37 protein-coding genes, 2 tRNA genes and 3 rRNA genes (2 of these 42 only partly in view) are annotated in these 57,671 nt (G+C 69.1%); 21 read left to right on the forward strand and 21 right to left on the reverse strand.

The genetic code is table 11. From position 1 onward, the window contains the following. Window positions 1-220: the 3' portion of a class I SAM-dependent methyltransferase gene (locus RG19_RS15620; RefSeq protein WP_058836083.1), read on the forward strand. 560 nt of this gene lie to the left of the window's left edge; 220 of the gene's 780 nt are visible here — the last part of the coding sequence; the start codon falls outside the window, past its left edge; its stop codon occupies window positions 218-220. Between the two features lie 148 nt (window positions 221-368). On the opposite strand, the gene RG19_RS15625 is transcribed toward RG19_RS15620, so the two are convergent. From RG19_RS15625 to RG19_RS15640, 4 genes are all read right to left on the reverse strand, one after another. Beyond that, complete coding sequence (locus RG19_RS15625) at window positions 369-1,415, reverse strand: patatin-like phospholipase family protein (protein WP_058836084.1); 1,047 nt, start codon at window positions 1,413-1,415, stop codon at window positions 369-371. A gap of 152 nt (window positions 1,416-1,567) precedes the next feature. Further along, on the reverse strand, window positions 1,568-2,080 hold the full coding sequence (locus RG19_RS15630) for a hypothetical protein (protein WP_157515301.1): 513 nt from the start codon (window positions 2,078-2,080) through the stop codon (window positions 1,568-1,570). 29 nt (window positions 2,081-2,109) lie between these two features. After that, on the reverse strand, window positions 2,110-3,816 hold the full coding sequence (locus tag RG19_RS15635) for a M28 family metallopeptidase (protein ID WP_058836086.1): 1,707 nt from the start codon (window positions 3,814-3,816) through the stop codon (window positions 2,110-2,112). A gap of 197 nt (window positions 3,817-4,013) precedes the next feature. Beyond that, the gene (locus RG19_RS15640; protein ID WP_058836673.1) at window positions 4,014-4,793 is read right to left on the reverse strand and encodes a rhomboid family intramembrane serine protease; all 780 of its coding nucleotides are present in this window, start codon (window positions 4,791-4,793) and stop codon (window positions 4,014-4,016) included. A 262-nt stretch (window positions 4,794-5,055) separates the two neighbouring features. On the opposite strand from RG19_RS15640, the gene RG19_RS15645 reads away from it, so the two are divergent. The 8 genes from RG19_RS15645 (at window position 5,056) to RG19_RS15680 (ending at window position 15,608) form a co-directional block, all read left to right on the forward strand. Further along, window positions 5,056-6,228 (forward strand): class I SAM-dependent rRNA methyltransferase, encoded by a 1,173-nt coding sequence (locus RG19_RS15645; protein ID WP_058836087.1) that lies wholly within the window; start codon window positions 5,056-5,058, stop codon window positions 6,226-6,228. Window positions 6,229-6,744: 516 nt separating this feature from the next. Next, window positions 6,745-8,289, forward strand: a 16S ribosomal RNA gene (locus tag RG19_RS15650). Between the two features lie 87 nt (window positions 8,290-8,376). Then, window positions 8,377-8,452: transfer RNA gene (locus RG19_RS15655), tRNA-Ala, on the forward strand. 14 nt (window positions 8,453-8,466) lie between these two features. Then, window positions 8,467-8,543 (forward strand) — tRNA-Ile (locus tag RG19_RS15660). Between the two features lie 228 nt (window positions 8,544-8,771). After that, window positions 8,772-11,651, forward strand: a 23S ribosomal RNA gene (locus tag RG19_RS15665). A 159-nt stretch (window positions 11,652-11,810) separates the two neighbouring features. After that, window positions 11,811-11,924 (forward strand): 5S ribosomal RNA (gene rrf, locus RG19_RS15670). Together the 16S, 23S and 5S rRNA genes with 2 tRNA genes alongside form the textbook arrangement of a ribosomal RNA operon. A 674-nt stretch (window positions 11,925-12,598) precedes the next feature. Further along, a complete protein-coding gene (locus tag RG19_RS15675) occupies window positions 12,599-13,747 on the forward strand; it encodes an aldo/keto reductase (protein WP_058836088.1) in 1,149 nt (382 codons plus the stop codon). A 334-nt stretch (window positions 13,748-14,081) separates the two neighbouring features. Then, window positions 14,082-15,608 (forward strand): DNA recombination protein RmuC, encoded by a 1,527-nt coding sequence (locus RG19_RS15680; protein ID WP_058836089.1) that lies wholly within the window; start codon window positions 14,082-14,084, stop codon window positions 15,606-15,608. 144 nt (window positions 15,609-15,752) lie between these two features. Here RG19_RS15680 and RG19_RS15685 read toward each other — a convergent pair whose 3' ends face one another. The 7 genes from RG19_RS15685 to RG19_RS15715 all read right to left on the reverse strand — a co-directional run bounded on the left by RG19_RS15685 (window position 15,753) and on the right by RG19_RS15715 (window position 21,546). After that, the gene (locus RG19_RS15685) at window positions 15,753-16,808 is read right to left on the reverse strand and encodes an MlaA family lipoprotein (RefSeq protein ID WP_058836090.1); all 1,056 of its coding nucleotides are present in this window, start codon (window positions 16,806-16,808) and stop codon (window positions 15,753-15,755) included. A gap of 41 nt (window positions 16,809-16,849) precedes the next feature. After that, window positions 16,850-17,146 carry an STAS domain-containing protein gene (locus RG19_RS15690; protein WP_058836091.1) on the reverse strand — a complete coding sequence of 99 codons (297 nt, stop codon included), beginning with the start codon at window positions 17,144-17,146 and terminating at the stop codon, window positions 16,850-16,852. Then, the gene (locus RG19_RS15695; RefSeq protein WP_058836092.1) at window positions 17,130-17,792 is read right to left on the reverse strand and encodes an MlaC/ttg2D family ABC transporter substrate-binding protein; all 663 of its coding nucleotides are present in this window, start codon (window positions 17,790-17,792) and stop codon (window positions 17,130-17,132) included. Before RG19_RS15695 ends, RG19_RS15690 begins: the two co-directional genes overlap by 17 nt. Next, window positions 17,789-18,334, reverse strand: a complete 546-nt coding sequence (gene mlaD, locus RG19_RS15700; protein ID WP_058836093.1) for an outer membrane lipid asymmetry maintenance protein MlaD — start codon at window positions 18,332-18,334, stop codon at window positions 17,789-17,791. Before mlaD ends, RG19_RS15695 begins: the two co-directional genes overlap by 4 nt. Window positions 18,335-18,417: 83 nt before the next feature. Beyond that, entirely contained in the window at window positions 18,418-19,167 is a 750-nt protein-coding gene (locus RG19_RS15705) for an MlaE family lipid ABC transporter permease subunit (RefSeq protein ID WP_058836094.1), read from the reverse strand. Next, on the reverse strand, window positions 19,167-19,952 hold the full coding sequence (locus RG19_RS15710) for an ABC transporter ATP-binding protein (RefSeq protein WP_058836095.1): 786 nt from the start codon (window positions 19,950-19,952) through the stop codon (window positions 19,167-19,169). The genes RG19_RS15705 and RG19_RS15710 overlap by 1 nt, the downstream gene beginning before the upstream one ends. A 349-nt stretch (window positions 19,953-20,301) precedes the next feature. Beyond that, window positions 20,302-21,546: an MFS transporter gene (locus RG19_RS15715; RefSeq protein ID WP_058836096.1), complete on the reverse strand. Its 1,245-nt coding sequence runs from the start codon at window positions 21,544-21,546 to the stop codon at window positions 20,302-20,304. 146 nt (window positions 21,547-21,692) lie between these two features. Here RG19_RS15715 and recC point away from each other — a divergent pair, with 146 nt between their 5' ends. The 3 genes from recC (at window position 21,693) to recD (ending at window position 31,546) form a co-directional block, all read left to right on the forward strand. After that, entirely contained in the window at window positions 21,693-25,277 is a 3,585-nt protein-coding gene (gene recC / locus RG19_RS15720) for an exodeoxyribonuclease V subunit gamma (protein ID WP_058836097.1), read from the forward strand. A gap of 100 nt (window positions 25,278-25,377) precedes the next feature. Beyond that, window positions 25,378-29,220 carry a UvrD-helicase domain-containing protein gene (locus tag RG19_RS15725; RefSeq protein ID WP_058836098.1) on the forward strand — a complete coding sequence of 1,281 codons (3,843 nt, stop codon included), beginning with the start codon at window positions 25,378-25,380 and terminating at the stop codon, window positions 29,218-29,220. A 265-nt stretch (window positions 29,221-29,485) separates the two neighbouring features. Continuing rightward, window positions 29,486-31,546: an exodeoxyribonuclease V subunit alpha gene (recD, locus tag RG19_RS15730; RefSeq protein ID WP_058836099.1), complete on the forward strand. Its 2,061-nt coding sequence runs from the start codon at window positions 29,486-29,488 to the stop codon at window positions 31,544-31,546. 385 nt (window positions 31,547-31,931) lie between these two features. Here recD and RG19_RS15735 read toward each other — a convergent pair whose 3' ends face one another. Next, on the reverse strand, window positions 31,932-32,708 hold the full coding sequence (locus RG19_RS15735) for a hypothetical protein (RefSeq protein WP_058836100.1): 777 nt from the start codon (window positions 32,706-32,708) through the stop codon (window positions 31,932-31,934). A 357-nt stretch (window positions 32,709-33,065) separates the two neighbouring features. On the opposite strand from RG19_RS15735, the gene RG19_RS15740 reads away from it, so the two are divergent. The 4 genes from RG19_RS15740 to RG19_RS15755 all read left to right on the forward strand — a co-directional run bounded on the left by RG19_RS15740 (window position 33,066) and on the right by RG19_RS15755 (window position 39,481). Then, window positions 33,066-34,265: an AAA family ATPase gene (locus RG19_RS15740; RefSeq protein ID WP_082672719.1), complete on the forward strand. Its 1,200-nt coding sequence runs from the start codon at window positions 33,066-33,068 to the stop codon at window positions 34,263-34,265. Then, window positions 34,228-36,471 (forward strand): S8 family peptidase, encoded by a 2,244-nt coding sequence (locus RG19_RS17375; protein ID WP_082672720.1) that lies wholly within the window; start codon window positions 34,228-34,230, stop codon window positions 36,469-36,471. The genes RG19_RS15740 and RG19_RS17375 overlap by 38 nt, the downstream gene beginning before the upstream one ends. A 1,001-nt stretch (window positions 36,472-37,472) precedes the next feature. After that, window positions 37,473-38,111, forward strand: a complete 639-nt coding sequence (locus RG19_RS15750; protein ID WP_157515303.1) for an XAC0095 family protein — start codon at window positions 37,473-37,475, stop codon at window positions 38,109-38,111. A gap of 185 nt (window positions 38,112-38,296) precedes the next feature. Next, window positions 38,297-39,481 (forward strand): multidrug effflux MFS transporter, encoded by a 1,185-nt coding sequence (locus RG19_RS15755; RefSeq protein ID WP_058836104.1) that lies wholly within the window; start codon window positions 38,297-38,299, stop codon window positions 39,479-39,481. Window positions 39,482-39,676: 195 nt separating this feature from the next. Here the strand turns inward: RG19_RS15755 and RG19_RS15760 are convergent, their stop codons facing one another. Continuing rightward, the gene (locus RG19_RS15760) at window positions 39,677-41,242 is read right to left on the reverse strand and encodes an amidase (RefSeq protein ID WP_082672721.1); all 1,566 of its coding nucleotides are present in this window, start codon (window positions 41,240-41,242) and stop codon (window positions 39,677-39,679) included. Between the two features lie 174 nt (window positions 41,243-41,416). Here RG19_RS15760 and RG19_RS15765 point away from each other — a divergent pair, with 174 nt between their 5' ends. Together RG19_RS15765 and RG19_RS15770 are read left to right on the forward strand one after the other, a co-directional pair. Further along, entirely contained in the window at window positions 41,417-42,913 is a 1,497-nt protein-coding gene (locus RG19_RS15765) for an MFS transporter (RefSeq protein ID WP_058836675.1), read from the forward strand. 28 nt (window positions 42,914-42,941) lie between these two features. Beyond that, window positions 42,942-43,523: a TetR/AcrR family transcriptional regulator gene (locus RG19_RS15770; protein ID WP_058836105.1), complete on the forward strand. Its 582-nt coding sequence runs from the start codon at window positions 42,942-42,944 to the stop codon at window positions 43,521-43,523. A 144-nt stretch (window positions 43,524-43,667) separates the two neighbouring features. Here RG19_RS15770 and RG19_RS15775 read toward each other — a convergent pair whose 3' ends face one another. The 5 genes from RG19_RS15775 to RG19_RS15795 all read right to left on the reverse strand — a co-directional run bounded on the left by RG19_RS15775 (window position 43,668) and on the right by RG19_RS15795 (window position 51,833). After that, entirely contained in the window at window positions 43,668-44,180 is a 513-nt protein-coding gene (locus RG19_RS15775) for a gluconokinase (RefSeq protein WP_058836106.1), read from the reverse strand. Then, window positions 44,177-46,549, reverse strand: a complete 2,373-nt coding sequence (locus RG19_RS15780; protein WP_058836107.1) for a GH36-type glycosyl hydrolase domain-containing protein — start codon at window positions 46,547-46,549, stop codon at window positions 44,177-44,179. Before RG19_RS15780 ends, RG19_RS15775 begins: the two co-directional genes overlap by 4 nt. Beyond that, on the reverse strand, window positions 46,546-47,922 hold the full coding sequence (locus RG19_RS15785; RefSeq protein ID WP_058836108.1) for an MFS transporter: 1,377 nt from the start codon (window positions 47,920-47,922) through the stop codon (window positions 46,546-46,548). The genes RG19_RS15780 and RG19_RS15785 overlap by 4 nt, the downstream gene beginning before the upstream one ends. A gap of 165 nt (window positions 47,923-48,087) precedes the next feature. Beyond that, window positions 48,088-50,400, reverse strand: a complete 2,313-nt coding sequence (locus RG19_RS15790) for a penicillin acylase family protein (protein WP_058836109.1) — start codon at window positions 50,398-50,400, stop codon at window positions 48,088-48,090. Window positions 50,401-50,480: 80 nt separating this feature from the next. Continuing rightward, window positions 50,481-51,833: an aspartate aminotransferase family protein gene (locus RG19_RS15795; RefSeq protein ID WP_202905350.1), complete on the reverse strand. Its 1,353-nt coding sequence runs from the start codon at window positions 51,831-51,833 to the stop codon at window positions 50,481-50,483. A 96-nt stretch (window positions 51,834-51,929) separates the two neighbouring features. Here RG19_RS15795 and RG19_RS15800 point away from each other — a divergent pair, with 96 nt between their 5' ends. After that, entirely contained in the window at window positions 51,930-52,826 is an 897-nt protein-coding gene (locus RG19_RS15800) for a LysR substrate-binding domain-containing protein (RefSeq protein ID WP_058836110.1), read from the forward strand. Between the two features lie 121 nt (window positions 52,827-52,947). Continuing rightward, window positions 52,948-54,348 (forward strand): amidohydrolase family protein, encoded by a 1,401-nt coding sequence (locus RG19_RS15805; RefSeq protein WP_058836111.1) that lies wholly within the window; start codon window positions 52,948-52,950, stop codon window positions 54,346-54,348. Between the two features lie 71 nt (window positions 54,349-54,419). Here the strand turns inward: RG19_RS15805 and RG19_RS15810 are convergent, their stop codons facing one another. The 3 genes from RG19_RS15810 to RG19_RS15820 all read right to left on the reverse strand — a co-directional run bounded on the left by RG19_RS15810 (window position 54,420) and on the right by RG19_RS15820 (window position 57,033). Beyond that, window positions 54,420-55,844 carry a S41 family peptidase gene (locus RG19_RS15810; RefSeq protein WP_082672724.1) on the reverse strand — a complete coding sequence of 475 codons (1,425 nt, stop codon included), beginning with the start codon at window positions 55,842-55,844 and terminating at the stop codon, window positions 54,420-54,422. Between the two features lie 107 nt (window positions 55,845-55,951). After that, on the reverse strand, window positions 55,952-56,542 hold the full coding sequence (locus RG19_RS15815) for a hypothetical protein (protein ID WP_058836113.1): 591 nt from the start codon (window positions 56,540-56,542) through the stop codon (window positions 55,952-55,954). Then, the gene (locus tag RG19_RS15820) at window positions 56,539-57,033 is read right to left on the reverse strand and encodes an RNA polymerase sigma factor (protein WP_058836114.1); all 495 of its coding nucleotides are present in this window, start codon (window positions 57,031-57,033) and stop codon (window positions 56,539-56,541) included. Before RG19_RS15820 ends, RG19_RS15815 begins: the two co-directional genes overlap by 4 nt. 138 nt (window positions 57,034-57,171) lie before the next feature. Here RG19_RS15820 and RG19_RS15825 point away from each other — a divergent pair, with 138 nt between their 5' ends. Further along, on the forward strand, window positions 57,172-57,671 hold the beginning of the coding sequence (locus RG19_RS15825) for an amidohydrolase family protein (protein ID WP_058836115.1). It continues 943 nt past the right edge of the window; the window shows 500 of its 1,443 coding nt (coding positions 1-500); it begins with the start codon at window positions 57,172-57,174; the stop codon falls past the right edge of the window.

A 57,671-nucleotide genomic window follows, 5' to 3' on the forward strand; every position in this document is an offset into this window, starting at 1 on the left:
TGCCGAGCCCGGCAGCCTCGATGCCGACGCGCGCGCCCGCTTCGAACGCAGCGGCCGGCCGGCCGAGTTCGGCCACTCGCTGCAGGACCAGATCGGCGGCCAGCTCGAGGCCGGTTTCATGCTGACGGGGCTGTACGAGGACGGTTGGGCCGAGACCGCGATGCCGTTCGGACGTTACGCACCGGTCGCGGTGGCGACGCGCGCGATCAAGCCGGTCTGATGCCGGCCGGCCTGATGCCGCGTCGCAGTGACGAGGTCGTGCCGCACGCCGGCGAAACGATCTGACACGCACCGGCACGGCCTGGCGCACCGGAACCCGTCCGGAACGGCGGTCCGTCGGCGCCGGACAGGAGCGAACGCGCGTCGCGCTAGCCGCAGACCTGCGCATCGCGCCGGAACGGATTGAGCCGGCGCACCCAGGTGCTGCCGCAATCGACCTCGTCGGCCGCCGGTTCCGGCGCGGTCGGGGCCGGCCGCGGCGCGAGCGCCGCCGCGCGCTGCCGCTCGCGCTCGGCGATGGCGGCGCGGATCTGCGGCATCGCCGCCAGCGCGGCGCGTTCGCCCTGCAGGATCGCCTGCGCGCGCTGCTCGAAGCTGGCCGGGCCGATCTCGTCGACCTGCGGCCGGATCACCACCTCCGCCCGCGCGCGCTCCTCGGCACCGAGGCGTTGCCCCATGATCGCGATCGACTGGTTCACGATGCCCAGCAGGTGTTGCGGCGTACTGCCGCTGGCACGGGTGGAGATGTCCACGGCGATCACCAGGTCGGCGCCGAGCTGACGCGCGGCATCCACCGGCACCGGACTCACCACCCCGCCGTCGACGTAGCTGTGCTGGCCGATGCGCGCGGGTTCGAACACACCCGGCACGCTGCTCGATGCACGCACCGCCTGCCCGGTGTTGCCGCGCACGAAGACCACGCGGTCGCCGGTGTCCAGCCGCGTGGCCACGGCGGCGAAGGGCTTGCCCAGGCGCTCGATCGGCCGGCGGTCGACCTGCGCGTTGACGTAGTCCTGCAGCTTCTGGCCCTGGATCAGCCCGCCGGAAAACAGCCGCACGTCGCGGATGCTGGCCTCGTCCAGCGCCACCGACCGCTCCTGCAGGGCGAACGGATCCAGGCCGCTCGCGTACAGCGCGCCGACCACGCTGCCGGCGCTGGTGCCGGCGACCACATCGGCCTCGATCCCATTCGCCTCCAGGATCTTGATCACCCCGATGTGCGCGAAGCCCTTGGCCGCGCCGCCGCCCAGCGCGAGCCCGATGCGCAACGGTGGTGGCGGAGGCGGTGCGGGGACCGTCGAGGCTGGCGGGGTGCGCACGGGCGTCGGTTCACGGACTTCGCGACCGCCGCAGGCGGCGAGCGCCAGGACGAGCACGAGACCGAACGGGCGGAACGAAGCGGATGCGTGGCGCATGGGAGGGCCGGGCCGGAAGCGACGCGCCAGCATACGCAGCCGCGGGCACGACCGACTGAAAGAATCCGCAATGCGATGACCGTCGGGCGTCCGATGCACGGGACGTGCCGGCCGAGGCGGGGTGGCGGACCGCCCCGCAGCTGTTCCCGGCGTCAGCGGTTCGTGTCCGGAAACACGCCCTGGAGATCGCATGCGGCGGCGTCGCCGAAGCGGTCGTCTTCGGGCGCCGGTGCGGGGGCCGGCCGCCAGGTGTCGTCGTCGGGATCGAATTCGAACGCTGCCCAGCGCACGGCTTCCCGGAACCGTCCGCTGGCGGAGTCGTATCCGTAGTGCGCGATGCGCTCGCGGCACGGCCCGCGAAACGCGCAGTCGACGATACGGACGCCCAGGCCGTCGGCGTCGGGGACGAGTGCCGGAAACGTCTCGCTGCCGATGCGATCGAACACCACCTGCGCGTGCAGCCGGCCGTCGTCACCGCGCCACTGCAGCGCCAGCGCCTGGCGGTGATGCCCGAAGCCGACCGCTTCGGCGGCCTGTCGGTAACGCAGCTCGCCGACGTCCGGGAGCGCTTCGATGCGGCCATCGCGCACGTCGGCGGTGGACCAGTCCAGGCAGTCCGCGCGGGCCGTCGCGCCCAGCCCCGCGGTGACGATCAGCATCGTCACGCAGGCGATCCCCGTGTGGCCGCTGCGGGTCATCGTGACGGCGCGAACCGTTCCCCGAAGAAATCGCCATCGCGCCACACCGGACGGGCGTCCTCATCCGCCACGCGCGCGGCCAGTGCGGCCGACAGCCGTGCCAGGCGCGCGGCGTCGTCGTAGTGGATCGGTTGCGAGGCATCGTCGCAAGGTTGGTGGTAGCAGTTGCGCAGGTAATAGGTCAGCGCGACCTTCGGATCGCGTTCGCCGTCGGCCGAGATCGTGCCGCCGTCGAGATAGAGCGCCGGGATGCCGGCACGCACGAACGCGTAGTGGTCGCTGCGCACGAAGGTGACCTCCTCCGGGAACGGATCGTCGGACACCTCGATGCCCAGTTCGGCCGCGACGGCGTCGACCGTGTCGCCCAGGCTCGAGTGCTCGCGGCCGATCGCCACGATATCGGTGCTCGGCGCCAGCAGGACCGGCATGTCGATGTTGATGTTGGCGACCGGCTCGTGTCCGGCCGCCGCCGCCTGCTCGACGAACCAGCGTGCGCCCAGCAGGCCCTGCTCCTCCCCGGTGGTGGCGACGAACAGCTGGCTGCGCCGCGTGGGGCCGGCATCGACCAGGGTGCGCGCGGCCTCCAGCATGATCGCCACGCCGATGGCGTTGTCGAGCGCGCCGTTGTGGATGCGGTCGGCGTCCCCGTCGCCATCGGCGGCCAGGCCGACGTGGTCCAGGTGTGCGGTGTGCACCACGCTCTCGCCGGCCAGCGCGGCGTCGCGTCCGGGCAGGCGCGCGACCACGTTGCGCGATGCGAACGGCTCCAGGTGCGTACGTCCCGCCAGCGCCAGCGTGCCGGGCAGCTCGAAGCCGCGCAGCCTGCCTGCCCGGGCGTCGTCGAACAGCCGGGCCGCGGTGCGCTCCCCGTCGGCGAGGATGTAATCGGCGGCCGTGACCCCCACCGAGGCCACGGCCTGCAGCTGCGGGAAGCCATCGATGGCGCCGCCGTCCACATCGCGCAGCCGCATCGCCGCGTTGCGCCAGCTCGCGCGCTGCCGCGCCCACGGCAGGCGCGCCTCGGATTCGGGCGTCCCCACCAGCACCGCGCCCACCGCACCGCGCGCGGCGATCGCGGCCAACTTCTCCTGCAGCGAGGCGTGGAGCGCGCGGTGCGGGTCGTCGAAGGCCTCGGGCGTGCCCGGAAGCAACACCGCGATCCGTCCGTCCAGTTCGAGCCCTGCGAAATCGTCGTGATCGATCTCCGGCGCGTGGATGGCGTGGCCGACGAACACGGCGGGGGCTTCCAGCGCATGCGCCGGCGCGTTGAAGTTCGCCCACGGCAGGAACTGCTCGCCGAAGCGCAGCTCGTGCGTGCGGCCCGCGCGCGAGACCGCCAGCCGCGCGCCCGCCTCCTCCAGCGTCGCGCGCAGCAACGGTACGGTCTGGAAGAAGCCGCCTTCATCGCCGGCCGGCTCTAGGCCGGCATCGGCCAGCCGTGCGGCCACGTACGCCGCCGCCTGATCGTAACCGCGGGTGCCGGTTTCGCGGCCTTCCATCGCGTCGTCGGCCAGGCGCCGGAGATCGGCTTCGATGCGCTGCGATGCCGGATCGGACGATTGCGGCATCGCATCGGCGAGCGGCGGCAGTTCGGCGCCGTCGGTGCCGTGCGATGGCGGCGCGTCGCCGTCGCGGCCGGCCACGAACACGAATGCGGCGATCGCCACGATCGCCAGCACCACGGGAATCAGGAATCGGCGCATGCATCCGGTCCGGCAGAAGGTCGCCGGCGATTATGCAGGCTCGGCCCGGCGGCCCGCCCATGCGGCGCTCCCGGCGACGAACGCCGCGCCGGCTCCATCCAGTGCGGTGCACCGCCCTCCCCGACCATCGTCGCGCGTGCCCGGACAGCGCGGGAGCGCTGTCGCTGGGAGGACGGATCGCCGGCCGGATCGTCCGCTCAATCGCCGGGCGGCGCATCCTGCCGGCGCTGGGGGAAATCGAGCACCACCCCGCGCTGCTCCGGGGCGCGCCGCCACAGCACCGGCACGTCGCGCGGCGACGCCGGTTCGAACGTGCCGGCATCCAGCGCCGCCGCACGTGCGGCCTCTTCTTCCTCGATCTCCCAGCTGTAGCGTCGCCGTGGCGGCACCGGATCGGCGCGGCGGAACAGCCACGCCGCCGCCAGGCCGCCGAGCGCCCCGCCCAGATGCGACTGCCAGGACACGCCCGGCTCCTGCGGCAGGATCGTCAGCAACATGCCGCCGTAGAAGAAGAAGGCGATCATGCCGGCCGCGATCGACGGCCGGTCGCGGCGCAGCAGGCCGAGCACGAACACCAGGAACATCAACCCGTGGGTCACCCCGCTGGCGCCCAGATGGCGCGAGCCGGCATCTCCGAGCAGCCAGGCGCCCAGCCCGCTGCCCAGCCAGATCAGCGGCAGCGCCCGCAGCGTCGCCTTCGGATACACCGTCAGCGACAGCATTCCCAGCAGCAGCAGGGCCGACACGTTCGCGACCAGATGCGTCGGCGAGCCGTGCAGCAGCGGCGCGGTGAGGAGGCCCAGCAGGCCGGCCGGTTCCAGCGGGCGGACCGCGAACGGCGTCCAGTCCATCATTCCCTGCACGCCGAACATCACGCCGAGCAACGCAACGAAGGTCAGGCTGATCTTGGCGGCCATCGCCAGGCGTCGCCGGTCGGCGACGCGCTGGGCGGCCGGGTCGATGGGGTCGTCGGGCATGTCCAGGTGCATGCCCCGAGGATGGCGCCACCGCGCCGGGATGCAAGCCTACGGGGGGCGGGACAGTGTGGACCGCCGCCGTGTCGCGTGTGCCCTCGCCCCGCGAGCCTCGAACCGCGTCCGTACGGTGCGGCTTCCGCGCGCTGCACCGGGCACGCGACCGCCAACATCGGACGCCGCGCGCGCCGGCCGTGTGCCATCCACCGGCTCGGCGCGTCGGCCACCGCGCGTCCGCGGAGGCGGCCTCGCTTAGAATTCGCGGATGGACAACTCCCCCCTTCAGACCGTCCGCCTCAAGAATGCGTGGCGGTCCACCCACCCCTGGATCTTCCAGCGTCTGGTCGAGAAGCCGGCCCAGCGCCCCAAGCCCGGCGCCATCGTCGATGTCGCCGGCGTCGACGGCGTCTGGATCGGCCGCGGTTTCTACAATGGCCATTCGCGCATCGCGGTGCGCATTCTCGAGACCGATCCCGACGTCCCGGTGGATGCCGGCTGGTTCGCACGCCGCATCGCCGAGGCGGTCCGCCTGCGTCGCGACGTGCTGCGCCTGGATGACATCTCCGATGCCTGGCGCGTGGTGCACAGCGAGGGCGACGGCCTGTCCGGGCTGGTGGTGGATCGTTACGGCGACCTGCTCGTGGTCGAGTTCTTCAGTGCCGGCATGTTCCGCCACCGCGAATGGATCTACGACGCCCTGCGCGCCGAATTCCCCGGTTGCCGCTTCTACAGCTTCGCCGACGATCACGTGCAGAAGCAGGAGTCGTTCGACTTCCGCGGCACCGAGCCGGTGCCGGCTTCGATCATCACCGAGTACGGCATCCGTTTCCGTGCCGACCCGGCCGGCGCGCACAAGACCGGCTTCTTCGCCGACCAGCGCGAGAACCGCGAGTGGCTGTCGCATCGCGTCGCCGGCAAGCGCGTGCTCGACCTGTGCTGCAACACCGGCGGTTTCGGGATCTACGCCGCTGCCCGTGGCGCGGAAGAGGTGGTCGGCATCGACATCGACGAGGCCGTGCTCGACATCGCGCGCGGCAACGCGAAGTTGAACGACGCGCGCATGCGCTTCGTGCAGGCCGACATCTTCCCGTGGCTGCGCGACGCGGCCGCGCGTGGCGATGCTTACGACGTGGTCGTGCTCGATCCGGCCAAGATGACCCGGGATCGCGAGCAGGTCATTCCCGCGCTCAAGAAGTATCTCGACATGAACAAGCTCGCGTTGGGCGTGGTGAAGCCCGGTGGCCTGTTCGCGACGTTCTCGTGCACGGGACTCGTCAGCGAGGAACAGTTCCTCGACATGCTGCGACGTGCGGCCTTCTATGCCGGGCGCACCGTGCAGGTGCTCAAGGTGTCGGGCGCCGGTCCGGACCATCCGTTTCTCGCCAATGTGCAGGAGTCGCGCTATCTCAAGGCGGTGTTCTGCCGCGTCGTGGACTGACGTGCGCTCGCGACGAGCGTCGTCGTGCGGCGGTCGTCGACGTCCCGATTGAACGGATGCAAAAAAATTTCGCGAAAGGGCTTCCATCTTTCGCAAACGCATCGCACAATGCGCGCCCTTCCAGTGACGGCCAGATGACACGGCCTTCACCGGCTCTCTGAAGCGGACTTCCGCGGACGGCGAGGCAGGACTCCGGTCCAGCGGGGCGCGCGTCGAAACCTTCGAAAAAAGGTGTTGACGGAAGCGAAAAGCACGCTAGAATGGGCGGCTCACCTCGACGGAAACGTCGGAGTGCGAAAGAAGAAAGGAATGCGGCGCTGAGGCCGGTTCCGAAGATCTTTGACAGTGTACGCAGGAGACTTGTGCGGACGTCTGGCGGGTGGATGACCATCCACAAAACGCAGACGTTCGAAAGAGCACAAAGTCGATTCCAAGCATGCAAATGCGAGTGATTGATGACGAGTTCTGGACGACGACTGCACTCAAGCTATATAGGGCTTCGGCCTTAGTAAGACTTAAGTGAAGAGTTTGATCCTGGCTCAGAGTGAACGCTGGCGGCAGGCCTAACACATGCAAGTCGAACGGCAGCACGAGAGAGCTTGCTCTCTTGGTGGCGAGTGGCGGACGGGTGAGTAATACATCGGAATCTACCCTGTCGTGGGGGATAACGTAGGGAAACTTACGCTAATACCGCATACGACCTACGGGTGAAAGCAGGGGATCTTCGGACCTTGCGCGATTGGATGAGCCGATGTCGGATTAGCTAGTTGGCGGGGTAAAGGCCCACCAAGGCGACGATCCGTAGCTGGTCTGAGAGGATGATCAGCCACACTGGAACTGAGACACGGTCCAGACTCCTACGGGAGGCAGCAGTGGGGAATATTGGACAATGGGCGCAAGCCTGATCCAGCCATGCCGCGTGGGTGAAGAAGGCCTTCGGGTTGTAAAGCCCTTTTGTTGGGAAAGAAAAGCATTCGGTTAATACCCGAGTGTTCTGACGGTACCCAAAGAATAAGCACCGGCTAACTTCGTGCCAGCAGCCGCGGTAATACGAAGGGTGCAAGCGTTACTCGGAATTACTGGGCGTAAAGCGTGCGTAGGTGGTTTGTTAAGTCTGATGTGAAAGCCCTGGGCTCAACCTGGGAATTGCATTGGATACTGGCAGGCTAGAGTGCGGTAGAGGGTAGTGGAATTCCCGGTGTAGCAGTGAAATGCGTAGAGATCGGGAGGAACATCCGTGGCGAAGGCGACTACCTGGACCAGCACTGACACTGAGGCACGAAAGCGTGGGGAGCAAACAGGATTAGATACCCTGGTAGTCCACGCCCTAAACGATGCGAACTGGATGTTGGGTTCACTTTGGAACTCAGTATCGAAGCTAACGCGTTAAGTTCGCCGCCTGGGGAGTACGGTCGCAAGACTGAAACTCAAAGGAATTGACGGGGGCCCGCACAAGCGGTGGAGTATGTGGTTTAATTCGATGCAACGCGAAGAACCTTACCTGGCCTTGACATGCACGGAACTTTCCAGAGATGGATTGGTGCCTTCGGGAACCGTGACACAGGTGCTGCATGGCTGTCGTCAGCTCGTGTCGTGAGATGTTGGGTTAAGTCCCGCAACGAGCGCAACCCTTGTCCTTAGTTGCCAGCACGTAATGGTGGGAACTCTAAGGAGACCGCCGGTGACAAACCGGAGGAAGGTGGGGATGACGTCAAGTCATCATGGCCCTTACGGCCAGGGCTACACACGTACTACAATGGTGGGGACAGAGGGCTGCAAACCCGCGAGGGCAAGCCAATCCCAGAAACCCCATCTCAGTCCGGATCGGAGTCTGCAACTCGACTCCGTGAAGTCGGAATCGCTAGTAATCGCAGATCAGCATTGCTGCGGTGAATACGTTCCCGGGCCTTGTACACACCGCCCGTCACACCATGGGAGTTTGTTGCACCAGAAGCAGGTAGCCTAACCTTCGGGAGGGCGCTTGCCACGGTGTGGCCGATGACTGGGGTGAAGTCGTAACAAGGTAGCCGTATCGGAAGGTGCGGCTGGATCACCTCCTTTAGAGAACCGGATGGCTTTTGCCTTCCAGGCGTCCGCACAAGTAACCTGCATCCAGAAGTTCCGTTTCGACGGGACAGTCCCTTACACGGGGCCATAGCTCAGCTGGGAGAGCACCTGCTTTGCAAGCAGGGGGTCGTCGGTTCGATCCCGACTGGCTCCACCAGGGCAAGCGACATTGGGTCTGTAGCTCAGGTGGTTAGAGCGCACCCCTGATAAGGGTGAGGTCGGTGGTTCGAGTCCTCCCAGACCCACCATTTCTGGATGAAAGCGTACACATCAAGATTTTGAACGGCAGCAGCGCTGAAGCTGTGCCGGTTCTTTGAAAATTGGGATTGTAGCGAGCGTTGAAGATGAGTGTTGTCTACGACGTGTCGTGAGGCTAAGGCGGGAATCGCAAGATTCCTAATTTGAGTCGTTGCAATATTCGCGTCCGGGCTTTGTACCCCTGGACACAGCAACTCCGAGGCGACTTGGGGTTATATGGTCAAGCGAATAAGCGCACACGGTGGATGCCTTGGCGGTCAGAGGCGATGAAGGACGTGGTAGCCTGCGAAAAGTGTCGGGGAGCTGGCAACAAGCTTTGATCCGGCAATGTCCGAATGGGGGAACCCACCTCGCAAGAGGTATCGTATGGTGAATACATAGCCATACGAGGCGAACGCGGTGAACTGAAATATCTAAGTAACCGTAGGAAAAGAAATCAACCGAGATTCCCTGAGTAGTGACGAGCGAACGGGGAACAGCCCAAAAGTCTGCATGGTTCTAGCAAAACGGTCTGGAAAGGCCGGCCATAGACGGTGATAGCCCAGTATGTGAAAGGGCCACGCAGATGAAAAGTGAGTAGGGCGGGGCACGAGAAACCCTGTCTGAACATGGGGGGACCATCCTCCAAGGCTAAATACTCCTGACCGACCGATAGTGAACCAGTACCGTGAGGGAAAGGCGAAAAGAACCCCGGAGAGGGGAGTGAAATAGACCCTGAAACCGTGTGCGTACAAGCAGTAGGAGCCCTTCGGGGTGACTGCGTACCTTTTGTATAATGGGTCAGCGACTTATTGTTCGTGGCAAGCTTAACCGTATAGGGGAGGCGAAGGGAAACCGAGTCTGATAAGGGCGCATAGTCGCGGGCAATAGACCCGAAACCGGGTGATCTAGTCATGCCCAGGGTGAAGGTTGAGTAACATCAACTGGAGGCCCGAACCCACTCCCGTTGCAAAGGTAGGGGATGAGGTGTGATTAGGAGTGAAAAGCTAATCGAACCCGGAGATAGCTGGTTCTCCTCGAAAGCTATTTAGGTAGCGCCTCATGTGAATCCTCTCGGGGGTAGAGCACTGTTATGGCTAGGGGGTCATCGCGACTTACCAAACCATGGCAAACTCCGAATACCGAGACGGACTGCATGGGAGACACACGGCGGGTGCTAACGTCCGTCGTGAAAAGGGAAACAACCCAGACCCACAGCTAAGGTCCCCAATTCAGTGCTAAGTGGGAAACGATGTGGAAAGGCACAGACAGCCAGGAGGTTGGCTTAGAAGCAGCCACCCTTTAAAGAAAGCGTAATAGCTCACTGGTCGAGTCGGTCTGCGCGGAAGATTTAACGGGGCTAAAGCACTGAACCGAAGCTTGGGGTGCATAGCAATATGCGCGGTAGAGGAGCGTTCCGTAAGCCTGCGAAGGTGGATTGAGAAGTCTGCTGGAGGTATCGGAAGTGCGAATGCTGACATGAGTAACGACAATGCGGGTGAAAAGCCCGCACGCCGAAAGCCTAAGGTTTCCTTGCGCAACGTTAATCGGCGCAGGGTGAGTCGGCCCCTAAGGCGAGGCAGAAATGCGTAGTCGATGGGAAGCTGGTTAATATTCCAGCACCTCGCGTAAGTGCGATGGGGGGACGGAGAAGGGTAGGTGTACCGGGCGTTGGTTGTCCCGGGGAAAGGCGGTAGGTTTGGGACTTAGGCAAATCCGGGTCCCTTTAAGACCGAGCACCGAGACGAGCTCTTTGGAGCGAAGTCACTGATCCCACGCTTCCAGGAAAAGCCCCTAAGCTTCAGCTTACGCAGACCGTACCGTAAACCGACACAGGTGGGCAGGATGAGAATTCTAAGGCGCTTGAGAGAACTCGGGTGAAGGAACTAGGCAACATAGCACCGTAACTTCGGGAGAAGGTGCGCCCTTGATCGTGGCTGCATGCGCAGCTGAGCGATCGGGGGCCGCAGTGACCAGGCCGCTGCGACTGTTTATCAAAAACACAGGACTCTGCAAACACGAAAGTGGACGTATAGGGTCTGACGCCTGCCCGGTGCCGGAAGGTTAATTGATGGGGTCAGCCGCAAGGCGAAGCTCTTGATCGAAGCCCCGGTAAACGGCGGCCGTAACTATAACGGTCCTAAGGTAGCGAAATTCCTTGTCGGGTAAGTTCCGACCTGCACGAATGGCGTAACGATGGCGGCGCTGTCTCCACCCGAGACTCAGTGAAATTGAAATCGCTGTGAAGATGCAGCGTTCCCGTGGCAAGACGGAAAGACCCCGTGAACCTTTACTATAGCTTTACACTGAACGTTGAGTTCGTCTGTGTAGGATAGGTGGGAGGCTTTGAAACCATGGCGCTAGCTGTGGTGGAGCCATCCTTGAAATACCACCCTGTCGTGCTTGACGTTCTAACCTAGGCCCGTAATCCGGGTCGGGGACCGTGTATGGTGGGTAGTTTGACTGGGGCGGTCTCCTCCCAAAGAGTAACGGAGGAGCACGAAGGTACGCTCAGCGCGGTCGGACATCGCGCACTGTGTGCAAAGGCATAAGCGTGCTTGACTGCAAGATCGACGGATCAAGCAGGTACGAAAGTAGGTCTTAGTGATCCGGTGGTTCTGTATGGAAGGGCCATCGCTCAACGGATAAAAGGTACTCCGGGGATAACAGGCTGATACCGCCCAAGAGTTCATATCGACGGCGGTGTTTGGCACCTCGATGTCGGCTCATCACATCCTGGGGCTGTAGTCGGTCCCAAGGGTATGGCTGTTCGCCATTTAAAGTGGTACGCGAGCTGGGTTCAGAACGTCGTGAGACAGTTCGGTCCCTATCTGCCATGGGCGTTGGAGATTTGAGAGGGGCTGCTCCTAGTACGAGAGGACCGGAGTGGACGAACCTCTGGTGTTCCGGTTGTCACGCCAGTGGCACTGCCGGGTAGCTACGTTCGGAAACGATAACCGCTGAAAGCATCTAAGCGGGAAGCGTGCCTCAAGATGAGATCTCCCGGGAGCTTGACTCCCCTAAAGGAACCATCAAGACCAGGTGGTTGATAGGCTGGGTGTGTAAGCACAGCAATGTGTTGAGCTAACCAGTACTAATGATCCGTGCGGCTTGACCATATAACCTCAAGTGGCTTCGCCAATGCGAAGCGTCTAAGCCTCGCAACACGTCGAACAACTTCGATTCAAATGCTCGCTACAAACCCAACCCCATGAGAGCGTGAGCGCGATCCGTCTCCGGACTTCCGTCCAGACCGAACCGCGACCCTCCACCCTCTCCCTGGTGACAATAGCTGCGTGGAACCACCCGATCCCATTCCGAACTCGGAAGTGAAACGCGTACGCGCCGATGGTAGTGTGCATCTAGCATGCGAGAGTAGGTCATCGCCAGGGTCTTTACCCAAAACCCCCGCCGGACTCCGGCGGGGGTTTTTCTTTGCGCGTCCGCTTTCGACGGATTGGCTCGATTCATGGGCTGAGCCGGCGGCGTCGCCTTGTCGCGCCGCTTCATTGCGATGCCGCGCCCAGCCGGCCGGGCATCGCTCCTCCCTCGGTCAAGGCATCCTGCCTTGACTCGGGCGCGCGCCATCCACGGCGCGCTCGACGCGATACCCGGCCACCTGGACACGGCTCACCTCAACGTTCGCAGCGATGCTTCGATCGCCGCCAAGAGCGAAGCCGCGTTAGTGAATGGCCGATGCGGGGTTGCGGCCGGGGTGTGCGGAGAGCAGGCCAGGGATGGCCTGCGGCGGCGAGTCAAACATGGATGTTTGACCGAGCCGAGGAGCATGCCCCGGCCGCGGCGACGCGCCTGCCGAAGCCCTCATGCCCAACCGCTTCGGTTTACCGATGAGCCTCGTCAGTCGGGTCGGTCACCGAAGCGACGTGGTCGGTCAGGGCCTCGTGATCCACGGCCATTGCCATCCCACGCAGCAAACCCTTGGTCGTGAGGCGCTCCGGCGCCCCATTGCTGGGTGCAGGCCCGGACCTCGGAACGTCACCTATCGTCACGAAACATGCGCCAATGCGTTGGCATCCTGCAGCATCTTCAGTCAGGAGTCCTCGCGATGCCCACGCGCCGCCATGTCCTCACCGCCGCTGCCCTGGGCACCGCCGCACTCGCCACCTCCGTCTGGCGTCCGGCCCGTGCGCAACAGGCGCCGGGCGATCTGATGCCGACCCGGGGCGCCGTCCAGGACACCCCGCTGGCGCGCAACCGCCCGGGCGCGCGGTTCCGGCCGTCGACCCGGCTCGGTCTCGGCGGCGGACCCGCCGGGAACAACTGGGAGCCGATTCCGGACCAGCAGGTGCGCGACATGATCGGCGCCGCGTGGGACAGCGGGGTGCGCTACTTCGACAACTCGCCGTGGTACGGGCTGGGCCTGTCCGAGCGGCGGTTCGGCTCGGTCCTGCACGAGCACGATCCCGACGAGTACGTGATCTCGACCAAGGTCGGCCGGCTGCTGACCGCGGCCGACGCGCCGCCGGAGGTCAACTGGAAGCGGCCGCCTTCGTTCGATTATCGCTACGACTACAGCGCCGAAGGCACGCGCCGTTCGATCGAAGACAGCCTGCAGCGAATGGGCATTCCGCGGATCGATATCGTCTTCATCCACGATCTCGCGCCGAACAACCGTGAAATGGGCGAGCGCTGGACGGAGTACTTCGACCAGGCCGCGCGTGGTGCGATTCCCGAACTCGAGCGCATGCGTGACGAGGGCCTGATCCGCGCATGGGGGATGGGCGTGAACCATCCCGAGCCGGCCTTGCGTGCGCTCGATGCGGGGGATCCCGACATCATGCTGCTGGCCTGCCAGTACTCGATCCTCGATCACCAGCAGGCCCTGCGCGACACCTTTCCGAAGTTGGCCGCACGCGACGTCTCGGTGGTGGTCGGCTCGCCGCTGGCCGCGGGCTACGTGGTGGGCCGAGACCGCTACCTCTACGACGGCTCCATCCCGGAGTGGGCGCCTGCCCGTCGCGCAGCGCTGTATGCCGTGGCGGAGCGGCACGGGGTGGACCCGCGCACCGCCGCGCTGCAATTCGCCGACGCGCCCGAGGTGGTGTCCGCGGTCATCCCGGGCGCGCGCACCGCCGAACAGGCCGTGGCCAACAGCCGCTCCATGCAGGTCGCGATCCCGCCGGACTTCTGGGCCGAGCTGCGCCGTGAAGGCGTGATCGCCGAGGATGCGCCGGTGCCCGGACAGGCGACCTGAGCCGCCGCGCCCACCCCGGCCGAAGATCTGCGCTGTCGACCCGATCGCCAGCCCGCGTTCCGACCGATATCGCCCGATGACGTTGGACGCCACGGCCGCTGTCGACGTGCTCGCGCAGGGAACCTTCGTCCATCCGGTCGCCGGTCAGCGCTCGGCCGACGCCCGGGCGCCGTCGGTCGCGGCACCGCGCCGAGAGGGGGGGGCGAAAGCGCACCGGGAAGCGCGGCGTCCCGGATCGCGTCGCCTGGGGCGCCGTCCGCGCGTTGCCTTCGCGATGACGCACGCCGCGGACCGGCATCGCAGCCGTTGCGACCCACACCGCTAAACTGCGCGGATGGATCTCGTTCCCCTGCTGCTCGCGCTCGTGCTGCTCGCCGTCCTGGCGGCGGTCGTCCTGTTGTTCGTTCTGCTCCAGCGCCGGCCCGATGCCGGCGCCGACGCGCTCGCCGCCCGGCTGGAGGACGCGCTACGCGCCGAACAGCGTGAGGGCAGGATGGAGTTGCGTGGCGTGCTCGATGCGCAATCGGCGCATCTCGAACAGCGCATGGACGCGTTCGGCCAACGCATCGACGCCCTGACCGCGCGCATCGACGAGCGCCTGGCGGCGATGCGCGAGGCGATCGGCGAGGATGCGCGGCGCGCACGGGCCGAGGCGGTCGAGGCGCAACAGCGCTTCGGGGCCCAGCTCGGCGAACGGATGACCGAACTCACCGCGCGCACCGACCAGCGCCTCGAAGGCTTCGGCCAGCGACTGGAGGTGTTGCGTGCCACGTTCGCCGAGGATGCCCGCAAGGCCCGCCAGGAAGGCGGGGACGCACAGCAACGCGCGGCCGAGGCACTGGCCCAGCGCCTGACCGAGGTGACCCAGCGCAGCGAACAGCGCCTGGTCGAGATGCGTACGACGCTCGACCAGCAGCTGCAACGGCTGCAGGCCGACAACGCCGCCAGGCTCGAGCAGATGCGCGCCACCGTCGACGAAAAACTGCAGTCCACGCTGGAGGCGCGTCTGGGCGCGTCGTTCAAGCTGGTGTCCGAGCGGCTCGAGCAGGTCCAGCGCGGGCTCGGCGAAATGCAGCAGCTGGCCACCGGCGTGGGCGATCTCAAGCGCGTCCTGACCAACGTCAAGGACCGCGGTGGCTGGGGCGAGGTGCAGCTCGAATCGATTCTCGAACAGACCCTCACGGTCGAGCAGTACGCCCGCAGTGTGCGGGTGAAGCCCGACAGCGCCGAGGCGGTCGACTTCGCCGTGCGCCTGCCGGGTCGCCGGGACGACGATGCGACGGTGTGGCTCCCGGTCGACGCCAAGTTCCCCCGGGAGGACTACGAGCGGCTGATCGATGCGCAGGAACGCGGCGACGCGGATGCGGTGCGCACCAGCGCCGGGCAACTGGAGCGCGCCATCCGCATCCAGGCACGCTCGATTTCCGACAAGTACGTGGCCCCGCCGCACACCACCGACTTCGCGGTCATGTTCCTGCCGACCGAGGGCCTCTACGCGGAGACGATCCGCCGGCCGGGCCTGGTCGACGCGCTCCAGCGCGAGCACCGCGTGGTGCTCGCGGGGCCGACCACGATCACCGCCTTGCTCAACAGCCTGCAGATGGGATTCCGCACGCTGGCGATCGAGAAGCGCTCGAGCGAGGTCTGGCAGGTCCTGGGCGCGGTGAAGACCGAGTTCGGCAAGTTCGCCACGGTGCTCGAGCGCGCCGCCAGCCAGCTCGATACGGTGCAGAACAGCATCAAGCAGACCGGCGTGCGCACGCGTGCGATCGAGCGCAAGCTGCGTGCGGTGGAGTCGCTGCCGGGCGAGGACGCGCAGGCACTGCTCGGTGACGACGCCGAGGGCGACGGCGAGGCATGACGCCTGGCGCGCGTTCGGGTCTCGAGCCGGCCAGGGCCGGGTAGGGCGCCGACTCGCCGCAACTGGAGCCCCGCGCTACGCCGCGTCCGCTGACCCGATCCCGCGCGTCGTCCCGGCACGGCGCGGACGAACGCGCCTGCCGCCTCAGTTCGAGCCGGGAATCATCGGGATCGCGTCGGCGGGAACGGTCGGCATCGCCTCGTCGTCGAGCAGATAGTCCGGCAGGTTCTCGTCGCCTTCGCGGTCGCCGAAGATCTGGTACTGGCGACGTTGCATCCAGGCGTCGCGGATCAACGCGTATTCGTCGGCCGCGCCTTCGCGCATCCGGTCGACCACGAACAACTGCGCGCGCACGTCCACCAGCTGCAGGCCCTGCAATGCGTAGCGGGTGCCGTCGTCGTCGATCTGCCGCACCGGCGACAGCGGGGCGTCGCCGGCCAGGCCGAAGGTGTCGCGTACCGTGCGCGGGCCGAAGAAGGGCAGCTCCAGATAGCGCGAGTTCTCCCAGCCCCAGACGCCGAGCGTCTGCCCGAAGTCCTCGCTGCGGAACGGGATGCCGGCGTCGCTGGCGGGATCGAAGATGCCGCCGATGCCCAGGGTGAAATTCAACACGAAGCGGCCCAGCGCCTGCCCGGCCTCCTTCGGCTTGCCCTGCAGCAGCGCGTTGAGCGCGCTGACCGGCTGGCCGAGATTGCTGAAGAAGTTGGTCACGCCCAGGCGCGCCGGACGCGGCACGACGGTCACGTAGCCGCGTGCGAGCGGCCGGGCGATGGCGCGGTCGACCACGTTGTTGAAGCTGTGCATCCGGCGGTTGAACGGCTCCCAGGGATCGTAGGCGACCCCACCCTGCGCGCCTTCGGGCCGGCTCGGATCGTACGGCGCCTCGCCGTAGATCTCGGCGAAATCCAGCTCTTCCTGGGTCGGCGCCAGCACCGGCTCGCCGCCGGCATCCGGACGGTACGCGCCCTCGGCCTGCGCTTCGGCCGCCAGGTCCGCGTCCAGCGGCGGGACATCGTTCGCGGTGCCATCGGGCGGGGGCGCGTATGCGTCGGCAGCCGAGGCCACCGGACCGGCATCGTGCGCGGGCACGGCGTCGTAGGCGTCCGCAGGGGCCGATGAGCGCGCGTTCTGCTGGCCGCCCGCGCACGCGGCGAGGGTGGTCAGCAACAGGGCGGGGAGAACGAGGCGGGCAGGCTGCATGGGGGAGGGCGTCCTGGAGATGCACCACGCGGGGGAACGCGTCAGGTGCGACTGAAATCGAGATCCGTCTGCATACGGTACGCAGCGCCGAGCTCGGCCAGTCCGGCGGGGGAGCCGGCGACCGTGATGCCGCCGCCGGCGCGGGCGGCGAGTTCCACCAGCAAGGCGAGCCCCGCGCTGTCGATGCGGGGCACCGCACTCAAATCGAAGCGGCGGACGCCGTCGAGCGCGCGCAGCGCCGGGGACCACAGCCCCGCGACGGCGTCGCGCAGCAGCGGCCCGGCGAACGCGAGCGTGTCGGCGTCGCGGCGGACGCTGGCGTCAGTCGACGTCGGCATCGGCCTGCAACCGCCCGCTACGCAGTTCGTTGGCCACCTGGCGGATCGACTTCTGCTGCAGTTCGGTGTCGAACTGGCGGCGGAACGTGCTCACGAAGCTCACGCCCTCCACCTGCACATCGAACACCTTCCACTGGCCGCCGGACTGACGCATCAGGTAGTCGACCGGCACCGGATCGCCGCCCTGGCGCACCAGCTCGCTGGCCACGCGCACGCCGAGACCGCGCGGCAGTTCGCTCTCGGAGCGGATGCGCGGGGTCAGGCGCACGTTGAAGTCGAGCAGCGAGCCGCCGTAGCGGCTGAGCAGGCTCTCGGAGAGCGCCTGGGCGAACAGCTGGATATCGGCCTCGCTGGCGCCACGACCGTGACGGCCCAGCACCTGGCGGGCGGCGTAGTCGCGGTCGAAGATCGTGTCGAACTCGTCGCGCAGGAAGCTGTCGAGCGTGCCGCGGTTGGCGGTGAACTCGGCGCGGCGGGTCTCCAGCGCGTTGAGGATGCGCTGGGTGTTCTCCAGCACCAGGCGGCTGGGCTCGCCCTGGGCCTGGCCGGCGGCGGCGCGGGTCGGCTGTTGCTGCGCCTGGGCGAGGGCGGGAACGCCGGCGAACAGGCCGGCGGCGATGGCGATGGCGATCAGGGAACGGGTCATGGCAGGGGCTCCTCGCTGGGGGCGGGCGGGGGTGGGACGTCCTGGGCGGGCGCGGCGGCAGGCGTGTCGCCGCCGGCACCGGGGGGACCGCTGAACATGTAACGGCCGACCATCTGGATCAGATCGACGGCGGGTGTGGTGAAGGCGACTTCTTCGCCCGGCTGCAGATTCTCCAGGTCACCGCCCGGCTGCAGGTCGACGTAGCTCTCGCCCAGCAAGCCGCCGGTCAGGATCGAGGCGGAGGTGTCGCTCGGCAGCTCGGAGTAGCGGCGGTCGATGGCCAGCGTGGCGATCGAGTCGAAGCGCACCGGATCGAGGTCGATCTTCGACACCCGACCGATGTTCACCCCGCCCACGCGCACCGGCGCCTGCGCGCGCAGCTGGCCGATGTTGCTGAAACGGGCGGTGATCTCGTAGGTGTTGGTGGAGAAGCCGAAGCGGTTGTTGGTGGAGGCGATCGCCAGCACCAGCACCGACCCCAGCGCCAGCAACAGGAACGCGCCGACGGCGAATTCGAGGCGGGGACCACGTGCGCTGCTCATCGGGGGTTCCTCATCGGCGGGTTGTTGGCGGCTCTCATGGCGGTTCTACCTTGCGGAATGGAGGTCATGGTCGGGATCCCGCCTCAACGGAACAGGAACGCCGACAGGACGAAATTGAACATCAGCACCAGCAGCGAGGCGTTCACCACCGCGCGGGTGGTCGCCACCGAGGTGCCTTCAATGGTGGGCTCGGCGTGATAGCCGACGTAGGCCGCGACCAGGGCCGAGGTGCCGCCGAACACGGCCGACTTCAGGAACGCGGTGAGGAAATCGGTGCGGAAATCCACCGCGTCCTTCATCGCCTGCCAGAAGGTGCCGTTGTCGATGCCCAGCACGTGCACGGCCTGGAAATAACTGGCCGCGATGGCGAACGTGCAGAAGAACGCCACCAGCAGCGGCACCGTCAGCACCGCCGCCCAGAAACGCGGGGCGACGGCCTTGCCGACCGGATCGATCGCCATAAGGCCGAGCGCGGTGATCTGGTCGGTGGCGCGCATCAGGCCGAGTTCCGCGGCGATCGACGACCCCGCGCGGCCGACGAACAGCAGCGCGGTCAGCACCGGCGCCAGTTCGCGGTACAGGCCAAGGCCGATCAGGATGCTGACCTGGTCGGCGGCACCGTAGGTTTCCAGCGCGCGATACCCCAGCAGCGTCAGCGACAGGCCCACGAAGGCGCCGCCCACCGCGATGATCGGCAGCGTGCGCGCGCCGACCTTGTAGATCTCGCGGACCAGTTCGGCGAAGAAATCGGCGGTCGGCTTCGATGCGCGCAGCACCGACAGCGAGAACATCCCGGCACGGCCGATCGAACGGATCGAGGCGGCGAAAGGCATCACGCCACCTCTCGACGCTGGGCGTCGAACGCGATCGGGCCGTCGGGGCGGCCGTCGAGGAACTGCCGCACCAGCGGATCCTGCGTCTGCTGCAGTTCCGCCGGCGTGCCGCTGAAGACGATGCGGCCGTCGGCGATCACCAGCGCGCGGTCGGCCACCGGCAGGGTCTCGTGCACGTGGTGGGTCACGATGATGCTGGTCAGGCCGAGGCTGGCGTTGAGCCGCGCGATCAGGCTCATGATCACGCCCGAGGCGATCGGGTCGAGCCCGGTCAGCGGCTCGTCGTAGATCATCAGCGGCGGATCCAGTGCCAGGGCGCGCGCCAGGGCGACGCGACGCGCCATGCCGCCCGACAGTTCGCGGGGATAGAGATCGCCGGCCGCACGCAGGCCCACCGCATGCAGCTTCATCTCGACCAGCCGCGCGATCACCGCCTTGGGCAGGCGGGTATGGGTGCGCAAGGGCAGGGCGACGTTCTCGGCCGAGGTGAGGTCGGTCAGCAGCCCGTTGCCCTGCAGCAGCACGCCGATGCTCTTGCGGGTCTCCAGCAGATCGCGCTGCCGCTCCGGCAGCGGACGACCGAACACCTCCAACCGGCCCGTGGACGGACGCAACTCGCCGGTCAGCGCGGACAGCAGCGTGGACTTGCCCGAGCCCGACGGGCCCAGCACGGCGGTCACCGAGCCGGCCGGAACGACCAGGTCGATGCCGGACAGGATGGTGCGGCGTCCGCGATCGAGGCGGACATCCTGCAGGCGCACGGCGGGGGTGGGGGCGTCGGTCATGCGTGTCCGTCGGGAAGCGAAAAGCCTGAAGAGGCAAAAAACCCGTTCATCTTTGCGCGATGGGCCTGAATGTTAACCCATCAACTGTACTCGTCAGTACTGAAATTGTGCCGTCAGTGGGCCGGTGTGTATCGGCATCGCGCCCGGATCGCCCCGGATTCCCTTCTCCCGCGTGCGGGAGAAGGTGCCCCGCAGGGGCGGATGAGGGTGCTTTCGGAAACGCCGTCTCCGTCCCCGCCCTCACCCCAACCCCTCTCCCGCAAGCGGGAGAGGGGCGAAGGTGCCAGGCAGGCGTCGCTCCGCTGGGGCGAGCGGGATCAGGGGGGATGCGGGGGAGTTGGATTCGGTTTTAATGGGGATCCCATTCGTCTTCGAGTTGCCGCGGCCGGTTCACCAGCACCCCGCCGGCCAGCAGCACCACCAGACACAGGCCCAGGAACGCGAACGACAGGCCCCAGCCATGGCTGGCCTCGTGCAGCCAGCCGAACACCAGCGGTCCCGCGCACGACAGCGCGTAGCCCACGCCCTGGGTGAAGCCCGACAGCGCCGCCGCACCCTCGGCGGTGCGCGTGCGCAGGTTGATCAGGGTCAGCGCCAGCGGAAACGTCGCCGGTCCCAGGCCCAGCAGGAACACCCACAGCATCGTGCCGCGCAGCGGCGACAGCAGCAGGCCGAGGTAGGCCAGCACCAGCACGCCCGCGCACATCGCCACCAGCCACAACGGCCGCCGCAGGCGCACCGCCAGCAGCGGCATCGTCAACGACGACGCCAGCCCCAGCACCGAGAACATCCCGACCATGTTGCCGCCCAGCGCACGGTCGCCGCCGGCCTCGACCAGGATCGCCGGCAGCCAGGTGAACACCGTATACGTCGCCAGCGAGGTCATGCCGAACATCAACGCCATGCCCCAGGCCAGCGGCAACCGCCACAGCGGCCGTCGCGCGTGGTGCACGCCGTGCCCGACCCCGTCCGACAGCCTGGCCGCATCCACCGCCAGCGGGTGCACCTGCGGCGGTGCGCGCATCAGCACGACCATCCAGGGCACCGCCGCCGCCACCGCCGGGATCGCCCAGCTGGCCAGCGACGCCGGCCAGCCGATCCGCGCCGACAGCGGCACCGCCACGAACGCCGGCAGGAACGTGCCCACCTGCAGCACCGAGATGTAGGCCATGCTCAGCGGCCCGATGCGGTCGGGGAAATAGCGCTTCACCAGCGGCGGCAGCACCACGTTGCCCACGCCCATGCCGGCCAGCGCGGCGGTCGAGGCCGCCAGCAGCGCCGCGGTGTCGCCGGAGACGCCGCGCAGCAGCGAGCCGACCGCGGTCAGTCCCATCGCCAGCAACACAGTGCGCTCGAGGCCGAGCCGGTGCGCGATGCGCGGGGTGAGCACGCCGGTCACCGCGAACGCCAGCGTCGGCAGCATGCCGAACAGGCCGATCACCGTGGCGCCGAAGCCGAGGTCCTCGCTCACGCGGTCGAGCACGGGCGTCAGCGCGGTCACCGCGGTACGCAGGTTGAACGCCGACAACAGGATGCCGAACAGCGCGACCAGACGGCCGCGCCAGGCGGGAGCGGTGGGGGACATGGACGTCATTATCCGCGACCGCACCCCGGCGTGTCGCACGCGCGGACGTGCCCGATGTGGCGGTTCGCCGCGTCACCCCCGCACGCGCAGGTGTCGCGGTGTTGCCGCGGTACCCGGTATCGCCGGCTGCGACCGCGCTCCGGCATCATGGCGCGATGCCGGCCGCGCACGACTTCCGCATCTATCCGTCCAACGCGCTGGACCTGTTGGCGGGCCTGCTCGCGCACGAGCTGCGCCAGCCGGTGCCCGGGCAATCGCTCCTGACGCCCGAGGTGGTGCTGATCCCGCAGGTGGCGATGCGCCGCTGGCTGCAGGCCACGCTGGCCGCCGCGCACGGGGTGGCCGCGAACCTGGAATTCCTCACCCCCGGCGAGTTCGTCGCCCGCGCGCTGCAGGCCAATCCGGTCGGCGGCGTCGCGCGGCCCGACGACGAGCTGGATGCCGACAGCCTGCGCTGGCGCGTGTACGCCGCGCTGACCGATCCGGACGTGCTCGCCGATCCGGCCCTGCGCGCGATCCGCACGTATCTCGCCGGTGCGGCTGTCGTGTCCGGGACGCCGATGGCGGGGCGCGCCGACGCCATCGTTTCCGCCGCCGATCCTGCCGATGCCGTCGATGCGTCGGTCGCCGCGCCGCGCCGCGCAGGCGCCGGCCCCGCCGCCGCCGACCCACTCAAGCCCTGGGCGCTGGCCGGCGAGCTCGCCGCGGTCTACGAGAAGTACCAGGCCTGGCGTCGCGACTGGCTGCTGCGCTGGGAGGCCGGCGCCGACCGCGACGATCCGCAGGCCGTGCTGTGGCGGCACGTCGCCACCGGCCGCGCGTACCGCGCGCGTCGCATCCAGGCCTATCTCGACCGCTTCGAGCGCGCCGCGCTGCCGCAGGGCCTGCCGCGGCGGCTGTTCGCCTTCGCCACGCTCAATGTCTCGCCCGACGTGTTGCGCGTGCTCGCCACCCAGGCGCGGGTGGGCACGCTGCACTTCTATCTGCCCACGCCGGCGCAGGGTTACTGGGGCGATCTGCAGACCTTCGCGCGACGCCGCGCGCGCAGCGAGCGTGACGCCGACACGATGCCGGCGGATGACGGGCGGCCCATGACCGGGCAGGGCGCGCGCACCGGCGACGATCTCGCCACCGCCGGCCTGCCCGACGAGAACCGCCTGCTGCAGGCCTGGGGCGCGGCCGGGCGCGACTTCATGGCGATGCTGGGCAGTTACGAGGTCGTCCACCCCGCCGCCGAGATCGAGGTCTATGCCGATCCGCTGGAATCCGGCCAGCGCGCACGCGCCGATGGCGGCCTCGGCGACACCTTGCTGCGGCGCCTGCAGAGCGACCTGTTCCGGCGCGCGCCGCCGGCCGTGCCCGCGCCGCTGGCGGCGCTGGACCGGACCGACCCGAGCCTGCAGATCCACGCCTGCCACACGCGCCTGCGCGAGCTGCAGGTGCTGCACGACCAGCTGCGCGGCCTGCTCGAGGATCCGCGTTTCGACCCGCCGTTGCAGCCGCGCGAGATCGCCGTGCTCGCGCCGGACATCGATCCGTACATCCCGTACCTCGACGCGGTGTTCGGCGGCAGCGCCGACGCGCCGGGGGCGCGCATGCCCTACGCCCTGGCCGACACCAGCCCGCTGGCCGGCGAACCGCTGGCCGACGTGTTCGTGCGCCTGCTCGGCCTGCCGGTCTCGCGGTTCGGCCTCAACGAAACCCTCGACCTGCTCGCCAGCCCGCCGCTGGCGGAGGCCGCCGGGCTGGACGCCGCCGCCTTCGAACGCCTGCACGGCTGGCTGCAGGCGGCCGGCGCGCGCTGGGGCGTGGACGCCGCGCACCGCGCCCGGCACGGCGCCCCGCACGACGACGCCTACACCTGGGCGTTCGCGCTCGACCGCCTGCTGCTGGGCCATGCCAGCGGCAGCGAGGCCAGCATCGACGGCGTCGCCCCGTACGCCGCGCTGGAAGGCGGCGCGCTGGATGCGCTGGATGCGCTGATCCGCCTGCTGCGCGTGCTGGCGCGCAGCCAGCGCAGCCTCGGCGACGCGCTGCCGCCCGACACCTGGCGCGAGCGCCTGCTCGGCCTGCTCGATGCGCTGTTGCCCGAAACGCCCTCGTCGCCCGCCACCCAACGCGCGCTCGACCGCCTGCGCACGCTCGTCGACGACTTCGCCCGCCACGCCACGCGCGCCGGCTTCGACGGGCCGGTGCCGGCCGAAGTCGTGCGCGCGCACTTCGCCGCCCAGCTGGCCGAGGCCGACACCCGCGCGCCGTTGCTCACCGGCGGCATCAGCGTCGGCCGCATGGTGCCGATGCGCCTGCTGCCGTTCCGGGTGATCTGCCTGCTCGGCATGAACGACGGCGATTTCCCGCGTCGCGATCCCGCGGCCGGGCTCAACCGGCTCACCGCCGAGCTCGGCACCGACCAGCGCCGCATCGGCGATCGCTCCACCCGCGAGGACGACCGCTTCCTGTTCCTGCAGCTGTTCGCCTCGGCGCAGGATGTGTTCTACCTCAGCTATCTCGGCGCCGATGCGCGCGACGGCAGCGTGCGCGAGCCGTCGGTGCTGGTGAGCGAACTGATCGCCGCCGCCGCCGAACTGCACGCCGACCCCGCCGCCGCCGCGAACGCGCTCACCGTGCGCCACGCCCTGCAGCCGTTCGCGCCGGGCGCGTTCGGGGCCGACGACGATCCGCGGCGTTTCAGCTACCGCGCGCAGTGGCAGCCGGCCGCGGGCCGCATCGGCGGCACGCGCGCGCCGCTGGCGCCGTGGTTCGATGCGCCGCTGCCGACTTACGTGCCCGACGACGACGACCGCGACGACGGTCTCGCGCTGGACGCCCTGCGGCGCTTCTTCGCCGCTCCGGCGGAACAATTCCTGCGCCAGCGCCTGGGCGTCCGCCTGGCCGACGCCGCCGAGATCGGCCACGACGTCGAGCCGCTGCTCACGCCCGGCCGTGGCCTGGCGCGCGCGCAGCTGCAACAGCACGTCTTCGATGCCCTGCTCGCCGGCGAGACCTCGCACCTCTACGCCGACCTGCGCGCACGCGCGCTGCTGCCGTCCGGTGCGCTCGGGCAGGGGCAGCTCGAGGCCCTGCTGGCGTCGCTGCGCCCGTACGCGGAGGCGTTCGCGCGCTGGCGCGGCGACGGCGGGCCCGACAGGGTGCGGGTGGTGGTCGAGCTCGACGGCGTGCACCTGCACGGCCGTCTCGACACCGTGTACCCGCAGGGCCTGGCGCACGTACGGCTCGGCGGTCTGAACGGACCGGCGGCCATCCGCCACGGCCTCGACTGGCTGCTCGCCAATGCCGCCGGCCTCGATCTGCCGCTGGTGCGGTTCCACGAGACCCGGGATGCCGGCGTCGGCCCGTTCGTGCGCGCGCCCATCGCCCCCGCGCAGGCGCGCGCCGCCCTGCAGCACCTGCTCGCCCTGCGCGCGGCCGGCCTGCAGGCGCCGCTGCCGTTCGGCCCCTACAGCGGCTGGGAGTACTTCGACGCCGCCGATGCCGACACAGGCCAGGCCGCGGCGGCCACGCGCTGGCGCGGCAGCGAGCGATCCTGGGGCGAGGGCACCGGCCACGCCTACCGTCTCGCCTTGCGCGGACGCGACCCCTTCGCCGATCCCGTGCTGTTCCGGCAGTTCGCCGACATCAGCTTCGGCGTCTTCGCCGCGGTCGAGCGCGGCGAGGTGCATGCCGGGTTCGACGACGGCCGCGCGTTCGCCGTTGCCGAGGACGCGGAGGCCGACGCGTGACGCACCTCGCCATGCGGCACCTGGCCATGCGTGCTCCGGATGCGTCACCCGCGCGCGTGCGGACGGATAGCCCGCGCCGGTCCGCAGGCGGAGGCGCGTGATGTCGGCGACCGACCCCTTCCTCGCGCTCCCCTTGACCGGCACGCATCTCATCGAGGCCAGCGCCGGCACCGGCAAGACGTTCACCCTCGCCACCCTGGTCACCCGGCTGGTGATCGAACAGCGCCTGCGCATCGGCCAGATCCTCGCGGTCACCTTCACCGAGGCGGCCACCCAGGAACTGCGCAAGCGCATTCGCGAGCGGCTCGCGCTGGCCGCGCGCCTGGTCGACGTGCCCGCCCGGCATGGCGCCGGGGCCGGGGAGGCCGTCGCCATCGCCCCCGACGACGCGCCGCCCGACGCACGCCTGAGCCGCGCGGTCATCGCCGCGCATCTGGCCGACGGCGACGAGACCCCCGCGCAGTTGCAGCGGCGCCTGCGCGATGCCGCCGACGAGATCGACCTCGCCGCCATCTTCACCATCCACGGGTTCTGCGCGCGCGTCCTGCGCGAACACGCGCTCGAAAGCGGGCAGACCTTCGCGCCGCCCGAGCTGCTGCCCAACGACCGCCCGCTGCGCGAGGAACTGGCCGCCGATCTGTGGCGCGCCACCGCCGCCGATGCGCACGACGCCCCGCTGCTGATGTCGCTGTGGCCGGGGGGGCCGGAGGCGCTGGCGCGCGATCTCGCCGAACTGGTCCGCCAGCCGCGGCTGCTGCCGCCGCGCCCCGCCGCCACCGATGAGGACGCGGGTGAGACCCGTGCCGCCGACGCCGCGCTGCGCCGGGCAGGGCAGGCGTTGGCCGAGGCCTTCGCCGCGCACGGCGACGGCTTCCGCGCCGCCCTCGTCGATGCCGTCGACGCGAAGATCCTCAACGGCCAGAGCTACAAGACCGCGTGGATCCATGCGCTGTGGCAGGACATGGCGCACTGGTGCGCCGTCGGCGACTGGTCCGCGCCGGTGCACCCGAAACTGCCGATGCTCGCGGCCACCGCGCTGGAAGCGAAGACCAACAAGGCGCACATCGGCCGCACGCCCGCATCGCCGGTGTGCGCATCGATTCCGCCCTACCTGGCCGCAGTGGCCGATGTCGCCGCCGCCCAGGAACGCGCCCGCGTACGCCTGCTGCACCGCCTGCGCGACGCCGCACGCACGCGCCTGGCGCAGCGCAAGCAACAGCTGCGCGTGCAGACCTACGACGACCTCATCGACGGCGTCGCCGATGCGCTGGCGGGGCCGCATGCGGCCGCGCTGGTCGCACGCCTGCGTGCGCAATACGCCGCCGCCCTGGTGGACGAGTTCCAGGACACCGATACGCGCCAGTGGGCGATCTTCCGCACCGTCTTCGGTGCCGGTGCCGGTGCCGCCGTACCTGCCCGGGACGCCGCCGGCACCGAGGCTGCGCCGCCGGCCATCGCGGACGCTCCGGCCGCCGACGCGCTCGGGCAGGCCGACGACAGCGACACGCCTGCGCCGTTCCTCGCCCTCATCGGCGATCCCAAGCAGGCCATCTACGGCTTCCGCGGCGGCGACGTGCAGACCTACCTGCAGGCCGCGGCGCACGCCCGTCCGGCACCGGCGCTGGACCGCAACTTCCGTTCGCGCCCGGCGGTCCTCGCCGCGATCGACGCGCTGTACACGCAGGCCGGCACGCGCGCGTTTCTCGACGAACGCATCCGCTTCATCCCCGTGCAGCCGGGCACCCAGCGCACCGACGCGGATTACCGGCGCCACGGCGCCGACGCGCCCGCGCTCACCCTGTGGCACGCGCCCGACCCGCCGGCCGACGACGGCGGCAAGCGCAAGCCGCACGGCGCGCAACGCGCGCGCGAACTCGCCACCGCCGCCTGCGTCGCCGCCATCCATGCGGTGCTGAGCGACGCGCGTGCCGGCACCGCATCGATCGACGGCAAGCCGGTGCAGCCGGGCGACATCGCCGTGCTGGTGCGCAAGCACGGCGAGGCCACGCGCATCCAGCAGGCACTCGCCGCGGTGGGCATCCCCGCGGTCGCGGCCGGCAAGCAGAGCCTGTTCGCCACGCCCGAGGCGCACGAACTGCTCACCCTGCTGCTGGCCCTGCTGCACACCGCCGACGACGCCCGCCTGCGCGCCGCGCTCGCCACCGTGCTGCTGGGCCTGGATGCCGCCGGCATCGCCGCGCTCGACGACGATGGCGCCGCCCATCGCGACTGGCAGCACAAGGCGCTCGCCTGGCGCGAGCGCTGGCAGCGCGGCGGTCCGCTGGCGCTGGTCTCGGACCTGTGCGCCGACAACGGCGCGCGCCTGCTCGGCCTGCTCGACGGCGAGCGCCGGCTCACCAACTACCTGCAACTGGGCGAGTTGTTGCAGCAGGCCGATGCGCGCGCGCTGGGCCTGCACGGGCTGGTGGACTGGCTGGGCCAGCAGATCGCCCAGGCCGATCCCGACGACGAGACCCAGCTGCTGCGGCTGGAGTCCGATGCGCGCCGCGTGCAGATCGTCACCCTGCACAAGAGCAAGGGCCTGGAATACCCGCTGGTGTTCCTGCCGTTCGTGGGCATCGGCGGCAAGGCGCCCGACCCCGGGCGCGCCTGCGTGGTGGCCGATGCCGACGGACACCGCGCGCTGCACTGGAAACTGCAGCCCGACATCTCCGGCTGGAACGCGGCCCGCAGCGCCTGGATCGACGCCCAGCGCGCCGAGGATGCGCGCCTGCTGTACGTCGGCCTGACCCGCGCCGAGCACGCGCTGTGGATCGCGACCGGCGCGTTCTACAACGCCGCCCAGACGCCGCTGGCCGCCATGCTCGACGGCCTGCCCGACACCCCCGGCATCGTCCACGACGCCACGTCGCCGGCCACGCCGCCGTGGCTGCCGCCGGCGGACGAAGGCACCGTGCCCACCGCGCGCGCCGTCACCCGCACCCTCGCGCCGGACTGGTGGGTCTACAGCTTCACCCAGCTCGCCAATGCCGACAGCGGCGGCCACGACGCCTCCACCCGCGCCACCGTCGCCGCGGCCGGCGGCCACGACGAGCCCGCCGACGCCCCCGGGCCCGCCACCGCGTCCGACCCTGCGCAGCCGGACGCACCGTTCGACCCGCGCTTCGCCGGCACCCGCTTCGGCGTGGTACTGCACGAAGCGCTGGAAGAAGGCGACTTCGCCGCCTGGCACGACTGGCAACCGGGCGACCCCGCACCGGCCGACGAACGCGTCGTCATCGACACCGCCCTGCGCGGCGGCGGCTACGCGGCCGACGACCTCGACGACGGCCTCCACGTCCTCACCGACCTCATCGGCCAGACCCTGACCACCGCGCTGCCCGAAGGCGTGCGCCTGTGCGACGTGCCGGCCGATGCGCGCCGGGCCGAGATCGAGTTCCAGTTCGCCCTGCAGCCCACCGCCGTCGACGCGCTGCTGGCCCTGCTGCACGCGCACGGGCTGGTGCGCGACCGCCACGGCTTCGGCCTGCGCCGCACCCTGGAAGGCCTGATGACCGGCCTGATCGACCTCACCTACGCCCACGACGGGCGCTGGTACGTGCTCGACTACAAATCCAACCGCCTGCCCGCCTACGACGCCGACAGCCTGCAACGCGCCATGGCCCACAGCGAATACGACCTGCAGGCGCTCATCTACACCTTGGCCCTGCACCGCTGGCTGCGCTTCCGCCTGGGCGATGCGGAGGGCACCGCCGCGCCCGACACCGCCGTCGGTACCGCCGCCGACAACGCGGCTGGCGCCGCCGATCGCCGTGGCTACGACTACGCCCGCGACTTCGGCGGCATCCGATACCTGTTCTGCCGCGGCCTCGACGCCACCCGTCCCGACGCGCCCGGCGTCTACGCGCACCGCTTCGCCCCCGAACTGATCCACGCCCTCGACGCCCTGTTCGCCGGCACCCCCGCGGAGACGACGGCATGAACCCGCGCCCCGCGTCCTTACCCCGCTCCCCCCAGTGGAAGAGCGCGCCCGCAAGCCCGCGCACCGCCCCGCCCGCCGCCCCCCGACCCCTCTCCCGCTTGCGGGAGAGGGTGCCCGCGGGGCGGGTGAGGGCGCTCTTCGGCCCCCCGCCCCCGGCCGAACCCCGAAGCCTTTCCGGTCCCTGCCGTACCCGAGACGCCCGAGCGCCCCAGCACCCCGCACCCCCCCGCGCAGCACGCCCGGTGCAGTGGCCGAGCCCCCCACCATGACCGCCCCTCTGTTCCAACCCCTCACCCAGTCCGGCGCGTTGCGCACGCTCGATCACGCCTTCGCCCAGACCCTGAAGCGCCTGCAGCCGGAGACGCCCGACGCCGTGCTCGCCGCCGCCGCGCTGGCCTCGCTGGCGGTGGCCAACGGCCACGCCGGCCTCGACCCCGCGCAGCCGCGCCTGCTGGTGGAGGCCGATCTCGCGTGGCCCGCGCCCGAGGCCTGGCTCGACCAGCTGCGCGCCTCGCCGTGGATCACCACCCCCGACGATCCGCTGGCGGCGTCCGCCGCCGACGCACCGCTGGTACTGGAAGCCATCGACGGCGCGCCTCTGCTCTACCTGCGCCGTTACCGCGAATACGAAGCGCGCCTGGCGGCCGGCCTGCTGCGCATCGCCGCGCACGCGCCGGCCACCGACGGCGCCACGTCCACCGCCGACGCCATCGCCCCCGTCGCCGACGTCTTCAACGCGTTGTTCCCCGACGCCCCCGGCACCCCGACCCCCGCATCCCCTCTCCCGCATGCGGGAGAGGGTGTCCGCAGGGCGGGTGAGGGCGCTCCTGGCGCGCCTCTCCCGGAGCATCGCCCCCACGAAGACCGCCAGGCCCGCGCCGCCGCGCTCGCCATGCGCCGCGCGCTGCTGCTGGTCACCGGCGGCCCCGGCACCGGCAAGACCACCACCATCGCCCGCGTGCTGGTGCTGCGCATCGTCCAGGCCCTGCGTGCCGGCCGCGCACCGCCGCGCATCGCCCTGGCCGCACCCACCGGCCGCGCCGCCGAGCGCATGGCCGAGAGCCTGCGCCGCGCCGTCGCCGCCATCGCGACCGCGCTCGACGCCCACGGCATCGACCCCGCCCTCGTCGCCGCGCTGCCCGCGGCCCTGCCCGACACCGCCAGCACCCTGCATCGCCTGCTCGGCACCCTCCCGGACAGCCCCACCTTCCGCCACCACGCCGACCACCCGCTGCCGCTCGACCTGCTGGTGGTCGACGAAGCCTCCATGGTCGACCTGCCGCTGATGTGCAAACTGGTGGACGCCGTGGCCGACGGCACCCAGCTCATCCTGCTGGGCGATGCCGACCAGCTGCCCTCGGTGGAGGCCGGCGACGTGCTCGCTGCGATCCTCGACGCCGCCGGTCCCGGCCATGCCCTGCGCGACGACGACGCCCGCGCGCTGCAACCGCTGCTGGGCGATGCCGTGCCCACCGAACCCGCCGCCGCCGGCCTGCGCGGCCACCGCGTGCAGCTGCTGCGCGGCTACCGCCAGCATCTCGACTTCGACCTCGCCCCGCTCGCCGACGCCGCGCGCACCGGCGATGCCGACACCGCCCTGGCCCTGCTGCGCGCCGGCACCCTGCGCGGCGTGCGCTTCCACGAGGACATCCTCGATCCCTTCGAGGTTCGGCGCGACGACTGGCTCGCCCACTTCCGCAGCCTCGCCGACGCCCCGGACCCGGCCACCGCGCTCGCCCGTGCCGGGCAGCGGCGCCTGCTCACCGCCGTGCGCGCAGGCCCGCAGGGCGCGCGCGGCCTCAACGCCCGCATCGAGGACCTGCTGTCCGGCCGCCGCACCGGCCCGGCGCCGGCGCAGTTCCACGGCCGCCTGCTGCTGATCACCGAGAACAGCTACCGCCACGGCCTGTTCAACGGCGACATCGGCCTCTGCCTGCGCGACACCGACGGCGCGCTCGTCGCCTGGTTTCCCGGCAACGCCCCGGGCGAGGTGCGCGGTTTCCATCCCGCCGCCTTGCCCGCGCACGAGAGCGCCTTCGCCATGACCGTGCACAAGGCGCAGGGCAGCGAGTTCGACGAGGTCTGGCTGCAACTGCCGCGCCAGCCCGGCCGCGTGCTCTCGCGTGAGCTGGTCTACACCGCCATCACCCGCGCCCGCGCCCGTCTGCACGTGGCCGGCAGCGCACAGGTCCTGCGCGAGGCGCTGGCCCGGCATGCGGTGCGGGTGTCGGGTCTGGCGGGGCGGCTGGGGGCGACGCCGGCGCAGATCGCGTCGGCATCAGCACCGGACGAGACGTCTGTGCCGAGCCAAGGCACGTTGTTCTGATTGTCTGGCCTGCCGGGGCACGCGGCGAAGACCGCGCGCGACACACCCACATCCGTATCCGAATGCGAGGCATTCACCGCCATGCGCATGTTGATCATCTGTTACTCGTCGCCGCGGCTGCGTGGCCGGCTATCGCCATGTCCTTGTGTCGGATGCGGCCGCACCTGCACCGCTCGCCGCAACCGCGACACCGATGCCCGGCGTGACGCGTGTCCTGCCAGCGCCCGTGCAACGCTTCCGGTGCGATGGCCGACAGCACTGTTCGCAGATGCCGACGACTGAGGATCCTGCTGCACTGGATGAAATCACCCTCTTGGTGCAGGCGTTCAAATACCAGGGATCCGCTTGCATACGACCGCGCGGATCGTGCTGGTGCGGGGACGAATTAGGACGTACTCGTTATCCAGAAGTAGTCCAAGTTGATCGTCTTGGCGTCTTTCATCTGCAGGACTACTGCCTCGCCAGGGATCTCGATCCAATCGTGCCCGAGCGAGCGAGGCGAATCATCCAGCTCGTCAGGCCAGAGATCGCTTTGATCGGGGTCGTATCCACGCACCGGCACAGGCTGTTCGGGGAGGCTGGCTCGCGACAATGGCTTGCGGGCAGCGATCTTGAGCACGACACGCTCCAGCTCCCCCGTCTTGGCGATGCGGAACTCCTTGACCACACCTTTGTACAAGACAGTCTCACCGCCCATCACGAAGTCTGCTGTTAGCACCACAAACCCGACGTCCTCGGGACGCAGGAGACTGAACCAGTCCGCCTGCTCGCGGTGGCGCAGTACCTTGTTGGCTCGCTTGCCGAGCAACCACATCGATGCTGTGGCTAGCAGGAAGTAGGCGCTGATACAAAACGGGTGTCCGCCCAAGGCTCTTGCCGCATCCAGCGCGTGGGCCCCACTGCCACCAGCGAGCAGATGGACGACTGCGACCAGGTCTGGCGTGTGCAGAGGCAGGCAGGCTGACACGACCAACAACGCGCCCATCGCAACAGCGTGCGCAAAGATGGCGGCGAGCAACGCAACTGCCAGGCTCAGGCTCAGCTGCTGTTCTAGACCAGTTGAAGGAGCCGTCGGGCTATGCAGCCGGGTGACTGCAAATACAAAGGCCGCACCAGGCAGCAGCAGGACAAGCGCCACCAATACCGAGAGGCTCAGCCCCATCCGGTTATGCCTTGGGGGCTACTTTAGGAGCCTCAGTCGAAATGACAGCGCCGCTCTTGATCCGCAGCACGCGCGACTTTGTGCTCGACTGTGCCTCGATCACCATCTTGAGCACCTCACGCGCAGAGTCGCGAGATGACAGGACTTCTTCGGCCTTTTTGGAAAGCGACGCCTTTGCGCTAACAACTTTCATGAACAAGCTCCCGACGTAGGCAATGAAGTGCTGAAACACGCGTCCTGGAGTGTGGTTCCGATGTGCGCTCCTGCTGGCCAGAAGGCCAGCAGGAGCATTGTACAACCGATACGGCTATGTAACACTAACGAAACTAGTCCACCCGAGCAGAGTTTTATTTGTATATGAATCAATGGGTTATGGACGAAGACAGCCAAATCGAGCTTCTTAGGCGAGAAATAGTCCACTTCGCCCGGCTCGGTGCATCCGGAGACGTCGAGCGCATTCGCATTCAGGCACTTCGTCTGATCAGGCAGCTCCGCTCGGAAGGTGACGAGCTTGCTGATTTGTTGCAGCAGGTTGTGTTTCCAGCGCAGCCTGCCACCAAAGCCGTGCAAGCGCGTTCAATGTCGAACCTGAAGATTTCGAACGTGATCCCGCCTCCAGTCGATGGGGATTCGAAGCTCGACCTTGTGCGAATCGAAGATGAGCCGCAGCCCAGGCATGCGCTCGTTTGGGATACCACGGTTGAGCGTCAAGTACGCCAGATCATCGCCGAGCGTCGTGCGCGAAAGCGGTTGGAAGAGAGCGGGCTGTCGGCGCCGACGTCAGTGCTCTTCAGCGGGCCGCCCGGTGTCGGTAAAACGGAAGGTGCGCGTCAAGTTGCCAGCGCCTTGGGGCTGCCCTTGGTCATTCTCGACTTGGCGACCATTCTCAGTTCATTACTGGGTAAGTCCGGCAGCAACCTCAGACAGGTTTTTGACTATGCCAAGCGCACGCCTTGCGTGCTGCTGTTGGACGAGATCGACGCGATCGCCAAACATCGAGACGACTCTGGCGATGTCGGAGAGCTGAAGCGTCTGGTAACGGTGCTGCTGCAGGAGATTGACCTATGGCCTGCGACGCATCTTCTGATTGCGGCAACCAACCATGTGCAGCTGCTCGACTCCGCAGTGCTGCGTCGATTCGAGCAGACGATCGTGTTTCCGCGTCCCGATGCGTCGCAACTGACCATCCTGGGCGAATCCCTCAGTTCCAAAGCTGTGACGCGCGTGCCTGCCAGCTGGACGAAGCTTCTCGCTGATCTGCTATCAGACACGTCTTACAGCGATTATGTGCGTGACTTGAATCGTGTGCGGCGTTCTACTGTGCTTGGCGGTCAGAAAGAAGGTGTCACTGCGATCAAGGAAATCGTGATTGAGCGCAACGATGCGCTCTCACGTGAGGCGCGCAAGCGCGTTGCAGTGAGCCTGGTGGCTGACGTGAAAATTTCCCAGCGTGAGGCGAGTCGTATCACCAAGATCGCTCGGGAAACCCTCAAGAGTGCATTACAAGGAGTGAGCATCGATGACGGATCAGCCGAAGTTCCTGCTGGGTCTGGGTGAGACCCTGACGAGCCCCAGCCAGTACCGCTCGGGCCCCAATGATGGTCAGCCGCCGTACACAGTCGAGGCGCAACGCGACTACCTACGCGCGCAGCTGGATGCGCAAGCGACGGTCTTCGAGGAATTGCCACCGGAAGCTTGCCCCGGTGGCAACGTTGTTTCGATGATGACCTTGCATCCGAGCTTCTACTCTCGATCAAACTTCCCAGACGAGTTGCTGCGCGAGGCGCAGCTTCGCTTCATAGGGAGCATGCCTAAATTCGTCAAGCCACGGCTTGGCCGCGGCCATGACTATCCTGGCGGCGCAGCTTCGACTGTGTTGTTTCTTGCTGGCACAAAGAAGTCTTTCACACACCTTGCGCATCGGATTTCCGAACTCCAGTCGGACGATCCGCTTGCAAGAGACATCATCAAGATCGAAACGATTGAAGCGCAGACGCGCGAAGAGCGCGTCCAGTCTGATCTCTCGAAGAAAGAGTCCAACCTTGAGGTCGTCGTTCACTTCGACCCGCTCCAAGATCACGTTTGGGAAGATGCGTTCAACGATTTCGCTCAGGCGTGTGGCCTGAAGCTAAGCTCCAAGGTGTATCAATCGCGAGGTCTTTTATTTATCTCGGCGCGCGGCACTGCAGCGGCGGCGAAGCGAGTTGCGGATTTCTCGTTCGTGAGGGCGATTCGCCCTATGCCCGTATTGAGGCCTGTCGACGCGCCGAAGGTCTTGCGGACCGCGAAGCCCAGTCCTCGCATCGTCCTGCCTCCAGAAGGCCCATTGGACCCCGACTGCAAGGTCGCGGTCTTCGATGGGGGCCTACCCGAAGATCACCCCTTCAGTCAGTGGGCCACGCGGATCGAACCCACCGCCAAGGATGGAATTGGTGCCGCCACACCTGAGGGTCTCGGGCATGGTGTCGCGGTAACATCTGCGCTGTTGTTCGGACACATGGCGCCTGGCCTCCAGTCACGGCCCTACTGTCATGTCGATCACTATCGATGCGTAGGCGCAGACACCGATGCGGCGATGTACAGCGCCATGCTGTACGTGGACAAGATTCTCAACGCGAGTGCCTACGAGTTCGTTTCGCTGAGCATTGGTCCGGACGAGATCACCGGCCATGACAAAGTCAGCGCATGGACGACCATGCTAGACGATCACTTTCATCAATCTTCGGTGCTCGGGACGATTGCAGTTGGCAATGACGGCGATCAGCCGCCACCTCTCAACCGCGTCCTCGTTCCAGGCGATTGCGTAAATGCCATCGCAGTAGGCGCGAGCGACAGCGCAGGCGAAGGCTGGAAGCGGGCCCCTTACAGCTCAGTGGGGCCCGGACGGTCGCCGGGTTTGGTCAAGCCGGACCTGCTTCACTTTGGAGGCATCGCGGGAGATGAGTTCAGCGTGCTCATGCCAGGAGGTGCGCTGGCTGGATTGACGGGTACCAGCCTTTCTGCACCCAGCGTCATGCGTGTTGCTGCAGGTGTGCGTGCGCACTTCGGTCGGACGTTTACGCCGCTTGCAGTGCGAGCCTTGATGATTCACAGCGCGGAGCGTGGGGAACACCCGCGCGAAGAGGTCGGCTGGGGACTCGCAGCGTCGGAGGTCGGGGACATTGCAATCTGTCCCGAAAACAGTGTTCGCATTCTCTATCAGGGCGTCATAGCCCCCTCCAAAGTCAGTCGCGTAGCAATACCGATTCCTGCTGGCGGCATCGACGGTAAGCTGTCGATTCGCGCGACGTTCTGCTACTTGAGTGAGACAGATCCGCATGCGCCCGGGGACTACACCAGGGCTGGATTGGGAATTACATTCCGCCCCCACTCGGGCAAATTTCCAGCGCGTCCGAAAGACGCCCCTGCAGGATGGAAGCCGCACCCGGATTTTCCGAAATCGGATTCGTTCTTTGAAGGGGTTGGGAGAAAAACGGAACAAGCAATGCGGATCGATGCACTCAAGTGGGACACCGTTCGTGACGCGACAGTACGGAAGATGGGTTCATCCCTGAAGGATCCAGTCTTCGACGTGCATTACATGGCTCGCCAGCCCGGCTACAAGAACGCGCCATCGAACATGCCCCATCTCCGCTATGCGCTAGTTGTGACCGTCACTGCACCAAAGCACCCCTCGATTTATGAAGAGGTGCTCCAGTCCTTTACGTCCTTGAAGCCCATGCTGCCGATCACCGAGCTTCCAATCCAGGTTGGAGGGAGCTGAAGCAAAGCAATCGCGTCGCATGCGAGCTGCGAAGCTGGAGCGTGCTGCAACATGGTGCGCATGACTGCAGCGTGGAAGAAGGGGCTGAGGTGCCGCTCCTACTCCTTGAGCGCATGGCCGCAATCAGCTTCTGTGGCATCATCGAGCGCATGCATCATTGCTCAAGCCAGCGCACTTCACGGATAAGAGTGTGATCTCGACTAGGGATCACGCCCCTGCTGCTTGCGTTGGTGAAAGCGCCGGCCTTATGCCCCGGTGAAAGCACGCGCCAGATGAGCGCGGCCACGTAGGTTCGATTCCGACCAGGGGCACCTCATAGGATCCGTGATGCGCAACCTTTTTCTCGATACGGAATGGGCTGGGCTGATGAAGCCGGCCGCGATCTAGTCAGATTAGCCTAGTCAGCGCTGACGGTGCGCATGTGTACTACGTCGAGATCGAACCGCTGCCCGGCAAACCGAAGCGCCCCTCGCCGCGTAGGTCGTCTACCTGCTTCTGCAGCGAGGTACGCATGCGCGCGATCGGAATGAGATGGCCAAGTCGACGTCGATTTCCTCACGTCGTTCGATACCGCCGCGGTGCTGGCAGACCATCACAACGATCTAAGGCTTTGCGCGATCTGATCGGACCCGATAACGAGTCAGGTTCACTTTCATAAGGCCGAACAGTAGGGCCATTCTGACCGTATCCGGCGGCAAATTCCTACAACGAAATTTCCCAATTGCGGCATCCTGAAGCTTGACCATCCAGCCCTACGCGTAGCAGACTCGAACCCAAGGAGCCTAGAAACTCCCCTGTGAGCGGTCCCCACCTCCGTCAAACCGGTGGGTTTTTTGTGCCTGCACGCTTGCAGGCATGGACCGACGCGATGCCTGCGTCGGGAGGGCGGCTAATACAACCCCCTTCGGGGGAATACGCCCGCCGGCTCACAGCGGTTTCTAGCCTCCCGACTTCCCGTCCACACCTGTGGACGGGCACTTCATGGAATGAGGGAGACGACGATGTCGAAGTCCGATACGAAGAATCGTGGCGAGTTGGGCTATTTCCTGCCGGAAGAGGGTCAGTTCCGGTTGCGCAAGCTGCATCAGCACATCGAATTCCTGTCGCGCCTGGCGGAGCCACGCGTGGATGAGGAAGAGGACGGGCCGGAGATCGATCACCCCGCGTTGGCTGGGTGCCTGGAGCTGCTGGCCGAGCAGGTGCAGCAGGTGCTGGACATGGTGCGCTGGTCGGCGCGGCTGGAGGCCAAGGGCAAGGCGGCCACTGCGGAGCGGGGGGCCGAGGATGCAGACGACACCGGCGAGGACGTGGCATCCGGCCATGTCGAGTCCGTCGGCTCCGCTGCGAAGACCGATCAGGACTTCGCGTTCGGCATGACGATGGATCAGCTGGACGCGTCCGACCGCCTGCTCGATCTGCTGCGCGCGCAGGGTGATCTGTTGATGGCCGCTGGCGGCAGCGATGTCGCGGACGGCACGATCACCGTGATCGGTGCGGCGATCTTCGAAGGCGCAGACGAGATGAAGGACTTGATGCGGCAGATCAATGCGCAGGTGCTGGACGCGCCCAGTGTGGGCGGCCGGGTGCGGGAGATGCCGGCGGTGTACGGCGCTGCGGGTGGCGCTGTGCACGTGCATTGACCGTAGGACGGGGCAGCGCGGCGTGGGTCGCGCTGCCTCGTGCTGACGGTGCCGTCGCTGACCGGGGGGAGCCACCGGTACCAGGTTCACTTACCCACGGCGCTGCCTGACGGCTTCACCGCGCCGACGCCGCAGCGGACAATGCCGGGTTCGCCACCCGCCGCTCCGCCCACACAGGCCGTCGTATGCAAGCCCCCCTGTTCCGCATGGCCCTGCTGTTGGGCCTGCTCTCCGCCGTCGGTCCGTTCGCGATCGACATGTACCTGCCGGCCTTGCCCGATGTCGCCCGCGACCTCGACACCAGCGAGGCCGGTGCGGCGCTGACGTTGACGGCGTACTTCGTGGTGTTCGGCATCGCGCAGATGATCTACGGGCCGATGTCCGATGCCGTCGGCCGCAAGCGGCCACTGGTGATCGGCGTGGTGATCTTTCTGGCGGCCACGGTGGCGGCGTCGCTGGCGCCCACCATCGGCTGGCTGATCGCCGCGCGCGCGCTGCAGGGGCTGGGCGCGGCCACCCTGATGGTGGTGCCGCGCGCGGTGATCCGCGACATGGCCAGCGGCCCGGACGCGGCGCGGATGATGGCGGCGATCATGATCGTCATCTCGGTGTCGCCGATGCTCGCGCCGCTGACCGGCTCGATCGTGATGGCCTGGGGCGGATGGCGCGAGATCTTCGCCGTGCTCGGCGTCGCGGCGCTGGTCAGCCTGGCGCTGATCGTGTTCGTGCTGCCGGAGACGCTCGAACCGGCGCGTCGTCGGCCGGTGCGGCTGGCGCCGATGCTGGCCGGCGCCCGGCGGCTGCTCACCGACCGCCGCTTCATGGGCCTGATCATGATCGGCGGCTTCGGCATGTCGAGCTTCTTCGTGTTCCTGTCGACGGCCAGCTTCGTCTACACCCGCCAGTACGGCCTCAGCCCGACCGGCTTCTCGCTGGCCTTCGCGGTCAACGCGGTCGGCTTCTTCGCCGCGTCGCAGTTCGCCGGCGGGCTGTCCGAGCGCTACGGCATGGAGCGGGTGATCGCGCTGGCGATCACCGGCTTCGCAGGGTTCGCGTCGACGCTGGCCGTGCTGGTGCTGCTGGGCATCGATGCGTTGCCGGTGGTGATGGCCGTCCTGTTCGTCGCCAACGCCTGCCTCGGCCTGGTGCTGCCCACGGCGATGGTGATGTCGCTGGACCCGCACCCCGACATCGCCGGCCTGGCCTCGTCGATGGGCGGGACGATCCAGATGCTCACCGGCGGGCTGATGATCGTGCTCACCGGCCCCTTCATGGACCACAGCACGGCGACGATGGTCCCGGCGATCGCGCTGTGCGCGTTGCTGGCCTGGGGCACGGCGGTGCTGGCGCTGCCGCGGCCGCGCTTTTAACGGGGTCAGGTTCACTTACGGGTGCACGTCGTGGGCGCGACGGGGACGACTAGCCGATGCGCGGAGGCGCGTGGCGTGTCCGGCCGTTATGCCGATGTCGTGCGAGACCCCTGCGTGCATTGAAGCGTCCATCGCAACGCGCACTCGCCCCGTCGCAGGGCGATGGCGCCTCGCCGCCATGCCGTTCGGCGTTCCTCAGCCCCCGAATCCCGGCGGCCGACGAAAGCCGCCGATCTCCTGCGCGATCAGCCGCGCCACTTCGATCGTGGTGCGGTCGCCGTACTCGGGGCCGATGATCTGCAAACCGATCGGCAGCCCGTCGCGCGACGGGCCGGTGGGACACGTGGTGCTCGGCAGGTAGGCCGCGCTCGCCAGACCGACCCAGACGTATTGTTCGTAGTGCGATGACGGCACGCCATCGACGGTCAGCACCCGCTCGGGCTTGGGCCGATGATCGTGTGCGTAGGCCGTCGTGGCCGACACCGGGCAGATCACTACATCCCATTCGTCGAAGAACGCGCGCCACTGCAGACGCATGCGCGTGCGCGCCTCGTCGAGATCGGATCGGCGCCGGTGGTCGAGCACGCGGGCCCGGGTGAGGATCGCCAGCGGCGAGGCATCGTCCGGATCGAGCGCTGCAGCCGCGGCCTGGTTGGCGGCGTGATAGGCGTCGGGCAACTGCGCGAGCCCGGTGGATCCCAACAGGCCCAGATAGGTCGCGTACGAGGCCTTCGGCGAGAGCGCCGGTCGCGCCCGGTCGCAGACGGTGGCACCGGCGCGGGCGAGCCGGTCGCCCACGGCCTGCACGCGATCGGAGATTTCGGTGGACGTGGGGAACGACGCCTCGTCCGGCCAGATCGCAACGCGCAGGCCACGCAAGGTGCGCGTGCGTGGTGGCGGCAGTTCGAGCCGCCAGCCCGGTGACCGGAGCCGGTCGGGGCCGGCCACGATCTCCAGCGCCCGTTGCAGATCGTCCGCGTTTCGCGCCAGCGGCCCGACGACATTCATGTCCTGCACCGAGACGATGCCGGGCGGGTTGTGGCCGGCTGTCGGCACGATGCCGTAGGTGGGCTTGTGCCCGTACACGCCGCAGAAGTGCGCCGGATTCCGGATCGAGCCGCCGATGTCGGAGCCGAGCTCCAGGCCGGTGAGGCCGGCCGCCAGTGCCGCGGCGGCACCGCCGGAGGAGCCGCCCGGCGAGCGTGCCGGATCCCACGGGTTGCGGGTCGTGCCGTACACGTCGTTGTAGCTCTGCCAGTCGCCGAGGCGCAGCGCGACGTTGGTTTTGCCCAGCAGGTGCGCGCCGGCCGCCTTCAGACGCTCGACCACCGCCGCATCGTGCCGGGCGATGTGGTGCCGATGCTCCGGCACGCCCCAGGTCGTCGGCCATCCGGCGACATCGAAGGATTCCTTGACCGTCATCGGCACGCCATGCAGCGGGCCCAGCGGTTCGCCCCGGGCGAGCGCCGCATCGGCCGCCCGCGCCGCGTTGAGCGCGCGTTCGAAGTCGCGCACCACCACGGCGTTCAACACGGCGTCGAAGCGCTCGATGCGCGCGATGTAGTGCCGGGTGAGTTCGAGCGCGCTGACGTGCTTGCACCGGATCGATGCCGCCAGGTCGGTTGCCGACGCGAAGGCCAGTGCGTCCGCGACGGGGCCCGTGCCCGCAGCGGCGGGCGAACCGGTGCCGGGTGGAGCCGTGCTGCCGTGCGAGACCCGCTTCGCGCCACCGTGAGGGGAGGGGTTCGCCTGTGTCGTCATGCGCCGGAGCCGTGTCGGGTGCGGCTGCATGATACGTGCGCCCCGAGTGCTCGGTGCCAGACCTCCGGTGATGCTGCGCGCATTACGGCGCGTCCCCGGCCGTCGTTGCAGGACACGGCAGCCTGCCAATATATACAGGATGTAATGTATAGTTACGCCCTGCCGGAGATCGCCATGTCCACCCCCTTCAAGCGCTGGGCGCTGCTGTTCACCGTCGCGTCGGGCCTGCTGCTCGTCGCGCTCGACAATTCCATCCTCTACACCGCGCTGCCGTCGCTGGAGCGCGACCTCGGCGCCACCCGCGACCAGGCGCTGTGGATCATCAACGCCTATCCGCTGGTGATGGCCGGCCTGCTGCTGGGCGCGGGCACCCTGGGCGATCGCATCGGCCACCGCCGCATGTTCGCCATCGGGCTGTGGATCTTCGGTCTGGCCTCGGTGGCCGCGGCGTTCTCGCCCAGCGCGAATGCGCTGATCGGCGCGCGTGCCGCGCTCGCGGTGGGCGCGGCGGCGATGATGCCGGCCACCCTGGCCCTGATCCGGGTGGTGTTCACCGATACCCGCGAGCGCAACCTGGCGATCGCCATCTGGGGCAGCGTGGCGCTGGTGGGGGCCGCGCTCGGGCCGGTGATCGGCGGGCTGCTGCTGGCGCGCTTCTGGTGGGGCTCGGTGTTCCTGGTGAACGTGCCGGTCGTGGCCATCGCCTTGGTCGCCACGCCGCTGCTAGCGCCACGCGGGCGGCCGCAGGCCGGCAGGCCTTGGGATGCGTGGTCGTCGGTACTGGCGCTGCTCGCGCTGTCGGGCCTGGTGCTCGGGATCAAGTCGCTGGCCAGCGCACCGCCGGATGCCGTGCTGGCCGGGTCCGGCGCGGCGGCCTTCGTGCTGGCGGGTGCGGCGTTCGTGCGCCGGCAGGCGCGGCTTCCGCATCCGTTGCTCGATTTCGCCCTGCTGCGCCACCCGGGCCTGCTGGCCGGGGTGCTGGCCGCCGCGTTCACCACCTTCGGCATCGGCGGCCTGCAGCTGGTCACCACCCAGCGCTTCCAACTGGTCGAAGGGCTGTCGCCGCTGCACGCGGGCCTGCTGGTCTCGACGATGGCGCTCGGCGCGTTGCCCGCCGCCCTGGTCGGCGGCGCAGTGCTCCACCGCACGGGCCTGCGTCCGTTGATGAGCGGCGGATTGGCCCTGGCCGCGTTGGGGGCGGCCGTCCTCGCCGCCACTCTGGGCGCGGGCATCGGCTGGACGTTGCTCGGCTGCCTGCTCACGGGCCTGGGGCTCGGCGCGACGATCTCGGTGGCCTCGATCGCCATCGTCGGCAACGTGCCCGCGCACCGCGCCGGCATGGCTTCGGCGGTGGAGGAGGTCTCCTACGAACTCGGCGCGCTGCTGGCGGTGGCCTTGCTCGGCAGCCTGATGAGCGCGCTGTACACCGTCTTCATGGTGCTGCCCGAAGGCGCGCCGGCCGCCGCGCAGGCCGGCTTGATCGATGCGCTGGCACTCGCCGAGAGCGGGCACGGCGCGGGCGAGGCCTTCGTGCAGGCTGCGGTGAGCGCTTATGATCGCGCCTTCGTGGTGGTCGTCATGATCACCGCCGCGGCGCTGGCCGCGGCCGCGGCGATCACCGCCGCGCTGCTGCGCGGCCGCTACGGGCAGGCGCCCGAGGCAGGGCACTGACCACGGCACACGCGGAGACCGGCGACCGATGAGGCAGAACAACCGCACCGCCATTCTCGACGCCGCGGTGCGGCTCGTGCAGCGCAGCGGCATCACCGCGATCACCTATGAGGCGGTGGCGGCCGAAGCGGGCTTCACCCGTGGCGGGCTGCTCTACCACTTCCCCTCGCGCGAAGACCTGCTGCGCGCCACCCACGCGCACATGGCCGCGCGTTGGGACACCACCATGGCGAGGCTCGCGGGCGCACCCGCCGACGCACTGACGCCGGCGCAGCGCCACGCCACCTACGCACGCGCCAGCGTCCACGGCGCCACGCGCGCCGAGCTCCTGCTGCTGCTCGAAGCCGGCTCCGACCCCGACCACGCCGCCGCCTGGCAGGCGGTGATGCAGCGCTGGGCGATGCCGCCCCCGGACGATGCCGACGACGAAGACGCGATGGACCGCTTCATCGCGCGCCTGGCGTCCGATGGCCTGTGGTTGTTCGACTGCCTGCTGGACAAGCCGCTGTCGCGATCGATGCGCGAGCGCATCGCCGAACGCCTGGCGCGTGCGAGCGCCGGCGATGGCATGTCGGTCGCTGACGACGACGACGGTGGGCAGGCGCCCTAGCGCGCGCCTGCCTTCCGCAGGTGAGGCGACCGCATCGCCTGTGTCACGGTCTTTCGTCTGCGGGGTCACTCGCCGACGGGCGCCCTGTCGCGGGATCAGGCCTCGAAGGCCGGTGGCGGCCGAAACCGCCGAGCTCGCGCGCGATCAGGCGCACGACGACGCCACGAGCGCCTCGCGCAGCATCGCCGCCGGCGCCCGATCGATCGCCAACGTCGCCACGTCCGCTTCGCCCGTCGGCGGTTCCAGCGTGTCGAACTGGCTGTCGAGCAGCGACACCGGCATGTAGTGCCCGCTGCGGGCCCGCATGCGCGCCGCGATCAGGGCCTTGTCGCCGTGCAGGAACAGGAACCGCAGCGGCAGGCCGGTGGCGCGCAGGCGCTCGCGATGGCGGCGGCGCAGGCCGGAGAACGCGAGCACCACACGCTCGCCGGCCGCCACGCGCGTCGTGAGTTCGTCGGCGATGCGCGCCACCCAGGGATCGCGCATGGCGTCGGTGAGCGGCAGGCCTGCGGCCATGCGCGCACGTGCCGTTTCGTCGTGGAGGTCGTCGGCATCGAGGCAAGTCGCGCCCCATGCGTCCGCCAGCAGGCGGGCCAGCGTGGTCTTGCCGCTGCCCGACACGCCCATGACGATCACCACCTGCGGTGCAGGCGTCATTCCGGCAGTTCCACATCGATGCGATGCCGCGTACCGGCGACGATGCCGCTCAGCCGCGGGGTGTCGAGCACGTGCCCGTCGGCGCGCACACGCATCGCGGCCAGGCCGGGCACGCGGCGCACCTGCAATGCGATCTCGGCACCGCGGAAACGACGCACCACCGAGGCCTCCGGCCAGTGCGAGGGCAGTTGCGGCGCGATCCGCAGCGCGTCGCCTTCGCCGCGCAGGCCGAACAGGCCTTCGATCAGGCAGCGGTACAGCCACGCCGCGGTGCCGGTGTTGAACAGCTGGCTGGACCGGCCCGCGGTGCGCGGATGGCCGCGCCAGTCGCCGCGATAGTAGTTGGGCACGAACACCGGCAGCTGGCCGCGCTGCAGCAGGTCGTCGGCATCGGGGCCGGGCAGCATCGCGCGCAGCACGCGCCACGCGCGGTCGGCCTCGCCCACGGCATACAGCGCGTGCAGGTAGAACGCGGCCGCGTGGTTGTAGATCGAGCCGTTCTCCGCCGAGCCGGGGAATTTCTGGGTCAACCGGCCGACGTCGTCGCGCATGCCGGTGTACGGCGGGTCCAGCATCGCCACGCCGTAGGGCGAGACCAGCTGCGCTTCCACCGAAGCCAGCAACCGGTCGCGGCGCGTCGCGTCCGCCGCACCCGAGAGCATCGCCCAGCTCTGCGGATTGAGGTAGATGCGGCCTTCGGTGTCGCCCCGCACGCCGAACGCCACGTCGTCGTCGGTGATGCCGCGTGCGTACCAGTCGCCGTCCCACAGGTGGGTATTGGCGGCGTCGTTGCACGCCTGCACGCCCTGCACGAAGCCATCGACCGCGGCGTCGCCGGCATGGCGGGCACGCATCCCCGCCCACAGTCGCAGCGCATGCGCGGTGGCCAGGGTCAGCCAGCCGGAGACGCCGCGGCCCTTGTAGCCGACCATGTTCATCGGATCGCACCAGTCGCCCTGGGCGATGTAGCTCAGGCCGCGCGCATCGCGCGCCGACAGCAGCCAGTGCATGGCCCGGTCCACGCGCTCGGCGACGCTGGCCACGTGGCCTTGCGCATCGGCGACCGGCTCATCGAGCAGGGCGTCGTCGCCGGTCTCATCCAGATAGGCCTGCAGGAATACCGGCAGCCAGACGCAGTGGTCGGTGTGCGGCACCTGGTTGATGTATTTCAGCTGCGCGCCTTCGACCAGCACGATGCCGTCGGGCATCGCGCCGCTGCGCGCCTGTTGCGACAGCGCGAGCAGGAATGCGGCGCGCGCGGTCGCCGGCTGCAGGTAGGCCATGCCCATGTGGTCCTGCAGCAGGTTGCGCGTCTGCGGATCGGTGGTCAGGCGGTTGACGTCGCCGTGGTAGTACACCTGACGCGGCAGCCAGTGGTTGGCGAAGGCGTCCAGCCAAGCATCGGGGGTGCGGATGTCGATGCAGCCGCGCGCGCCGGACAGATAGTGCGCGTACGCATCCGCGGCCGCTTCGAAGCCGCCGGGTGCCAGATACCGCGCGCGCAGGTCGCGGATCTGCGCATCGTCGCGCGCGGGGCCGAACACGAAGCGCTCCTCGTGCGCGTCGCCGTCATCCAGCACCACGCGGTACTGCAGGGCCGCGGTGGGCATTTCGTAGTCGGCATCGCGACGGCCGAGCGCCACCGCGTCGGTGATCGCCGACGGTGCGTGCAATCCGCCTTCGCCTTCGAACGCAGCCTGGTTGGCGTCCCAGGCGGTGGGCGCATTGGCGTGCAGCAACACGGTGCGGTCCATGAAGTCGCGCTGGACGAAATGGTCCTCGACCTTCTGGTAGGGCGTGACGCTGTTGCAGACGATGCCGCCGAGGTCTTCGCGGTACGTCGCCGACTGGTTCATCCACGACATGTAGCCGACCGGGAAGTACGGATACAGGCTGATGCGCCGCGCGCGGCCGGACCGATTGCGCACGCGCAGCGTCCACAGTTCGGCCACGTCGTCGACCGGCAGCGCCAGCTGCCATTCGAACGCCAGCCCGTCGCGTTCGACGCGCCAGACGAGCGACGCCAGGGCCGCCTCGAACGCGAAGGCATCGGCGCGTGCGCGCACCGGCTCATGCGGCAGCGAGTACAGCGTGCCGTCGTCCTCGTCCCTGACGTAGCAGAAGCGGCCGGGATGGTGGGCGTACACCGGCTGCTCCGGCTGCATGAAGCTGCGCGCCTCCAAGGTCGGCGCGTGTGCGTACTTGGCAGGCTCGGGCTGCATGAACTGCGCGGTGGCGAACCCGCGGCAGGTCGCCTGCACCATCATCCGCCTGTTCCACAGGAAGGCCGAAGCATGCGGCATCACCTTGGGACTGTCGATCGAGAACCGGCGCCCCCCATCTTCGAAACCGTATTGCGGTGTGCTCATGCTCGTTCAGCCCTGCGTGCATCCAGTGCGTCCTGCACCTCGGCCATCACGGCCTCGTCCAATGGGTAGGCGCGCATCACCAGCGCCGCGGCGAACGCGACGACGCCCGGGATCACCGTCAGCAGCAGCGCGATCCCCAGCTGCGACGCATCCGACTGCGCTTCATTGGCGACGTAGCCCATCGCCGCCAGCACCCACGCGATCAGCGCCGCGGCCAGCGCGCCGCCGAGCTTCTGCGAGAACGTGGCGGCCGAGAAGGTCATCGCAGTCGCGCGGCGCCCGGTCTTCCATTCGGTGTAGTCGGCGCAATCGGCGTACATCGAGAACGCCAGCGGCGACTTCGGCCCCAGGGCCAGACCGACCAGGGTGTTGCACACGAACAACAGCCAGATCGCATCGCGCGGCACCAGGAACATCGCACAGCTGAGTACGCCCACCGCGGCCATCAACCACATCATCAGCCGTTTCTTGTCGACGAAGCGCGTCATCACCGGGGTGAGCGCCGCGCCCGCCGCCAGCGCCAGCGAATAGCTGCCGAGGAACCAGCCGGTCAGTTCCGGCCGCTCGAGGTAGTACTTGAGGTAGTACACGGTGGCGCCGCTGCGCATGACGATGGTGACCATGATCACCAGCGCCAGCACGAACAGCACCATCCACGGCCGGTTGTCGAGCAGGTCGCGCAGATCCTGGCGCACGTCGCTGCGCTGCTGTGGGGGTGGCGCGATGCGTTCGCGCGTACTGAAGAACACCGTCGCGAACATCAGCGAGGCCACCACGCCGTACAGCCCCAGCGTCAGCTGCCAGCCCAGGGCCTCGTCGCCGCCGCCGAACCAGCGCACCAGATCGAGCGTGAACGCATTGACGACCGTGGTGCCGGCGAAGGCGGCGATGAAGCGGAAGCTGATCAGCGTGGTGCGCTGCTGGCTGTCGCTGGTCATCACCGCCGACAGCGCCGAATACGGCGTGCTGAGCACGGTGTAGGCCAGCATCATCAGGCTGAAGGTCAGATAGGCCCACACCAGCTTGCCGGTGTCGCCGAGGTCGGGCACGGTCCAGGTCAGCACGCCGGCGAACGCCAGCGGCAGCGCGCCCCACAGCAGGTAGGGCCGGAACCGGCCGAAGCGCGAGCGGGTGCGATCGGCGATGGCGCCCATCAGCGGATCGGTGGCCGCGTCGATCAGGCGCGTGACCAGGATCATCGTGCCCACCGCGGCGGCCGCCAGGCCCATCACGTCGGTGTAGAAGATCAGCAGGAACGCGGCGATGTTGGCCCAATAGAGATTGAAGCCGAAATCGCCGATGCCGTAGCCCGCTTTCTCGCCCAGGCTCAGGCGCGTGCGCGGTCGATCGCCGCCGGAATGCTGATGCTGCACGCGCCCTCCAGGTACCGTGGCCAGGCGAATGCATGACGTCCGCAGACACGCGGCGCCCGGTGCTGACAACGCTGTCAACTATCCCGCAAAAGCCGAACCTCGACAACCGCGGGCTGGGACGTCGTGCGGCCCGCGCCGGCGTTCAACGGCCGGCGCCAGGCACGTTCAACGACCGATCACCTTGGGTACCCCGATGGCATCGGCGGCGATCTCGGCCTCGGTGAACGGAAAGCGTCGCAGGCGCTTGTCGGAGAACGCGCGGGTCTGGTCGGCGAAGTGCGGCGAGTCCGGATCGGTGGACTGCGAGAACGCGAGCACCGTCTCGGCCACCGGGCCGGTCGCGTCGAACGTCACCGCCTGCAGGTAACTGGTGCCGAAGATCACCTCGGCGCGACCGGCCGCCGGCACCGAGGCGATGTAGTTGAGCGTGCCGCCGATCGCCCCGCCCGGGATCGGGATCCACGTGCCGTTGCGCGTCACGCCCTGCACCTCGCCCAGGGGTGCATCCAGGGGCACGCCGAGCGCGTCGAGTGTGGCCGCCGCCCGCGCCAGGTCGGCCAGCAGCGCGTCGCCGGCCGGCCCGTCGATGTTCAATGTCGAGGGCGTGGCGACCGGCTGCGCCGGATCGAACGGGACGCGCCACAGGTCGGGCCGCTCGCCGGCCACCTGCCAGAACGCGCGGAACAGCAGCGTGCCGCGACTGGTGAGTTCCTCCCGGCCGTCCCAGCCCGCCAGTGCGGCGCACGCGTCGGCAGGCGCGGCGGGGCGCTCGCACAGCGGCATCAGGGCCGGCAGCGCCAGCTCGCCGGCGAAGTTGCGGTTGCCCAGCATCGCGGCGGCCGCCCGTGCCGGATCGACCGGGCCCGCGTCCAGCAGACGCCCGATCTCGGTCAGGCTCGAGCGCGTGCGCAGGCTCGGCGTGTCGCCGCGATACTCCAGGCCCAGCATCGCGCCGCGCGCGACCGGCGGCAGCGCGGGGTTCGACCAGCGATAGCTGTCGTTCGAGTTCTGCACGAAATCGCGCCGCGTGAGCGCGAACATCCGCTCGCCCGGCAGCAGGCCGGAGACGGGCTCGTCGGGCGACGGCTGCCAGTCGCAGGCCGACCGGCTGCCGTCGAGGATGTAGGGGCGGGTGAAGAACGCCGGATCGTCCTGGCCGATCGTCCCGCATTCGGCGAACACCGCGTCGGAGATGTTGGGCGCAGGCGAGATGGTCGCGTGCAGCGCGTCGCCGGCGCGATCGGCCGCGATGGTGTTGAGGAACGCGACGCCGCGATGGCGGATCAACGCCCGCCGGATCCCGTCGACGCCGCTGGCCCTGCCGAAGGCGAGCCAGGTGTCGCCGCCTCGGATGTTGTCCTTGTTGGCGTCGCGCACCGCATAGGCGACCTCGCGCGTCCAGCCGTAGCCCGAGGCCGGCAACGACACCACCGGCCCGAAGCGGGTCGCGTAGAGCGTGCGCGTGATGGGGCTGCCGTCCTGGTCTTCGACGGTGACCGCATGGCGCGTCATCGCCTCGCGGTGTCCGTCGACGAGGTAGACCGTCGGGTCGTCGGGGTCGAGCGTCAACCGCATCAGAGTCGCGTGGACGGCAGTGTCGGTGGTGTGGGTCCAGGCCACGTCCTTGTTGAAGCCGATGCCGATGTAGGGCTGGCCGAGGATCGTCGCCCCGGCCACGTCGAACCGGCCCGGGATCGTCATGTGCAACACGTAGAAGCGGTACGCGCCCGACCACGGGAAATGCGGATTGCCGATCACCACGCCCCGGCCGTTGGCGGTCGTCTCGCCACCGAACGCCCAGCCGTTGCTGCCCAGCAGATGCGGCCGCGCCACGCGTGCCGGCGCCGACGCCGCGGCGGTGGCGGCATCTGCGGCCTCGCGGCCCGGCGGCGCCGCGTTGGCGATGCCGGTCGCCAGGCTGGCGGTGGAGGCGAACTGCCCGAACCCGCTGATCCAGCGCAGCACGTGGTCCTCGGTGATCGGCCGCACCCACGGCTGGCCCGCGCAGGCGGCCGGCAGGTCGTCGGCCCGCGTGTCGAGATAGTGGTTGTAGCCGGCGACGAAGCCGGCCAGCAGCGCCTTGTAGTCCGCGCTGCTGTGCGTCATGTGCGCACGGATCTGCGCCGAATCCACGGTGGTGCGGTAGAACAGGTCGCTGTCGAGGTTGTTGCCCGGCCACAGCGCGATGGACGTCGGCGTCTGCGCACCGAAGAACCGCGACCGCTCGCCCGCGGCGGTGACGTAGGCCTCCGCCATCGTGCAGAGGTTGTCCTCGGCCATCGCGTAGGCCGCGCCGAACCCGAGGCCGCGGAAGTCGCGCGCCTGGATATGCGGAATGCCGAACGTGGTCCGGGTGATGGTCGCTTCCGTCGTCGCGTCCCGGGCGTGTTCCGGCATCGCGCTGCACGCGGTCGCGGCGGCGACGGCGCCCAGCAGCACGAGGCGCGCGAGCGGGTGGGTGGGGCGGGCGTGGATCATCGTCGGCGCTCCTGGGTGCGTTGCGTGCGTGGATCGCCGGTGCGATCCGCGGTCCCGCCGTGGCGGCCGTGCGCCGGCGCTCACGCCGCGAGCAGTCCGGCGTCGAGGCAGTCTGCGATGGCGTCGCCGATGATCGCCACGCCCAGGTCGATCTCCTCGGGCGTGATCGTCAACGGCGGCGCCATGCGCATCACGCCGCCCATGCCGGGCAACTGCACGATGTTGACGTTGAGCCCCCGCTCGAAACAGCGCCGCGAGACCGCCGCACCGAAGGCCGCCGCCGGCTGCTTGCTGTGCCGGTCGGCGACGAACTCGATCCCCATCAGCAGGCCGCGTCCGCGCACATCGCCGATGCACGCGTGGCGCGATTGCAGCTCGACCAGCCCGGCCCGCAGACGCTCGCCCATGGCGGCCGCGCGCGCTGTCAGGGCGTCGCGCAGGATGATCTCGATGGCGGCCAGGCCGATGCGCGCGGGGAAGGGGTCGGAGACGTGCGTGGTGTAGAACAGGAAGCCGCGCTCGTGGCAGCGCGCCTCGATCGCCTCGGAGGTGATCGTCGCGGCGAGCGGGATCCCGGCGCCCAGGGTCTTGGACAGCGTCATGATGTCCGGCTCGATGCCGTGGTGCTCGCAGGCGAACATCGCGCCGGTGCGCCCCAGCCCGGTCTGCGCCTCGTCGACGATCAGCAGCATCCCGCGCTCGCGGCATTTCGCGTGCAGCCGCGCCAGGTAGCCCGGTGGCGGCTCGATCAGGCCCCCGGAACTCAGGATCGGCTCCACGATCGCGGCGGCCAGCGCGCCGGTGCTCTGCCGGTCGACCAGCTCGAACGCCCGGTCCAGCATCTCCAGTTCGAAGCCGTCGCCGGCCCCGTCCGGGCGGCGGTAGACATTCGGGGTCGGAATCGCCATCACCCCCGGCATCGCCGGGCCGTAGCCGCGCCGCTGGGCCGAGAAGGTGACCGGGAACGCCGCGCCGGTCATGCCGTGCCACGCCAGGTCGAACGCCACCACCTCGTGGCCGCCGGTGTAGAGCTTGGCGAGCCGGAGCGCGGCCTCGTTGGATTCGGCGCCGGTGCTGAGCAGCAGCGACCGCGACAGCCGCGGCCCCAGCAACCCGGCCAGCACCTCCGCCAGCTCGATCACCGGCGCGCTCAACAGCCCGGAGAACAGGTGGACCGGCGTGTCCGCGGCCGCCTTCATCGCGGCCACGATGCCGGGATGGCCATGCCCGAGGATCGCGCTCATCTGGCCGGAGGTGAAATCCAGCAGGGCGCGGCCGTGGGTGTCGTAGACATAGGCGCCCTCGGCCCGCTCGATCAGCGCCGGGAGGAACGTGCCACCATAGCGGATCAGGTTACGGGCCAGATCGTCCAGCCCGCGCATGTCGGGTTCGGCCGATCGCCGGCGCGTCATGTCGCTGTTCGTGTCCGCCATCGTGCCCGCTCCGTCCGCATGCAGAAGATCGCAGCCTGCGCGTGGCCGGGCGCACGGGCAAACGATTAATTCTCCGGCCGAGGGTCAGTTTTTCTGATGCAGCGCGAACTCCCCAACCTGGATTGGCTGCGCGTCTTCGACGCCTGCGCCGAGACCGGTAGTTTCGCGTCCGCGGCCGATCGCCTGGGGGTGACGCCTGGGGCGGTGAGCCAGCGCATCAAGGCGCTCGAGGCGTTTCTCGGCATCGCCCTGTTCGCGCGTCAGGCGCAGGGCGTACGCCTGACCGAGGCCGGCCGGCGGTATGCGGCCGACGTGCGTCCCGGGGTGCGGCAGCTGCTGCACGCCACGCGCGACGTGGTGCGCGACCAGACACGCGCCACGATCCGCGTCAGCATCCTGCCGGCGTTGGCGCAGTTGTGGCTGGGGCCACGGCTGGCCGATTTCCATCGACGGCACGACGGCATCTCGATCGAGATCTGGGCCGACCCGGCGCTCGCCGACCTGCAGGCCGCGTCGTTCGATCTCGCCATCCGTTACGGCCGGCCGCCCTTCGCCGGGTGCGATCACCGGGCGTTCCTGGACGACGCCCTGGTACCGGTGGCCGCGCCGGACCTGCTGGCCCGAAGCCGTCGCGATGGGCACGGACTGCCCGTCGATGTGCCCCTGCTGGTCGACACGTACTGGCCCAGCGACTTCGACGACTGGATGCGCGCGGCCGGCATCAAGCACGATGTACGCCCGTCGTCGCGACCCTTCTCGCTGTACTCGATGGTCGTGGATGCGACCCTGGACGGGCAGGGCTTCATGATCGGCCACACCGCGCTCGTCGGCGACCTGCTGGCGGCCGGGCGCCTGGTGCGTCTGTCCGATGTCAGCGTGCGCACCGCGCACCAGTTCCATGTGCTGTCGGTGCAGGACAGGCCGATGCCCCCGTCGGCCGCCGTGTTCGTGGCCTGGCTGCTCGCGCAGGAGGGCGCGACGCCGCACGCGTAATGGCGCGCACGCCGCGCACCGGACGGCGGCGTCGCGTGGTCGGGGCATGCCCTTCGGCCCGTGCGCGCGCGGCGCTGCTCCGTACCATGGCCGGTTCCGCCACATCCAACGGAACCCCTGCATGCCCCTGTTTCGCCGTCCGCACACCGTCCTCGCCGCATCGCTCGCCGCCCTGCTGGTGGCCTGCACACCCACACCGCCCGCGGGCGAGGACGCCGATGCACGGCTGCTGGGGCGCCTGTTCGATGCCGAACACGGCCGCGTGATCGAGGACGGCGAAGTGGTGATCGCCGACGGCCGCGTGCGCTGCGCCGGCCCGCGCGACGGTTGTCCGGTCGGCGCCGACACGCCCGTGCACGACCACGGCGATGCGCTCATCCTGCCCGGCCTGATCGACCTGCACGTGCACGTGCGCCCGCAGTTCGTCGGCGCCTTCGTGCCGGCCGGCGTCACCACCGTGCGCGACGCCAACAGCACCCTGGCGATGCTGGAGACCCTGCGCGCCGACCCGCAGGCCCCGCGCATGCACGTGACCGGCCCGATGATCGACGGCCCGGGCTCGGTGCTGCTGGACATGCCCGACGCCACCCCGGGCGACGACATTCCGCTGCCCGAGCGCATGCCGCTGGTGGCCGACAGCCCCGAGGCCGCGGCCGCCGCCGTGCAGGCCCTGGCCGAGGCCGGCGTGGACTGGATCAAGCTCTACGAACAACTGCCGCCCGCCGTCTTCGACGCCGCCGTGCGGGCCGCGCAGGACGCGCAGCTTCCGGTGATGGCCGATCTCGGCATCGCCCTCACCCGCGGGCTGGCCGGCGCCGAGGTGGACATCGTGCAGGCCGCGCGTGCCGGCGTCGCCACCAACGAACACCTCAGCGGCCTGGCGCTGGCCTACCAGCGCCGCGGCGGCGACGTGGCCGCCGACACCCTCGACGATGCGCTGCTCGATGCCATCGTCGCCGACATCGCCGCCACCGGCATGGCCGTGGTGCCCACCGCCGCGAACACCCTGCAGTTCGCCGAGCCCGACCCGGCCGCCCCGGACACCGTGCCCGGCGCGGCCGTGCTCGCCCCGCACTTCGCCGGCTACTGGGACCACCTGGTCGGCATGGTGGCGCAGGTGGAAGGCCGCACCCGCACCGACCGCGCGCTGCTGCAGGCCACGCTGCCGCGCCTGCACGCCGCCGGCGTGCCGGTCGGCGCCGGCTCCGACCTGCCCGCAGGCCCCTACATGCTGCCCGGGGGCGCCCTGCACCAGGAGCTCGTCGCCCTGGTGGACATCGGCCTCACCCCCGCCCAGGCCCTGCAGGCGGCGACCTGGCAGGCCGCGCGCATCCTGCGCGCCGACGACATCGGCCACCTGCAGCCCGGCGCCCGCGCCGACCTGCTGGTGGTGGACGGCGATCCGCTGCAGCGCATCGAAGACACCCGCCAGGTGCGGTCGGTGTGGTTCGACGGGCGCGAGGTGGATCTGGAGGCGGCGTGGGCGCGGGTGGGGGAGATGCTGGAGGCGGCAGCCCGGTGATCGTGGGAGAAGACGTCCGTCCCGTTCCGGGAATGCCGCCACGTTCCGGATCGGCCGCCGCGGTCCGCGCCTCAGCGGTCGGTACGTAACGAGATCGCCAGCGCCCGCGCCAGGGACGCTGCCGACGCGGCCTCGCCCCCGTCACCGTCGGCGGCGATCGGCAGCACGTGGTCCGGTCGGACCACGTCCGTGCGTCGTTCGCCATTGGGCCGGTAGAGCAGCCGCGTGGGCGCGAAGGCCCGGATGCGGGTGTTCGGCAGGTCGAAGAAGAAGATCTGGCCCGTCTGATTGGCGAAGCCGGCGGTGGGTTCGCCGATGACCGTGCCCACGCCGCAGTCCTGTACGGCGGTCGCCATCACGATCGCCGCCGAATACGTGTACGGCCCGATCATCAGGTACACCTTGCCCGGGAAACGCCTGGATTCGCGCGCCGGCGCGACGTCGAAGCGCATGTCCAGCGCGACCAGCTCGCCCGCCTCGCCCTTGGCGAACCAGCCCGAGGCGCTCACGTCGTTGAGCTTCTCGGTGACGCTCGAGACCAGCTCGCAGGTTCTCGGCGAGATGCGGGAGAGCAGCGTCTCCACGTTGTCGGTCGACCCGCCCGGGTTGTTGCGGATGTCGATGATCAGGTCATCGACGCCGTCGGCGCGCGCGGTGCCGATCGCCTGATCCACCGAGTGCCTGAACGTCTTCCGATCGCCGCCGAAGTACGACACCTCGAGATAGCCCACGCCGCCGTCGAGCGTGCGGTAGCGCACGTCGTCCTGCCCGGCGCTCCCCCGGGCCTCCACGGCCTGCGCGAACGCGGTGGACGCCATCGGCGCGACCGTGGTGTCCGCGACGTCGTCGCCGTCCTGGAAGCGCACCGTGACCGGGCCGGCCACATCGTGGTAGTGCCAGAGCAGCGTGGAGAACTCGCGCGCGGCGATCTGCTCACGCAACAACGGGCTCTCGCCACGCGTGTAGCGGGCCATGCCCGCCAGCACCTGTTCGACCGGCATGCCGTCGATGGCCAGCAGCCGGGTGCCGGTCGGGAGCGCACCCGACTGGGAATAGTCGTGCTCGACGAACAGGGCGCCGCCCCGGCTGGTGACCGTCATCGGGAACACGGTGCCGCCCTGTTCGCCGAAGCGGTTGAATTCCGGGTACGGGTAGAAGACGCCCGCGTGGCCGTCGCGGAACGCCTCGGTGGCCGTGCCCACGATGCGCTGGAACTGGCGGCGGTCCATGCCGTCGCGCACCTGCGAGCGCAGCGTCTGCCGGAGCCGTTCGCGCTGTGCCGGGGGCAGGCGACTGTCGAGGTCCGGGTGCAGCGCGGCGACGCGGTCGAACAGGTGATCCACGTCCTGCTGCAACTGGGCTTGCGTGAAGTGCGCATCCATCAAGTGCGGTGACGCGAGGTCGACGTACACCCTCTGGTGGTCCCCATGGCAGGCGGTGGCCGAGAGCATCATCAGCAGGCCGGCGCAGAGGGCATGACGTCTTGGCATGTGCATGTGGCGTTCGCTCGTATGTCCTCGTCGACTGCATCGTCCCGGCGAGTCGCTCCACTGCCTAGATCACGAGGTCACTGTCACTTCCGGCCTATCCGCGTCGGTGGCGGTCACGCGGTCTCGCGGGCGGTTGCAGGGGATCCGGCAAGCCGCCGCATCGCCCGGTATTCGCGCAGGCGTCGACGGCCCTGGCGGCGCGACAGCAGGAAGGTGGCGACGGCGCAGACGCCTGCGTAGGCCAACAGGTCGCGGACCGGCAATCGCCAGGCCGGGTCGCCCGACACGACCGCGGCGATCGTGGCCGCGATCGCGTAGGCGAGCAGGACCATCGCCGCGATCCGGGCGATGCGCAGCTCACGCAGGCCGGCGCGCAACTGCGACAGCCGGATGTGTGCGTAGGTGCGCACATCCTGCGCGGCCTCGGCGGGAGAGGGCCGCGTGTTGCGCAGGACCAGCCACCAGATGGTGGGCAGGTAGGCCACGAAGAACGGCATCACCAGCCAGTACGCCGGCGTCGTCTCCCCGCCCCACAGAGGCCGGACCAGCGCCGCGATCGCCGCGAGCGTCAGCAGGATCTCGAGGCCGCGTCGGAGTCGCCGCCGCAGGCGGCTGCGATTCACGCGCACCGCCAGGTCCGCCCCGTCGACGGGTGGGCGCGTCGTCCGCCAGGCGGACTGCATCAGATCGTCGAACTCGGTCATGGGGTGTCGTCCTGGGAAAGCAGTGTCTTCAGGTGGGCCCGGGCCCGATGCAGACGAACGCCGACGTTTTCCTGCGAGATCCCGAGCAGGCTGGCGATCTCGCCGTAGTCGAACCCCTCCAGCTGCAGCATCAACGGTTGGCGGAGCGCCACCGGCAGGGTGACGAGCGCCGCGAACAGCCATTCGCTGCGTGCACGCGCCGCGTCGTCGGTCGTGGCGGGGTCGGGCACGTCGTGGCGCTCGACATCCAGATGCAGCAGTGCGGGCGCACGCGTCGCCGTGCGGACATGGCTGGCGCCGAGGTTGTGCGCGACCCGGAGGACGAAGGGCAGCAGCCGATCGTGCGCGCGCAGCGACGGCAGGGCCTGCCAGATCGCGAGCAGCACCTCCTGCATGAGCTCCTCGCGCAGCGCGGGATTGAGCTCGTACCCACAGACCGCCCGCCACAGCTGCGGATGGAGCGCGTCGACCTGGGACCACGAAGGCGGCATCGGACTCGGATTCGAGGGGATCAGACAGTCAGTCGCCGCGAGGCGCGTCTTTCTTACACGTCATTTTTCTGCAGGTCGGGGCGTAAGAATCCGGGGGCGACGGGCGACTGCAGGGGTACATCCACCCAGGAGTTTCCCATGCATCGTCTCATCCCTTGGTCGCTCGTCGCGCTGTCGGCGTGCGCGCCCGCGGTGTCGCTCCAGGCCGCGTCGCCGCAGCCGCTGGCACTCGATCGGGTGCACATCGTCGATCTCGAAGCGGGTCGCAGCGGCGCGCCGCAATGCGTCCGCATCGAGCAGGAACGCATCGCGCGCATCGCACCTGCCGGCGATCGGAGCTGCCGCCGCGGCGCCACCGTCGTGGCGCTGGAAGGTCGCTATCTGATGCCCGGCCTGATCGACATGCACGCCCATCTGTCGATCGGCCCGCTCGAGGTGCGTCAGGACGGCGACGAGATCGTGATGGAGGCCCTGCCCGACGATGCCATCGCCGACCACAACGCCGCTCGGCTGGTCGGATTCGGGATCACCACGATCCGCAACCCGGCGGGCGATCTGGCCGCGGCCATGCGCTATCGCGCTCGACGCGCCGAAGGCGCGGTGACCGGGCCGGAAAGTTTCGATGCCGGCACGGTCCT

Source organism: Luteimonas abyssi (assembly GCF_001482195.1).
In the GTDB taxonomy this organism is placed as follows: domain Bacteria; phylum Pseudomonadota; class Gammaproteobacteria; order Xanthomonadales; family Xanthomonadaceae; genus Luteimonas; species Luteimonas abyssi.

Excerpts from the sequence above, each read along its gene's own strand:
- RG19_RS15625 (WP_058836084.1), bottom strand. The coding sequence starts at position 1,415 with ATGCGCCACGCATCCGCTTCGTTCCGCCCGTTCGGTCTCGTGCTCGTC.
- RG19_RS15635 (WP_058836086.1), bottom strand. The coding sequence starts at position 3,816 with ATGCGCCGATTCCTGATTCCCGTGGTGCTGGCGATCGTGGCGATCGCC.
- RG19_RS15640 (WP_058836673.1), bottom strand. The coding sequence starts at position 4,793 with ATGCCCGACGACCCCATCGACCCGGCCGCCCAGCGCGTCGCCGACCGG.
- RG19_RS15645 (WP_058836087.1), top strand. The coding sequence starts at position 5,056 with ATGGACAACTCCCCCCTTCAGACCGTCCGCCTCAAGAATGCGTGGCGG.
- RG19_RS15675 (WP_058836088.1), top strand. The coding sequence starts at position 12,599 with ATGCCCACGCGCCGCCATGTCCTCACCGCCGCTGCCCTGGGCACCGCC.
- RG19_RS15680 (WP_058836089.1), top strand. The coding sequence starts at position 14,082 with ATGGATCTCGTTCCCCTGCTGCTCGCGCTCGTGCTGCTCGCCGTCCTG.
- RG19_RS15685 (WP_058836090.1), bottom strand. The coding sequence starts at position 16,808 with ATGCAGCCTGCCCGCCTCGTTCTCCCCGCCCTGTTGCTGACCACCCTC.
- RG19_RS15690 (WP_058836091.1), bottom strand. The coding sequence starts at position 17,146 with ATGCCGACGTCGACTGACGCCAGCGTCCGCCGCGACGCCGACACGCTC.
- RG19_RS15695 (WP_058836092.1), bottom strand. The coding sequence starts at position 17,792 with ATGACCCGTTCCCTGATCGCCATCGCCATCGCCGCCGGCCTGTTCGCC.
- mlaD (WP_058836093.1), bottom strand. The coding sequence starts at position 18,334 with ATGAGCAGCGCACGTGGTCCCCGCCTCGAATTCGCCGTCGGCGCGTTC.
- RG19_RS15705 (WP_058836094.1), bottom strand. The coding sequence starts at position 19,167 with ATGCCTTTCGCCGCCTCGATCCGTTCGATCGGCCGTGCCGGGATGTTC.
- RG19_RS15710 (WP_058836095.1), bottom strand. The coding sequence starts at position 19,952 with ATGACCGACGCCCCCACCCCCGCCGTGCGCCTGCAGGATGTCCGCCTC.
- RG19_RS15715 (WP_058836096.1), bottom strand. The coding sequence starts at position 21,546 with ATGACGTCCATGTCCCCCACCGCTCCCGCCTGGCGCGGCCGTCTGGTC.
- recC (WP_058836097.1), top strand. The coding sequence starts at position 21,693 with ATGCCGGCCGCGCACGACTTCCGCATCTATCCGTCCAACGCGCTGGAC.
- RG19_RS15725 (WP_058836098.1), top strand. The coding sequence starts at position 25,378 with ATGTCGGCGACCGACCCCTTCCTCGCGCTCCCCTTGACCGGCACGCAT.
- recD (WP_058836099.1), top strand. The coding sequence starts at position 29,486 with ATGACCGCCCCTCTGTTCCAACCCCTCACCCAGTCCGGCGCGTTGCGC.
- RG19_RS15735 (WP_058836100.1), bottom strand. The coding sequence starts at position 32,708 with ATGGGGCTGAGCCTCTCGGTATTGGTGGCGCTTGTCCTGCTGCTGCCT.
- RG19_RS15740 (WP_082672719.1), top strand. The coding sequence starts at position 33,066 with ATGAATCAATGGGTTATGGACGAAGACAGCCAAATCGAGCTTCTTAGG.
- RG19_RS17375 (WP_082672720.1), top strand. The coding sequence starts at position 34,228 with ATGACGGATCAGCCGAAGTTCCTGCTGGGTCTGGGTGAGACCCTGACG.
- RG19_RS15750 (WP_157515303.1), top strand. The coding sequence starts at position 37,473 with ATGTCGAAGTCCGATACGAAGAATCGTGGCGAGTTGGGCTATTTCCTG.
- RG19_RS15755 (WP_058836104.1), top strand. The coding sequence starts at position 38,297 with ATGCAAGCCCCCCTGTTCCGCATGGCCCTGCTGTTGGGCCTGCTCTCC.
- RG19_RS15760 (WP_082672721.1), bottom strand. The coding sequence starts at position 41,242 with ATGACGACACAGGCGAACCCCTCCCCTCACGGTGGCGCGAAGCGGGTC.
- RG19_RS15765 (WP_058836675.1), top strand. The coding sequence starts at position 41,417 with ATGTCCACCCCCTTCAAGCGCTGGGCGCTGCTGTTCACCGTCGCGTCG.
- RG19_RS15770 (WP_058836105.1), top strand. The coding sequence starts at position 42,942 with ATGAGGCAGAACAACCGCACCGCCATTCTCGACGCCGCGGTGCGGCTC.
- RG19_RS15775 (WP_058836106.1), bottom strand. The coding sequence starts at position 44,180 with ATGACGCCTGCACCGCAGGTGGTGATCGTCATGGGCGTGTCGGGCAGC.
- RG19_RS15780 (WP_058836107.1), bottom strand. The coding sequence starts at position 46,549 with ATGAGCACACCGCAATACGGTTTCGAAGATGGGGGGCGCCGGTTCTCG.
- RG19_RS15790 (WP_058836109.1), bottom strand. The coding sequence starts at position 50,400 with ATGATCCACGCCCGCCCCACCCACCCGCTCGCGCGCCTCGTGCTGCTG.
- RG19_RS15795 (WP_202905350.1), bottom strand. The coding sequence starts at position 51,833 with ATGGCGGACACGAACAGCGACATGACGCGCCGGCGATCGGCCGAACCC.
- RG19_RS15800 (WP_058836110.1), top strand. The coding sequence starts at position 51,930 with ATGCAGCGCGAACTCCCCAACCTGGATTGGCTGCGCGTCTTCGACGCC.
- RG19_RS15805 (WP_058836111.1), top strand. The coding sequence starts at position 52,948 with ATGCCCCTGTTTCGCCGTCCGCACACCGTCCTCGCCGCATCGCTCGCC.
- RG19_RS15810 (WP_082672724.1), bottom strand. The coding sequence starts at position 55,844 with ATGCACATGCCAAGACGTCATGCCCTCTGCGCCGGCCTGCTGATGATG.
- RG19_RS15815 (WP_058836113.1), bottom strand. The coding sequence starts at position 56,542 with ATGACCGAGTTCGACGATCTGATGCAGTCCGCCTGGCGGACGACGCGC.
- RG19_RS15820 (WP_058836114.1), bottom strand. The coding sequence starts at position 57,033 with ATGCCGCCTTCGTGGTCCCAGGTCGACGCGCTCCATCCGCAGCTGTGG.